Annotated in this window: 51 protein-coding genes and 1 riboswitch (2 of these 52 running past the window's edge); of the genes, 7 read left to right on the top strand and 44 right to left on the bottom strand. The window is 73.6% G+C overall.

Annotation, left to right across the window (positions count from 1 at the left end):
* The 5 genes from trpC to DV701_RS02090 form a co-directional block, all read right to left on the bottom strand.
* Positions 1–407, bottom strand: the 5' portion of a protein-coding gene (gene trpC / locus DV701_RS02110; protein ID WP_114926873.1) for an indole-3-glycerol phosphate synthase TrpC. Its footprint begins 430 nt before the window's first position; only the first 407 of its 837 coding nucleotides appear in the window; the start codon lies at positions 405–407; its stop codon lies off the left edge, out of view.
* 98 nt (positions 408–505) lie between these two features.
* Positions 506–721 carry an HGxxPAAW family protein gene (locus DV701_RS02105; protein ID WP_114926872.1) on the bottom strand — a complete coding sequence of 72 codons (216 nt, stop codon included), beginning with the start codon at positions 719–721 and terminating at the stop codon, positions 506–508.
* Between the two features lie 110 nt (positions 722–831).
* On the bottom strand, positions 832–1,350 hold the full coding sequence (locus DV701_RS02100; protein WP_114926871.1) for a hypothetical protein: 519 nt from the start codon (positions 1,348–1,350) through the stop codon (positions 832–834).
* Complete coding sequence (locus DV701_RS02095) at positions 1,347–3,209, bottom strand: ABC transporter ATP-binding protein (RefSeq protein ID WP_114926870.1); 1,863 nt, start codon at positions 3,207–3,209, stop codon at positions 1,347–1,349. The genes DV701_RS02100 and DV701_RS02095 overlap by 4 nt, the downstream gene beginning before the upstream one ends.
* Complete coding sequence (locus DV701_RS02090; protein WP_114926869.1) at positions 3,206–4,990, bottom strand: ABC transporter ATP-binding protein; 1,785 nt, start codon at positions 4,988–4,990, stop codon at positions 3,206–3,208. Before DV701_RS02090 ends, DV701_RS02095 begins: the two co-directional genes overlap by 4 nt.
* A gap of 146 nt (positions 4,991–5,136) precedes the next feature.
* Here DV701_RS02090 and DV701_RS02085 point away from each other — a divergent pair, with 146 nt between their 5' ends.
* Genes DV701_RS02085 through DV701_RS02075 form a run of 3 tightly spaced genes read left to right on the top strand, consistent with a single transcriptional unit; the run spans position 5,137 to position 7,570 of the window.
* Positions 5,137–5,781 (top strand): TIGR03085 family metal-binding protein, encoded by a 645-nt coding sequence (locus tag DV701_RS02085; protein ID WP_114926868.1) that lies wholly within the window; start codon positions 5,137–5,139, stop codon positions 5,779–5,781.
* Positions 5,778–6,380 carry a nucleoside/nucleotide kinase family protein gene (locus DV701_RS02080; RefSeq protein WP_228255167.1) on the top strand — a complete coding sequence of 201 codons (603 nt, stop codon included), beginning with the start codon at positions 5,778–5,780 and terminating at the stop codon, positions 6,378–6,380. Before DV701_RS02085 ends, DV701_RS02080 begins: the two co-directional genes overlap by 4 nt.
* A complete protein-coding gene (locus tag DV701_RS02075; RefSeq protein WP_114926867.1) occupies positions 6,377–7,570 on the top strand; it encodes an FUSC family protein in 1,194 nt (397 codons plus the stop codon). The genes DV701_RS02080 and DV701_RS02075 overlap by 4 nt, the downstream gene beginning before the upstream one ends.
* Before the next feature lie 9 nt (positions 7,571–7,579).
* Here the strand turns inward: DV701_RS02075 and DV701_RS02070 are convergent, their stop codons facing one another.
* The 26 genes from DV701_RS02070 to efp form a co-directional block, all read right to left on the bottom strand.
* Positions 7,580–8,053, bottom strand: coding sequence for a PH domain-containing protein (locus tag DV701_RS02070; RefSeq protein WP_114926866.1), 474 nt, complete (start codon positions 8,051–8,053; stop codon positions 7,580–7,582).
* Positions 8,050–8,766: a nicotinamide riboside transporter PnuC gene (gene pnuC, locus DV701_RS02065; protein WP_114926865.1), complete on the bottom strand. Its 717-nt coding sequence runs from the start codon at positions 8,764–8,766 to the stop codon at positions 8,050–8,052. The genes DV701_RS02070 and pnuC overlap by 4 nt, the downstream gene beginning before the upstream one ends.
* Before the next feature lie 173 nt (positions 8,767–8,939).
* A riboswitch (FMN riboswitch) is annotated at positions 8,940–9,068 on the bottom strand.
* 68 nt (positions 9,069–9,136) lie between these two features.
* Positions 9,137–9,823 carry a ribulose-phosphate 3-epimerase gene (gene rpe / locus DV701_RS02060; RefSeq protein WP_228255166.1) on the bottom strand — a complete coding sequence of 229 codons (687 nt, stop codon included), beginning with the start codon at positions 9,821–9,823 and terminating at the stop codon, positions 9,137–9,139.
* Between the two features lie 21 nt (positions 9,824–9,844).
* Entirely contained in the window at positions 9,845–11,371 is a 1,527-nt protein-coding gene (locus tag DV701_RS02055; protein ID WP_114926864.1) for an RsmB/NOP family class I SAM-dependent RNA methyltransferase, read from the bottom strand.
* Positions 11,364–12,317 carry a methionyl-tRNA formyltransferase gene (fmt, locus tag DV701_RS02050; RefSeq protein ID WP_114926863.1) on the bottom strand — a complete coding sequence of 318 codons (954 nt, stop codon included), beginning with the start codon at positions 12,315–12,317 and terminating at the stop codon, positions 11,364–11,366. The genes DV701_RS02055 and fmt overlap by 8 nt, the downstream gene beginning before the upstream one ends.
* Positions 12,318–12,351: 34 nt before the next feature.
* Complete coding sequence (locus DV701_RS02045) at positions 12,352–14,160, bottom strand: ABC transporter ATP-binding protein (protein WP_114926862.1); 1,809 nt, start codon at positions 14,158–14,160, stop codon at positions 12,352–12,354.
* Positions 14,160–15,272, bottom strand: a complete 1,113-nt coding sequence (locus tag DV701_RS02040) for an ABC transporter permease (protein ID WP_228255165.1) — start codon at positions 15,270–15,272, stop codon at positions 14,160–14,162. Before DV701_RS02040 ends, DV701_RS02045 begins: the two co-directional genes overlap by 1 nt.
* Positions 15,273–15,338: 66 nt before the next feature.
* Complete coding sequence (locus tag DV701_RS02035) at positions 15,339–16,868, bottom strand: ABC transporter permease (RefSeq protein ID WP_114926861.1); 1,530 nt, start codon at positions 16,866–16,868, stop codon at positions 15,339–15,341.
* A gap of 244 nt (positions 16,869–17,112) precedes the next feature.
* Complete coding sequence (locus DV701_RS02030) at positions 17,113–18,978, bottom strand: ABC transporter family substrate-binding protein (RefSeq protein ID WP_202863606.1); 1,866 nt, start codon at positions 18,976–18,978, stop codon at positions 17,113–17,115.
* Between the two features lie 212 nt (positions 18,979–19,190).
* The gene (locus tag DV701_RS02025) at positions 19,191–21,329 is read right to left on the bottom strand and encodes a primosomal protein N' family DNA-binding protein (RefSeq protein ID WP_202863605.1); all 2,139 of its coding nucleotides are present in this window, start codon (positions 21,327–21,329) and stop codon (positions 19,191–19,193) included.
* Positions 21,326–22,540: a methionine adenosyltransferase gene (metK, locus tag DV701_RS02020; RefSeq protein ID WP_114926859.1), complete on the bottom strand. Its 1,215-nt coding sequence runs from the start codon at positions 22,538–22,540 to the stop codon at positions 21,326–21,328. Before metK ends, DV701_RS02025 begins: the two co-directional genes overlap by 4 nt.
* 110 nt (positions 22,541–22,650) lie before the next feature.
* Positions 22,651–23,874 (bottom strand): bifunctional phosphopantothenoylcysteine decarboxylase/phosphopantothenate--cysteine ligase CoaBC, encoded by a 1,224-nt coding sequence (gene coaBC / locus DV701_RS02015; RefSeq protein ID WP_114926858.1) that lies wholly within the window; start codon positions 23,872–23,874, stop codon positions 22,651–22,653.
* Positions 23,875–23,890: 16 nt separating this feature from the next.
* The gene (gene rpoZ, locus DV701_RS02010; protein WP_114926857.1) at positions 23,891–24,154 is read right to left on the bottom strand and encodes a DNA-directed RNA polymerase subunit omega; all 264 of its coding nucleotides are present in this window, start codon (positions 24,152–24,154) and stop codon (positions 23,891–23,893) included.
* Positions 24,155–24,158: 4 nt separating this feature from the next.
* Positions 24,159–24,716 (bottom strand): guanylate kinase, encoded by a 558-nt coding sequence (gmk, locus tag DV701_RS02005; protein WP_114926856.1) that lies wholly within the window; start codon positions 24,714–24,716, stop codon positions 24,159–24,161.
* 59 nt (positions 24,717–24,775) lie between these two features.
* A complete protein-coding gene (gene mihF, locus DV701_RS02000; protein ID WP_202863604.1) occupies positions 24,776–25,093 on the bottom strand; it encodes an integration host factor, actinobacterial type in 318 nt (105 codons plus the stop codon).
* 133 nt (positions 25,094–25,226) lie between these two features.
* On the bottom strand, positions 25,227–26,069 hold the full coding sequence (pyrF, locus tag DV701_RS01995; RefSeq protein ID WP_228255164.1) for an orotidine-5'-phosphate decarboxylase: 843 nt from the start codon (positions 26,067–26,069) through the stop codon (positions 25,227–25,229).
* Positions 26,070–26,316: 247 nt separating this feature from the next.
* Positions 26,317–27,126 (bottom strand): beta/alpha barrel domain-containing protein, encoded by an 810-nt coding sequence (locus DV701_RS01990; RefSeq protein WP_114926854.1) that lies wholly within the window; start codon positions 27,124–27,126, stop codon positions 26,317–26,319.
* Positions 27,123–27,929, bottom strand: a complete 807-nt coding sequence (locus DV701_RS01985; protein WP_162802751.1) for an iron-sulfur cluster-binding protein — start codon at positions 27,927–27,929, stop codon at positions 27,123–27,125. The genes DV701_RS01990 and DV701_RS01985 overlap by 4 nt, the downstream gene beginning before the upstream one ends.
* A 23-nt stretch (positions 27,930–27,952) precedes the next feature.
* Positions 27,953–31,297 (bottom strand): carbamoyl-phosphate synthase large subunit, encoded by a 3,345-nt coding sequence (gene carB / locus DV701_RS01980; RefSeq protein WP_114926852.1) that lies wholly within the window; start codon positions 31,295–31,297, stop codon positions 27,953–27,955.
* The gene (carA, locus tag DV701_RS01975; protein WP_114926851.1) at positions 31,284–32,462 is read right to left on the bottom strand and encodes a glutamine-hydrolyzing carbamoyl-phosphate synthase small subunit; all 1,179 of its coding nucleotides are present in this window, start codon (positions 32,460–32,462) and stop codon (positions 31,284–31,286) included. The genes carB and carA overlap by 14 nt, the downstream gene beginning before the upstream one ends.
* The gene (locus DV701_RS01970; protein ID WP_228255163.1) at positions 32,459–33,805 is read right to left on the bottom strand and encodes a dihydroorotase; all 1,347 of its coding nucleotides are present in this window, start codon (positions 33,803–33,805) and stop codon (positions 32,459–32,461) included. Before DV701_RS01970 ends, carA begins: the two co-directional genes overlap by 4 nt.
* On the bottom strand, positions 33,802–34,734 hold the full coding sequence (locus DV701_RS01965; RefSeq protein WP_114926850.1) for an aspartate carbamoyltransferase catalytic subunit: 933 nt from the start codon (positions 34,732–34,734) through the stop codon (positions 33,802–33,804). The genes DV701_RS01970 and DV701_RS01965 overlap by 4 nt, the downstream gene beginning before the upstream one ends.
* A complete protein-coding gene (gene pyrR / locus DV701_RS01960; protein ID WP_229574864.1) occupies positions 34,731–35,279 on the bottom strand; it encodes a bifunctional pyr operon transcriptional regulator/uracil phosphoribosyltransferase PyrR in 549 nt (182 codons plus the stop codon). The genes DV701_RS01965 and pyrR overlap by 4 nt, the downstream gene beginning before the upstream one ends.
* A 100-nt stretch (positions 35,280–35,379) precedes the next feature.
* Entirely contained in the window at positions 35,380–38,256 is a 2,877-nt protein-coding gene (locus DV701_RS01955; RefSeq protein ID WP_324616612.1) for a cation-translocating P-type ATPase, read from the bottom strand.
* A 391-nt stretch (positions 38,257–38,647) separates the two neighbouring features.
* On the bottom strand, positions 38,648–39,130 hold the full coding sequence (gene nusB, locus DV701_RS01950; RefSeq protein WP_114926848.1) for a transcription antitermination factor NusB: 483 nt from the start codon (positions 39,128–39,130) through the stop codon (positions 38,648–38,650).
* 1 nt (position 39,131) lies between these two features.
* Positions 39,132–39,692, bottom strand: a complete 561-nt coding sequence (gene efp / locus DV701_RS01945) for an elongation factor P (RefSeq protein WP_114926847.1) — start codon at positions 39,690–39,692, stop codon at positions 39,132–39,134.
* Positions 39,693–39,813: 121 nt separating this feature from the next.
* On the opposite strand from efp, the gene DV701_RS01940 reads away from it, so the two are divergent.
* A complete protein-coding gene (locus tag DV701_RS01940) occupies positions 39,814–40,113 on the top strand; it encodes a hypothetical protein (RefSeq protein WP_202863603.1) in 300 nt (99 codons plus the stop codon).
* 44 nt (positions 40,114–40,157) lie between these two features.
* The gene (locus tag DV701_RS01935; protein WP_114926846.1) at positions 40,158–40,481 is read left to right on the top strand and encodes a hypothetical protein; all 324 of its coding nucleotides are present in this window, start codon (positions 40,158–40,160) and stop codon (positions 40,479–40,481) included.
* Here the strand turns inward: DV701_RS01935 and aroB are convergent.
* Genes aroB through DV701_RS01890 form a run of 9 tightly spaced genes read right to left on the bottom strand, consistent with a single transcriptional unit; the run spans position 40,444 to position 50,898 of the window.
* The gene (aroB, locus tag DV701_RS01930) at positions 40,444–41,565 is read right to left on the bottom strand and encodes a 3-dehydroquinate synthase (RefSeq protein WP_114926845.1); all 1,122 of its coding nucleotides are present in this window, start codon (positions 41,563–41,565) and stop codon (positions 40,444–40,446) included. The genes DV701_RS01935 and aroB overlap by 38 nt on opposite strands.
* Positions 41,562–42,080: a shikimate kinase gene (locus tag DV701_RS01925; RefSeq protein WP_114926844.1), complete on the bottom strand. Its 519-nt coding sequence runs from the start codon at positions 42,078–42,080 to the stop codon at positions 41,562–41,564. The genes aroB and DV701_RS01925 overlap by 4 nt, the downstream gene beginning before the upstream one ends.
* Positions 42,077–43,342 carry a chorismate synthase gene (gene aroC / locus DV701_RS01920; RefSeq protein WP_114926843.1) on the bottom strand — a complete coding sequence of 422 codons (1,266 nt, stop codon included), beginning with the start codon at positions 43,340–43,342 and terminating at the stop codon, positions 42,077–42,079. The genes DV701_RS01925 and aroC overlap by 4 nt, the downstream gene beginning before the upstream one ends.
* 57 nt (positions 43,343–43,399) lie before the next feature.
* Positions 43,400–44,119, bottom strand: coding sequence for a prepilin peptidase (locus tag DV701_RS01915; RefSeq protein ID WP_114926842.1), 720 nt, complete (start codon positions 44,117–44,119; stop codon positions 43,400–43,402).
* Positions 44,116–44,985, bottom strand: a complete 870-nt coding sequence (locus tag DV701_RS01910) for a shikimate dehydrogenase (RefSeq protein WP_228255162.1) — start codon at positions 44,983–44,985, stop codon at positions 44,116–44,118. The genes DV701_RS01915 and DV701_RS01910 overlap by 4 nt, the downstream gene beginning before the upstream one ends.
* Entirely contained in the window at positions 44,979–46,211 is a 1,233-nt protein-coding gene (gene mltG, locus DV701_RS01905) for an endolytic transglycosylase MltG (protein WP_114926841.1), read from the bottom strand. Before mltG ends, DV701_RS01910 begins: the two co-directional genes overlap by 7 nt.
* Before the next feature lie 8 nt (positions 46,212–46,219).
* Positions 46,220–46,774 carry a Holliday junction resolvase RuvX gene (ruvX, locus tag DV701_RS01900; RefSeq protein ID WP_114926840.1) on the bottom strand — a complete coding sequence of 185 codons (555 nt, stop codon included), beginning with the start codon at positions 46,772–46,774 and terminating at the stop codon, positions 46,220–46,222.
* A complete protein-coding gene (gene alaS, locus DV701_RS01895) occupies positions 46,771–49,461 on the bottom strand; it encodes an alanine--tRNA ligase (protein ID WP_114926839.1) in 2,691 nt (896 codons plus the stop codon). Before alaS ends, ruvX begins: the two co-directional genes overlap by 4 nt.
* A gap of 36 nt (positions 49,462–49,497) precedes the next feature.
* Entirely contained in the window at positions 49,498–50,898 is a 1,401-nt protein-coding gene (locus DV701_RS01890; protein ID WP_407669358.1) for a replication-associated recombination protein A, read from the bottom strand.
* A gap of 91 nt (positions 50,899–50,989) precedes the next feature.
* Between DV701_RS01890 and DV701_RS01885 the strand changes: the two genes are divergently transcribed.
* A complete protein-coding gene (locus DV701_RS01885) occupies positions 50,990–51,841 on the top strand; it encodes a hypothetical protein (protein WP_114926838.1) in 852 nt (283 codons plus the stop codon).
* Positions 51,842–51,978: 137 nt separating this feature from the next.
* Positions 51,979–52,803, top strand: a complete 825-nt coding sequence (locus DV701_RS01880; protein ID WP_114926837.1) for a GNAT family N-acetyltransferase — start codon at positions 51,979–51,981, stop codon at positions 52,801–52,803.
* Between the two features lie 12 nt (positions 52,804–52,815).
* Here DV701_RS01880 and DV701_RS01875 read toward each other — a convergent pair whose 3' ends face one another.
* The 4 genes from DV701_RS01875 to DV701_RS01860 all read right to left on the bottom strand — a co-directional run.
* Positions 52,816–54,297 (bottom strand): phytoene desaturase family protein, encoded by a 1,482-nt coding sequence (locus DV701_RS01875; RefSeq protein WP_114926836.1) that lies wholly within the window; start codon positions 54,295–54,297, stop codon positions 52,816–52,818.
* A gap of 35 nt (positions 54,298–54,332) precedes the next feature.
* Positions 54,333–56,159: an aspartate--tRNA ligase gene (aspS, locus tag DV701_RS01870; protein ID WP_114926835.1), complete on the bottom strand. Its 1,827-nt coding sequence runs from the start codon at positions 56,157–56,159 to the stop codon at positions 54,333–54,335.
* A gap of 226 nt (positions 56,160–56,385) precedes the next feature.
* A complete protein-coding gene (locus tag DV701_RS01865; RefSeq protein ID WP_114926834.1) occupies positions 56,386–57,051 on the bottom strand; it encodes an NUDIX domain-containing protein in 666 nt (221 codons plus the stop codon).
* Positions 57,048–57,671 carry the 3' end of a CTP synthase gene (locus DV701_RS01860; RefSeq protein WP_114926833.1) on the bottom strand. The gene runs 1,077 nt beyond the window's last position, so only the last 624 of its 1,701 coding nucleotides appear in the window; its start codon lies beyond the right edge, outside the window; its stop codon occupies positions 57,048–57,050. Before DV701_RS01860 ends, DV701_RS01865 begins: the two co-directional genes overlap by 4 nt.

Here is a 57,671-nt window from a genome sequence, read left to right as displayed (position 1 = left end):
TCCGCGCCGTGAGCCCTGGCCTCCCACACCTGGTAGGGGTCGACCACGAAGTCCTTGCGCAGGACCGGGACCTCGACCCTGCCCCGCACGGCATCCAGGTCGGCCAGCGAACCGCCGAAGCGTCGCCGCTCGGTGAGGACGCTGATGGCGCTCGCGCCGCCGGCCGCGTAGTCGGCCGCGAGGGAGGCGGGGTCGGCGATGGCCGCGAGCGCGCCCTTGCTGGGGCTGCTGCGCTTGACCTCGGCGATGACGTGGACGCCGGTCCGCGGGGCGAGGTGCGCCACCGCGTCCAGGGGGGAGGGCGTCGCGCCGGCCCGCTCCTGGAGCGCCTCGAGCGGCAGCGCGGCACGTCGCTGCGCCAGGTCCTCGCGGACCCCCTGGATGATCTGCTCAAGCACTGTCGCCACGGCCCAAGCCTAGACGGCCGTGGACGCGGACCGGGCCCTCGGGGTGGCGCCGGGCGGCAGCGCCGCGCCCGGTCGGGTGCCTCCGGTCGTCGGTCGGGTCAGCGCTCGTGACCGGACCCGGCCGCCCCGAGGCCGAAGCGCTCCAGGAAGTACCACATCACGCCGCCGGCGAGGAAGACCACGATCCCGCCCCACAGCATCGTCGTGGGACCGAAGACCGCGGCGTAGCAGGCGACGGCGGCGGCGAGGACCATGACGGCCACCGAGACCCAGGCTGCCGGGCTTTGGCCGTGGTTGTCGTCGTCGTCGTGCATCGGTGCTCCTTGCGGACGGGGCGCGCTGGCCCGGGGCGTGGTCGGTCCCATTGTGCCAGCCGGAGCACCCCGCCGGGCCCACCCCCGCGCCGGTCGCCGTGTCCGGCCCGTCACCGCTCGTCCGGTTCCTCTCCCCTGCTCAGCTCGAGCCACACCCGCTCGGTGCGCCGCCGCTCCTGCTCCCACCCGGCACCGGGCCCGGACCGCGGGCCCGCCGGTCGGTCGGGACGGACCCGCTCGGGGCGCCACAGCACGACGGCGAGGAGCGCGACGAGGGCGCTGCCGAGCGCGACCCACGGCCAGGCGGTGGGGTGCGAGGACACGGTCCCCTCCCCGGTCCGTCCGGCGCGGGTGAGCGCGAGGACCGTGCCGAGGAGCGCGATGGCGAGGACGGGGAGCGCGGCGTACCTGGCCCGGACGAGACCCGCCAGCCCGGCGACCACGCACAGGCCGGCCACGAGGACGACCGGGCCCAGCCACGGGACCAGCTCCGCGCCGCTGACCGTGCCGGGCCACCGTGGTGCGCCGGGCGCGGCCTGGGTGAGGGCGGTGGCCCAGGGCTGGCCGACGCCGAGCAGCAGGAGACCGCACGCCGCCAGGGCGAGCGCCGCGGCCGTCGGTCCCCTCACGGCAGGGAGCCGCCGGTGCGCTGCTGGGCCGACCAGGAGTCGTGCATGCGGGTATAGACGCCGCCGAGGCCGACCAGGTCGCGGTGGTGCCCGAGCTCGACGATCCGGCCCCGGTCGACCACGACCACCAGGTCGGCGGCCTCCGCGGTGGAGAGTCGGTGCGCGATCGCCACGGACGTGCGGCCACGGGTCAGCCCCTCGAGGGCGCGCTGGACGCGGACCTCGGTGGCCGGGTCGACGGCGCTGGTGGCCTCGTCCAGGACGAGCAGGTCGGGGTCGGCCAGGTAGGCGCGCGCGATCGCGACCAGCTGGCGCTCGCCCGCCGACAACGACTCGCCGCGCTGGCCCACCTGGGTGTGCACCCCGTGCGGCAGCCCGTCGACCCAGGGGTCCAGTCCGAGCTCGGTGACCGCGAGCGCGATCTCGTCGTCGGTGGCCTCGGGCCGGCCGAAGCGGATGTTGGTCAGGATGTCGGCGTCGAAGAGGAAGCCCTCCTGAGGGACGAGCACCACGCGCCGCCGCAGCGAGCCGAAGGCGATCCGGCGCAGGTCGACGCCGTCGAGCAGGACCCGCCCCTCGGTGGGGTCCATGAGCCGCGTCAGCAGCCGGGCCATCGTGGTCTTGCCCGAGCCGGTCTCACCGACGATCGCCACCCTGGTGTGCGGCTCGATGCGCAGGTCGACGTCGCGCAGGACCGGCTCGCCGCCCGGGTAGGCGTAGGACACCTCCTCGAAGCGCACCTCGATCGGGCCACGCCCCTGGTGCACGCCCGCGGCGCCCGGGTCGGCGACGTCGGCCGGGGTGTCGATGACCCCGATGACCCTGCGCCAGCCGGCGACGGCGTTCTGCAGCTCGTTGAGGATCTCGGTGGCCATGAGCACCGGCTGGGTGAACAGGTTGACCAGGAAGAGGAAGGCCAGCAGCTGTCCGAGGGTCACCTGGCCCTGCACGGCCAGCCAGGTGCCGATCACCAGGACCACCGCGGTGGTCAGCCCCGCGAAGGCCTGGCCGGAGACGAAGGCCATGACCGAGCGGATCTGAGCCCTGATGGCCGAGCGGCGGTGGCTCTCGATCGCGGTGTCGAGCCGCTCGGCGGTGCGCTCCTCGACCCCGTAGGAGCGGATCGTCACCGCACCGACGATCGACTCGCTGACCGCGCCGAGCACGTCGCCCACGCGCGCCCTGACCAGCCCGTAGGCCTCCCCCAGCTGCGGCTGGAACCAGCGCACGAGGAAGACGAGGGGCACGAAGCACAGGTAGACGACCAGGGCCAGCAGCGGGCTGTACACCAGCATCAGGACGGTGGCCAGCATGATCTGCGCCGAGGAGATCAGCAGCATGAGGCCGCCGAACTGCACGAACATCGAGATCGTGTCGACGTCGCTGGTCACCCGGGAGACCAGCGAGCCGCGCCGCTCGGTGCTCTGGGTCAGCACCGACAGGTCGTGGATGTGCCGGAACGCCCTGAGCCGCAGGGTCGCCAGGCCGGACTCGGCCGCGATGAACAGCCGGACGTTGACCAGGTACTGAGCCAGGCTGGTGACCACGACGACACCGGCGGCAGCGGCGATGGCCCGCAGCACGAAGCCGATGTCGGGGCCGCCCTCGGCGAGGATGCCGTTGTCGGTCGTCTGCTGGACCACGAACGGGATGATCACGCGTCCCACGGTCGCGAGCACCGCGAGGACCACGGTGATGGCCAACCCGCCGCGCAGCTCCGGGGAGAGCTCGAGCCCGCGCCGCAGGGTGCCCATGGTGCTCAGCCCGCTCTGCGCCTCGATCCGGCTGCTCACCGTCCGTCCGTGCTCCACCGCCGCCTCGTCCTCCGCGTCGCGTCCCTTGCCCCTCCTCGCGCTCATGACCGCTCCTCCGACCGCTCGACGGCGGCCCGGTCGGCCGCCTCGCGGGCGTAGGCCTGCACGAGGTCGGCGTAGCCGGCGCAGCGGTGCAGCAGGTCCTCGTGGCTCCCCTGGTCCACGACCCTGCCCTGCTCGACGTAGACGACCTCGTCGGCCAGCATGATCGTGGCCATCCGGTAGGCGACGACGAGGACCGTCGTCCCGGCCCTGGCCTCGCGCAGCCCGGCGAGGATGGCCTGCTCGACCGCCGGGTCGACCGCGCTCGTGGCGTCGTCGAGGACGAGCAGGCGCGGGCGCCGCCAGACCGCCCGGGCCAGGGCGATCCGCTGCCGCTGCCCGCCGGAGAGGTTGCCGCCCCGTTCGCCGATGACGGTGTCCAGCCCGTGCGGCATGGCGCCGACGAAGACGTCGGCCTGCGCGATGCGCAGCGCCTCCCACACGGAGGCGTCCGTGGCCTCCTCGCCCAGGGTGACGTTGCCGCGCACCGTGTCGTCGAACATGAAGGTCTGCTGGGCCACGAGCGTCGCCGCACCCGGGATCACGCCCTGCGCCAGCTCCCGCACGTCGACCTCGTCCAGCTCGACGAGCCCGCCCTGGGGGTCGACCAGCCGCAGGCTGAGGTTGACCAGCGTCGACTTGCCCGAACCGGTCGGGCCGACGAGCGCGGTCGTCGTGCCCGCCTCCACCACCAGGTTCACGTCGTGCAGCGTGGGGTCCTCCTCGCCGTGGTGGCGGTAGGTGACGCCGGAGAGGGCCGACCGGGCCGGGCCCTGCTCGTCGGGCAGCGCGGCGGGCCCGTACTCCATGGCGCCCTCGGACTCCAGGACGTGCTGGACCCGGTCGTGGCCGACGACCGAGCGCGGGATCTCCGCCAGCACCCAGCCCAACGAACGGACCGGGAAGGCGAGCAGCGAGAACAGATACGCCATCTGCACCACCTGGGCCGCGTCCAGCACGCCGCGGGAGACCTGCCATGTGCCCACGCCCAGCAGCGCGAGGGTGCCCAGGGTCGGGATCGCCTCGATCACCGGCTCGAACGTGCCGCGGGTGCGCCCGACCTGGATGAGCGAGTCGCGCAGGGCGTAGGTGGAGCGGGCGAAGCGCTCCGTCTCCTCCTCCTCGCGGCCCATCGCCTTGACCAGCAGGCCCGCCTCGAAGGACTCGTGGGCCACCTCGGCCACCTCGGCCCGCAGCTGCTGGGCACGGGTGATCCGCGGGGACATGAACTGCTGGAAGACGAGGTTGGCCAGGAAGAGCCCGGGGAAGACGAGCAGGCCGACGAAGGCCAGGAACGGGTCGACGACGACCATCATCACCCCGGCGATGACGAGCATGAAGAGCACGCCGATCGCCATCGGCAGCGGGTTGAACACCTGCCAGGTGGCCTCGATGTCGGCGTGGGCGTTGGACAGCAGCTGGCCGGAGGGGTGGGCGTGGTGCCAGGAGAGCGGCAGCCGCAGGTACTGGCGCGTCACCCGGCGCCGGTACCGTGCCTGCAGGTTGAACCCGGCGATGGTGGCGTAGACCCGCCGCAGGATCACGCCGACCACGTTGACGACGAGCACCGCGGCCAGCACCCCGAAGATCGTCCAGAGCCCGGACGCGGACACGCTGCGCTCCTGCACCGCCGGCTGGATGACGTGGTCGGTCACCCAGCCGATCGCCCCGGCCGTCCCGACCGTCGCGGCGGCCCACAGCACCGACCCCACCACGGCCACCGCGAACGGTCTGGGCTCGGTCCGGATGCCTGCGACGATGACGCCCAGGCCACGACGCAGCACCGCCCTGCTGGCAGTGGGCCTGGGTACCGGTCGGCTGTGGACGGACATGCGGGGACCGGCCTCCTGGTGGGCGAGGTGTGGGTGGGGTGCGGTGGAACATCCTCTCACGCACCGTGGGCGGCTTCCGCCCGTGGTGAGATGGGGGTATGCAGCCCGACCACGCCCTACGCGCCCGGATCGCCGACACCGCCTCCGCCCTGGGCCCCGACGCCCCGACCCTGGACGACCCGTGGACGGTGCGCGACCTCCTGGCCCACCTGGTCCTGCGCAGCACACGCCCCGACGCGGTGCCGGGCATCGGTGTGCCGCTCGGGTTTCTGCGCCGGCACACGGCTGCGGTGCAGGAGCGGATCGCGCAGGAGGACTTCGAGCGCACGCTGGCCCTTTTCCGCCAGGGTCCGCCGCGCTGGTCGCCCGCGCGCACCGCGCTGGTCGGTCGCCTCGTCGAGACGCCGGAGCTGGCTGTGCACCTGGAGGACATGGTCCGGGCGCAGCCGGACTGGCGACCCACCGAGCACGACGGGTCCGTGCAGTCGGCGCTCTGGGGCTCGGTGCGCCGCAGCGGCCCCGTGCTCTACCGCAGCGCCCCGGTCGGTGTGGTGGCGGTGGCACCGGGTCGGGGCCGGGCCTCGTTGCGACGCCCGCGTGCAGGCACCGGGACGGTCGTCCTGCGCGGGACGCCGCTGGAGCTCCTCCTGCACGCCTTCGGACGCACGTCGGCCAGCCTGGCCGTCGTCGAGGGCGCCGACGCCGACGTCGCGGCGCTGGCCGCCCACGACCGCTCCCTGTGAGCGGGGTCCACAGAACGCTGTGGCCGGCGCTGCGCCCCCGGCTGGAGGCGGAGCCGGCCCGCAGGAAGGCCGGCATACCCGTGCTCGTGGGGGTGGACGGCCGCAGCGGAGCGGGCAAGACCGACCTGGCCGGCGGCCTCGCCGAAGCGGTGCGCGGGCTCGGCCGGAGCTGCGAGGTGGTGCACGTCGAGGAGCTCTACCCCGGGTGGGACGGCCTGGCGGAGGCGCTCGGACCGCTGTGCGCCGAGGTCGTCGCGCCGCTGCGCTCGGGCCGGCCGGGCAGCTACGTCTCGTGGGACTGGGACGCCTCCGAGCCCGGGACACGACGCGACGTGCCGGCGGCCGCGGTGGTCGTCCTCGAGGGGGTCGGCGTCCTGGCCTCCTCCTGCGCCGGTGACCTCGACGTACGGATCTGGCTAGAAGCCCCGCGCACGGTGCGTCGTGTGCGTGCCCTGGCCCGGGACGGCGAGGTCTTCGCGCCGCACTGGCAGCGGTGGGCCGACCAGGAGGACGCCCTGTTCGCCGGCGGCGTCCCGGCGGCCGACGTGGTCGTCGACACCGTGTCGGGCACGGCGAGGTGGGACAGACTGGCCCCATGACCTCAGGCGGCAGGCCGGGCCGCTACCCCGGCCACCGGGTGCTCGATCCTGTCCGCGGGCACCTCGCGCCCGGAGCCTTCCTCGCCCGGACCCTGCTCCTGCGGGCGCGCGCCTGGCTCATCGTCCAGGCGGCGCTGGGCGCCGGTGTCGCCTGGTGGGCCGCCCGGGACCTGCTCGGGCACCCGCTGCCGTTCTTCGCGCCGGTCACCGCGATCGTCTGCCTCGGGCTCACCTACACCTCCCGGCTGCGGCGGATCGCCGAGCTGACGGTCGGTGTGGCGGTCGGCATCTTCATCGGGGACCTGTTCGTGCACACGTTCGGCTCGGGCGTCTGGCAGATCGTGGCCGTGGTCGTGGTGGCGATGTCCCTGGCGGTGCTCGTCGGCGGTGGCCAGATGCTGATGATGCAGGCCGGCATCCAGGGCACCATCCTGACCACGCTCGTCGCCGGGGAGGGTGAGGCGCTGAGCCGCTGGCTGGACGCGGTCGTCGGCGGGGCCGTCGCGCTGGTCATCGCCATGCTCGCCCCGGTCCGCTCCACGACCGAACGCCCGCGCCAGCGAGCGGTGGCCATCGTCGGCCGGGTGGCCGAGGTGCTCACCGACACCGTCCAGTCGCTGCGCAACCGGGACCGGGGCCGTGCCGCGGCCACCCTCGCCCACGCCCGCGGGCTGTCCTCACAGATCGAGGAGCTGCGACAGGCCACCGCCGAGGCCACGGCCGCCGCCCGCCTGGCCCCGCTGCTCTCCGGGGTGCACAGGGAGGACGTCGAGACGATCCACGAGCTGCTCGGGCCGCTGGACCTGGCGGTGCGCAACCTGCGGGTCCTGGTGCGGCGCGCCGAGCTGGCGGTGGAGGACGACGAGTTCGTCCCCGCGACCTACACCGACATGGTCGCCGACCTGGCGCAGGCGGCGGCCACGATCCAGGACCATCTCGAGCACCACACCTCCCTGGCCGGCGCCCAGGAGGACCTCGTGACCCTCGCCCGGCGCTCGACGTGGTCGCACCCCCGGGCCGGCCTGTCGGCCGAGGTCGTGCGCGCCCAGGTGCGCTCCACGGTCGTCGACCTGCTGGTCCTGGCCGGCATGCCGCTGACGGAGGCGCGCCGGCGGGTGCCGGCGACGAAGGAGGAGCTGGACCCGACGGCGCCCGTCGAGCCGGAGGACCCGGCGTCCGGCTCCGGCTGACCGGCGGGCTCAGCCCGTCCCGGCCGTCCTGTGGTGGTGCTCGATGAGCGCGGCCAGGCGGGACGCCTCGGCGCGGGCCCGGTCGCCGTCCGAGCGCTGGATGGCCATCACGGCCAGCTCCTCGGTGTCGTCCAGCTCCAGGACCGCCCACGGGGCACCGCCGGAGAAACCGACCTGGACGATCTGGGCCCACTCCAGGTCACGGGAGGAGAACAGGTTGACCACCCTGAGGCCGGACCGGCTGGGGACGGCGCGCAGCACCGCATACCGGAGCAGGAAGGCGGCCCCGGCCACGCCGATGAGCGCGACACCCGCCCTGTTGACCAGGCTCAGGGCGGGCGTCGAGCCCAGCGGCATCGGGGAGAAGATCGCCACGAGCGCGAAGGTGACCACGCAGGCCACGGCCATCCCGCCCGCGACCCACGCCCCGACGACCGGCCGGAAGGTGTCGTAGGGGTCGCGCCGCGGCGTGGTGGGAGTCACCCGACCAGGGTACGGTCCTCCGCCAGGTTCGGCCCCTGGCCCGTGGGTGCCTCGACCCTGGCTGCCCGCTTCCAGACGAAGAAGCCCCAGATCACGAACCCGCCGTAGATGATGTACATGACCGCCGAGGGGTAGTAGCCCGAGCTCCACAGCAGCGGGACGCCCACGAGGTCGACGGCGATCCAGACCAGCCAGAAGTCCACCCAGCCGCGGGCCATCGCGTAGGTGGCCAGCATCGAGCCGACGAAGATCCACGCGTCGGTCCAGTAGTACCAGCTCGGCGCCGGCCAGCCGACCCCGACCTGGCGGAACACCCACTGACTGAGCACCACCAGGCCGGCGGCGGCCACCAGGTAGATGCCGCGCTCGCGCCCGGTGGCCCAGCGCGGGGTGATCGCCGGGGAGCCCTTGGCGCGGCCGCGCAGGGAGCGGTTCCAGACCCACCAGCCGTAGACGCTGGTGATCATGAAGAAGACCTGTCGGGCGGCCTGCCCGAAGAGGCTGTGCTCCTGGGGGTTGGCGAACCAGACTCCCATGAACACGGTGACGAGCAGCAGGTTGCCGACGATGCCGACCGGCCAGGCCCAGACCTTGCGGCGCATGCCGAGGATCGCCGAGGCCAGCCCGAAGGCGTTGCCGACGACCTCGCGCCACAGGACCGTGTGCTGACCGAGCTGAAGTTGTGCGTTGAAGATGTCGTTCCAGACGTCCACAGCATTCCATCCCTTGCGGATCGTGCGGCCAGAGACGAAAAAACCCCGGCCACGAGGTGTGGGCGCCGGGGGTTCGTGCGCGAAGCGATGACGTGTCGCCCGTGCTCCGGACGTCCGCTGCGGGTATGCCGTCGCCGGCACCTGCCGCTGGTGCGTCCGTCGCCGTGGCGACGCGCGTGCTGCCTCCCATCCGGACTTTCACCGTCGGTCCCGGAGTTTCACCAGGTCAGCCGGCCGCTGGCTGCGGCCGGGTCGCGGACTGTCACCGCCGGCTCGGAATTTCACCGACCCCGGAGCACGTATTGCCCCTCCATGGTAGCCCCAGCGTCAACCCCGACACCGCCGGGCCCGGCGACACCGCGCACGCAGGTCAGCCGTCGGAACGGCTCCCGCACGCGCGCGCCGCCAGCTCCCGCAGCTCGCCGATCCGCGCGGGCACGTCCTCCGCGCCGTAGACCGCGGACCCCGCGACGAAGACGTCGGCACCGGCCTCGACGCACTGCCCGATCGTGTCGAGCGACACCCCGCCGTCGACCTGGATCCAGATCTCTCCCCCGCGCCGCCGCACCGCCTCCCGCACCGCCCGCACCTTGGGCATCTGGTCGACCATGAAGGACTGGCCGCCGAACCCGGGCTCCACGGTCATCACCAGGACCATGTCGACCTCGTCGAGCAGCTCCTCGTAGGGCTCGAACGGCGTCCCCGGCTTCAGGGCGAAGGCGGCGCGGGCACCGGCCGCCCGGATCGCGCGCGCGGTGGCCACCGCGTCGGCGGCCGCCTCGACGTGGAAGGTCACCGACCGTGCGCCCGCCTCGGCGTAGCCGGGCGCCCACCGGTCGGGGGCCTCGATCATCAGGTGCGCATCGATCGGGACCGGACTGACCCTCGCCAACGCCTCGACGACCGGCTGGCCCAGCGTGAGGTTGGGGACGAAGTGGTTGTCCATGACGTCCACGTGCGCCCAGTCAGCGTCGCCGATGCGGGCGAGCTCGCGCTCGAGGTTGGCGAAGTCGGCGGACAGGATCGAGGGGCTGATCTGCAGGTGCGGGCGGGCCATGGCCCACACCCTAGTGTCCGGTCAGCGCCGCCGGAGCAGGGCGACGAACATCCCGTCGGTCCCGTGCCGGTGCGGCCACAGCTGGGCCCATGACTCCCCCTCGGTGCCCGTGCCAGGGAGCGGCACCCCGTCCCGGTCGCGCAGGTGGGGGCGCACGTCGAGGAGCTCGACGTCCGTGCGCCGCTTCAGCAGGTCCCCGACCACGAGCGTCGTCTCCGCCAGGTGCGGGGAGCAGGTCGCGTAGGCGACCAGTCCCCCGGGGCGCACGGCGTCGACCGCCGAGACGAGCAGCTCGCGCTGCAGGGGGCCGAGCCCGGTCAGGTCCGCGGGCGAACGGCGCCAGCGCGCCTCCGGGCGCCTCCGCAGCGCGCCCAGGCCGGTGCAGGGTGCATCGACCAGGACCCGGTCGTAGGTGCCCGGCTCCTGGGTCCCGACGACGCGCCCGTCCTCGACGGTCACCTCGACGTCGGCGCCCGCCTCGAGCGCGGCCCGGAGGGTATGCCGCACGAGCTCGGCCCGGTGCGGGGCCACCTCGTTGGCGCGCAGCGAGGCCCCCCGCTGCAGGGCGAGGGCCGCCAGCAACCCCGCCTTGCCGCCGGGGCCGGCGCACAGGTCCAGCCACCGGCGGTCGGGCCCGTCCAGGGGGGCCTGCGCCAGCGCGAGGGTGAGCAGCTGGGACCCGGCGTCCTGGACGGCGATCCGGCCGTCGCGCACGCCGGAGAGGACACCCGGGTCGCCGCCCGGCAGCGTCCACGCCGTGGGTGCGACGGGCGAGGGCTGCGCACCTGCACCGACCAGGGCGGCGTCCTCGACGAGCCCCGGCCGCGCCACCAGCGTCAGCGGGGCCGGCGTGTTGTGCGCGACGAGCAGCTCGGGCAGCTCCACGCCGGCCTGCTGGGCCGTGCCGCCGTGCGCGATGAGCGCGGCCCTCAGCGCCCGGACGATCCACTCGGGGTGCGAGTGCTCCACGGCGAGCCGGGCGAGGGGGTCCTCCAGACCGGCGGTGACGGCCTCGACCCACTCCTGCCGGGACCGCTCGCCGACCCTGCGGAGCACCGCGTTGACGAAGCCGCCGGCGCCCTGGCTCACGTGCGACCTGGCGAGCGCGACGGTGGCGCTCACCGCTGCGTGGTCGGGCACGCGCATGCCGAGCAGCTGGTGGACGCCGAGCCGCAGCACGTCCAGGACGGGGGCGTCGATGCCGGCGACGGGTCGGTCGGCCGCGATCTGGACCACCGCGTCGTACAGGCCCTGCATCCGCAGGCTCCCGTAGACCAGCTCGGTCGCGAACGCGGCGTCGCGACCCCGCACCCGGGCCTTGCGCAGCGCCCCCGGCAGCTCGAGGTTGGCGTAGGCCCCCTGGCCCTCGACGGCCCTCAGCACGAGGTAGGCGGTGTCCCGGGCCGGGTCGCCGCGCCTGGCCCGCTCGGCAGGCCGCTGGGCGGACCTGGCCCGCGGCCCCCTGCGCCCGTCACGTGCGCCCTGACCGGTGCGCCCCGGCCGACCACCGGCCCCGCTGCGTCCGGCGCTGCCGTGCCGCTCAGTCACCGAGGGTCTCCCCCTCGGCGGGGCGGACCCCGCGGGCCCAGTCGGCCGCCGGCACGGCCTTCCTGCCACGCGCCTGCACCAGGCCCAGCCGGACCGGCGTCGAGCCGGTGCCGACGAGGACCTGCCGCTTGTCGGCACGGACCTCCCCCGGCGCCAGCACGACCTCTTCGGCGCAGGTGGTGCGGTCCGTTGTGCCGACGGGCTCGACCGGGCCGAGCTTGACGCGCTCGCCCCGCCACGTGCTCCAGGCGCCGGGCGCCGGGGTGGTGGCCCGTACGAGACGGTCCACGGCGAAGGCCGGGCGGGACCAGTCCACGCGGGCGTCGGCCACCTCGATCTTGGGGGCGAGGCTCACGCCGTCCACCGACTGCGGCTCGGGCACGAGCGTGTCCGCCTCCATCGCGTCGAGCGTGGCCACGAGCAGCTCGGCACCCGAGTGGGCCAGGCGGCCCATCAGGTCGCCGCTGGTGTCGCGCGGCCGGACGGTCTCCGTGAGGCGCCCGAGGACCGGCCCGGTGTCCAGGCCCTCCTCGAGCGTGAAGGTCACGGCGCCCGTCACGTCGTCACCGGCCAGCAGCGCGTGCTGGACCGGGGCCGCACCGCGCCAGGCGGGGAGCAGCGAGAAGTGCAGGTTGACCCAGCCGTGCGGGGGCAGGGTCAGCAGCTCCGGCGGAACCAGGCCTCCGTAGGCCACCACCGCGACGACGTCCGGCGCCCACGCCTGCAGGTGCTCCCGCACGCCCTCCTCCCGCAGCCCCGCGGGGGCGAGCACGGGGATGCCGGCCTCCTCGGCCAGCGCCCGCACCGGGGATGGACGGGAGCGGCGGCCACGGCCAGCTCCGGCGTCGGGCCGGGTGAGGCAGCCGACGACCTGGTGCCCTGAGCCCAGCAGCCGCTCCAGCGACGTCGCCGCGACGTCGGGGGTCCCGGCGAAGACGACCCTCAACGACCTACCTTTCGTGCGTCCGGGGCGGTGCGGCTCAGAGCTCGTCCTGCTCGGGGTCGGCCGCGGTCTGAACGCGGAAGGCGTCCGGGTCGTCCAGCTGCAGCTCGACGACCTCCTCGCCCTGGGCGCGGAGCAGCTCGTGGCGCTCGCGACGGCGCTGGCCCTGCTCGATCGGGTCGGGCACCGGCGCCGCGGCGATCAGGCGCTGGGTGTACTCCTCCTGAGGGTTCTCCATGATCTGCTCGCGCGGACCGGCCTCGACCACCTCGCCGTTCTGCAGCACGACGACCCGGTGGGCCAGCAGGTCCACGACCGCCAGGTCGTGACTGATGAAGAGGCAGGCGAAGCCGAACTGGTCCTGCAGCTCGGCGAAGATCTTCAGCACGCGCGCCTGCACCGACACGTCGAGAGCCGAGGTCGGCTCGTCGGCGACGAGGAGCTCGGGGTCGAGGCTCAGGGCCCGGGCCACGCAGATGCGTTGGCGCTGACCACCGGAGACCTCGTGGGGGTAGCGGTTGTAGACCTCGCGGGGCAGCTGCACCGCGTCGAGGAGCTCGTGGACCTTCTTCTCGCGGCTCTTGCGGTTGCCGATGCTGTGGACGACCAGCGGCTCGGCGATGCACTCCCCGATCGGCAGCCGGGGGTTGAGCGAGGCTGCCGGGTCCTGGAAGATCACCCCGATCCGCTTGCGCAACGCCTTGAGCTCACCCCTCTTCATCGTGGTGACGTCCTGGCCGAGCAGGCGGAACTCGCCACTGGCGGCGGGGATGAGCCCGAGCGCGCAGCGACCGATGGTCGACTTGCCCGACCCCGACTCGCCCACCAGGCCGACGATCTCGCCCTTGCGGACGCTGAAGCTGACGTCGTCGACGGCACGGAACGGGGGCTTGCCCAGGCGCTGGTACTCGATGACCAGGTTCTTCAGCTCGATCGCCAGAGGTGCGTCCTTGTCGACCTCCTCCTTGACGTTGATGCCCATCTGCCCGCGTCCGGCGCCCATCCGCGGCACCGAGCCCAGCAGCATCTTGGTGTAGGGGTGCTGGGGGCGCAGCAGGACCTCCTCGACGGTGCCGCGCTCGACGATCTCGCCCTTGAACATCACCGCGACCCGGTCGGCCATGTCGGCCACCACGCCCATGTTGTGGGTGATGAGCAGGATGCCGGTGTTGAGCTTGTCCTTCAGGGAGCGCAGCAGGTCCAGGATGTCGGCCTGCACGGTGACGTCCAGGGCGGTGGTCGGCTCGTCGGCGATGATCACCTTGGGGTCGCAGCTGATCGCCATCGCGATGACCACCCGCTGGCGCTGCCCGCCGGAGAGCTCGTGGGGATACTTCTTCATCTGGCGCTCAGGCTCGGGGATCCCGACCATCCCGAGCAGCTCGATGGCGCGGTTGATGGCGTGCTGCGCCCGTGCCACCCCGTGCAGCTCCATCGACTCGACCATCTGGGTGCCGATCGTCAGGACCGGGTTGAGCGCGGTCATCGGCTCCTGGAAGACCATGGCCACGTCGTTGCCACGCATCCGGCGCATCGTGCGTTCGGGCAGCCGGCCCACCTCCTTGCCCGCCACGTTGACCGCACCGCCGATCGTGGCGTTGCTGGGCAGCAGCCGCATGGCGGTCATCGAGGTCACGGACTTGCCGGATCCGGACTCACCCACGAGGGCGACGACCTCGCCGGGACGGACCCGCAGGTCCACCCCCTTGACGGCGTGGACGCTGCCGAACTCGGTCCTGAACCGGACGTCGACGTCGTCGAAGTCCAGGACGACCGTGTCATCGTCCCCGGGGGCGCCCGACCCCGTGTAGATCGGGCCGCTGTAGTGGTCGGTGGGGGTGCTCATCAGTCGGCGGTCCTGTTCTGACGGGGGTCGAAGGCGTCGCGCAGACCGTCTCCGAGGAAGTTCACGGACAGCGCGATCACGAGGATGATCATGCCGGGCCACCAGAAGAGCCAGGGCCGGTTCTGGAAGCTGGTCTGGTAGGTGGAGATGAGCAGACCCAAAGAGGTGTCGGGCGCGCGCACGCCCCAGCCCAGGAAGGACAGGGCCGACTCCACCAGGATGGTCGAGGCGATCGCCAGCGTGGCACTGACGATGATGGTGCCGATCGTGTTGGGCAGGATGTGCTTGAACACGATCCGTGCCGAACCTGTCCCGATGGCCTCTGCTGCGGTGACGAACTCGCGCTCGCGCAGGGACAGCACCTCACCGCGCACCAGGCGGGCCAGGCCCGTCCAGCCGATCACGGACAGCAGGAACGCCAGCGGCCAGATGCCACCGTTGGCCATCTTGCCGAACACCGCAGCCAGGACCAGGGCCGGGATGACGATGAACAGGTCGGTGATCCGCATGAGCAGACCCTCGATCCAGCCGCGGTAGTAGCCCGCGATCGCCCCGATGGCCGTCCCGATGAAGGTCGAGACCAGACCGACGGTGAAGGCCACGATGAGCGAGCGTTGCGTGCCGCGCATCGTCAGCGAGAAGTAGTCCTTGCCGGCGTTGTCCTGCCCGAAGGGGTGCTCGCCCCACACGAACGGCCAGATCTGCAGCGTGGGTCGACCCCCGTCCTCGACCAGGCCTCCCACCCAGAAGGGCTTCTTCCACCAGCCGGGGATGAGGCCGTAGCCGATGGAGGTGAAGGCGAAGATGGTGACGAAGAGCAGCACGACCAGGGAGATCATCGCGCCACGGTGCCGGAAGAAGCGCCGCCGGACCAGCTGGCCCTGCGAGTAGGACTTCTGGTTCAGGTCGATCTGCTTCTCGACGGAGTACTCTGTGCCGGGCAGCTCACCGTCGGTCGCCTCCGAGACTCCGTCGGCGACGTCGGGGTCCTGGGGGGACGCCGGGTCGTGCGGCAGCGGCTCCGGCGAGAGCCCCTCGTCGCCGGACCCGGGAGCCCGGGGCTTGTCCTGGTCGGGCCGGTCGTCGCCGGGCGGGGTGGGCTTGTCGTTCATCGGATGGTCCTCGCTGTGTGCGCTGCCAGGTCGGCCTGCGTCGTCGGGCGGGCGGTGTTCACGGCGTCACCGCCGGATGCGGGGGTCGAGGAAGGCGTAGGCGATGTCAGCCAGCATGTTCATGAACACGGCTGCGGTCCCGGCCACCACGTAGTAGGCCATGACCGGGCCGGGGTCGACGAAGTCCAGGCCCGTCTTGAACATGTCGCCCAGGCCCTTCCACCCGAAGACCGTCTCGGTGACGACCGCGCCGCCGAGCAGGTTGGCGAAGTCGAAGGCGACGATCGTGGTGATCGGGATCAGCGCGTTGCGCAGCGCGTGCTTGGAGTAGACGACCCGGTCCGACAGTCCCTTGGAGCGGGCGGTGCGGATGTAGTCCTGGTTGATCGTCTCGAGCATCGAGGAGCGCGTGTAGCGGCTGTAGCCGGCGATCGAGATCAGGGTCAGCACGATGGTCGGCAGGACCAGCTGCACGCCCCAGTTGTACATGATGATGTAGAAGTTGCCGTCGAGCTTCTGGTAGGGGATCGCAGCGTCGCCGATCGTCTTGATCGGGCGTGGGACCTGCTGGAGGAACCCTCCCCAGTTGCGCAGCAGCTGGTCCATGAAGACGAGGAAGGCGAAGGCCAGCGCGGTCCCGCCGCAGACGAACATCGCGATCTTCTTCTGGAAGCCGCCGAAGAACCAGCCGATCGCCGCGCCGACGACGAGGGCGACGAGTCCGAGCGCCAGGACGACCCACCAGCCGCTGGGGTCCCGCACCACCGGCGCCGTGACGAAGTAGGCGACGATCCCGGTCGCCACGGTCCCCAGACCGGAGTAGAGGATCCGGCGCTCGGACAGACCGACGGTGAGCACGAGGAAGAAGGCCAGGGCGGCCAGGGCACCGACGATGATGATCGGCAGGCCCAGCGCGGGCTGGCGCCACCAGTCGACGCGGTCGAAGACCAGCACGGCGCCGAAGACCACGACGGCGGTGACCGCGAAGGTGATCGCCTCACGACGCAGTCCTCCCCCGAGCACCGCGGCGACGACCACCGCGAAGACGACCGCGATCACCGCCATCGCCGTCGTGGCGAGCGCCGGATCGGCTATCCAGTTGTTGAAGCGGTAGGCGCCGAACTCCTTGAGCAGCACCGCGGCCCAGAAGACCGGGAGGGAGAAGAAGAGGAAGGCGAGGAAGGTGATCGCGTAGTCGAAGCCGGAGTACTGCCGGATGGCGGACAGGACGCCGAGCAGGATGCCGATCACGATGGCCAGCGCCACCGACAGCGACACCAGCCGCAGGCTCGCCCCGGCAGAGCTGAGGAGCAGCGCGTTGATGTTGGCGCCGTCGCGGCTGGTCCCGAGGTCGCACTGGAGGGCGAGGCACTTGCCGGCGCCGGCGAGCCAGGACAGGTAACGCTGCCACCAGGGCAGGTCCAGGTTCATGTTGTCGATGCGTGCGGCGATCAGCTGGTCACGGTTCGTCGCGCGACTTTCGCGCAGGTCCTGGAGGGGGTCGCCGGCGTTGATGGTCGCGAAGAACATCAGGGCGGACCCCATGAGCAGGACCAGGGCAGAGATGCCGATCCGCCGGAGGATGAACTGGAGCACGGGAGAAGAACCTTCCTGCTGGAGCCACTGTCGTTGTGGCTCGGTGACCGACGCAGACTAACCCGACTGGGGCGGATACCGCCACGCCGACCACGCGTGTCCCGGGTGTGAACGGTGGAAGTGGAGAGGCGTAGAGAGGCACTGCACGCAGCACGGGGCGGGAGGCCCGATGGACCTCCCGCCCCGTGCTGGCTAGGCGTCGCGGTGGATCGTCACCGTGGCCTGGCCGCCGAGCGGCCGTCGGTCACTGTGCGCGGACCCACTGCTCCGCGTTCCAGGACACGCCGGTCTGGACCGCGGTGTGGCGCACGTTCTCGATGGACGCGTCGTAGCCGACGACGCCCGGGTGGGCGAAGACCGGGATGCCGTAGAGGGTGTCCCAGAGGGTCTTCTCGATGATCTTCGTCTGCTCCAGCTGGACGGCCGGGTCGAGCGAGGTGGACAGCGTCTTCCAGGCTGCGTCGACGTCGGCGTTGGAGTAGCCACCGAAGTTCTGCGTGCCGTCCGTGGAGTAGATCGGACGGCCCGAGGCGATCTGGCCCGAGCCGGCCCACGCGAACAGCGCGACCTCCCAGTCGCCGACCTCGAGCGGGCCGCCGGACTGGAAGAACGTCGGGTCGCCGGCGTCGATGATGTTGAAGCCGGCCTCGTCGCAGGACGACTTGATCGTGGTGACCTCGTCGGTGCGGCGCTGGTTGGGGGCGGAGTAGCCGATGCGCACGTCGACGGGGGTCTCCACGCCGGCGTCCGCGAGCTTGGCCTTGGCACCCTCGATGTCGACCTCGTCGTACTGACCGCTGTAGGCGGCGCTGAGGACCTCGTTGTACTTCTCCGTCTGGAACGGGAAGACCTCGCGCAGGTTCATGACCACTGCGTCGGGGTTGATCGGCTGGATCAGGTTCTGCACGATCTGCTGGCGCGGGACGCACATCGCGAACGCCTCGCGGGCGGCCAGGCCACCCTTGTCCTCGCTGAAGACGCTGCCCTCGGCGAAGTTGAAGTCCAGGTGCTCCCAGGTCATCTCGTTGCCGGTCTGCAGGGCCACGGTGTCGCCCATGTTCTTGATCTGGTCGACCGTGTCCACGGTGGCCTGCGGCTCGATGACGTTGATGTCACCGTTCTGCAGGGCCTGGACGTGGGTCTCCGGAGCGGCGAACTTGAACACCAGGTTGCCGGTGGCCGGCGGGGTGCCCCAGAAGTCCTCGTTCGGGACCAGGCCAAGAGAGAGGTCCTTCTCCCAGACCGCACCCTCCAGGGTGTAGGGACCGCTGGACGGGACGATGGACTCGTCCTTGATCTGGTAGTCGTTGAAGACCCAGCCGGTGTTCCAGAACTTGGACACCTTCTTGATCGTGTCGGTGTCGCCGTCCAGGATCGCCTGGGCCAGTTCGCCCGGCTCCAGGCCGGACTGCTTGGCGGCCACGTGCGCGGGCAGGGCGCCGCTGACCATGATCTCCCAGTCCGGGTTGGGGTCGGCGTAGACCAGCGTGAAGGTCTTGCCGTCCACCTCGGCCTGCGGGGTGTCCTGGACGTAGGTCGCCATGTCGCTGACCGGGTCGAAGCCGAGACCCTTGGCCCCGCCGAGGGCCTCGGGGTTGGTCGAGACCCAGCTGAGCAGGTAGTCGTTCGCGCTGACCGGGGTGCCGTCGGACCAGACGGCCTCGTCGGAGATGGTGTACTCGACGGTCAGCGGGTCGTCCGAGGTCTTCTCGTAGCTGCCGAACCACTCGTTCGGGTAGACGGTGCCATCGGTGCCCCAGTACCAGAAGCCGCTGTTGACCTGGGCGTTCACGGTCGCGTTGTAGGTCGAGTTGGTGGCCGAGGTGTCGCCGTTGTAGGCGTTGTACTGCTCGGACCCGGTCGAGAAGGAGATGGTGTCGTCGTTGGTGACGACGTCGCCGAGGTCGACCTTGGCGGAAGACTCCTCACCGCCGGCTCCCTCGGTGGTGTCCGACCCTTCTGCTCCGCTCGTCTCCGAGCCCTGGTCGGTGCCGCCGCCGCCCTCTCCGGCGGTGGTCGTGCTGTCCGGGGTTCCGGTGTCGGACGTGCAGCCGGCCAGAGCCAGTGCGCCGGCCGCCACGACGGCCATGGTCGCGCGCCTGATCTTCAATGTTCCTCCTAGTGAGAAGCCCGGACCGAGGCCGCGATCCACGTTGGTCGCGCCCGGGATCGGCGCCGAGCCGGGGGGTTGCCAGTAAAAGATAGGCACGCGGACCCCCTCAATGCCACTTCCGTGCCCACAAGGTGACCCGATCGTTACGCATTCGAGACTTTGCTCGGGCCGGTCGCGGGCACCGTCTCCCCGGCCCCTGCTCCCGTGGCTCAGAAGGCTCCCTCTGCGCCGTCGAGGACCAGGCGGACCGCGTCCTCGCTCTTGCGTGCGCTGCGGGCGGCGCGGACGGCGCGCACGTCGGCCGAGATCAGCCCCTCCGGCCCCGGGTCGGACGGGACCGGCCGGTCGGCCTCCCGCAGGACGACCACGGCCTGCCCGTCCGCATCGGCGACCGGCTCGCCGAGAGCGAGGTGACCCGCGGCCACGAGCGCGTCGACCACCTCCCGCGCCCCCTGCAGCGAACCCCTGACCACCAGGTGCCGTCGGACCGGAGGCAGTCCGAGCACGGTGCGCTCGGCCAGCTCCTCGGAGGCCAGACGGACGGGGTCCCAGCGCACCAGCGCCTCCACGGCCGGCACACCGGCGTGCGGCGGCACGCCGCAGACCACGACCCGCGGCCGGTCCGCCGCGTCCGCCGGGCGCGCCGCCGACGCCGCGGTGCACCACCGGCGCAGCGCCTCGACCCCCGCGTCCAGGACCGGACGGTCCAGCAGCCGCCACCCGTCGAGCAGCACCACGGCTCCGTAGCCGCCCGGGGCCCACGGCTCGGCGCCGGGCGTCGCGACGACCAGCGCCGGCTCCGCCCCGACCTCGGGCACGACGCGCTCGCCGCCGGAGCTGATCACGCGCACCGAGGGGAAGGCGCGGCCGAGCTCCTCCGCGGTCCGCAGCTCCCCCATGCCCGAGGCCCGCAGCCGGGGGGAGCCGCACGAGCGGCAGGCCTGTCCCGGCCGCGCCGGCGTGCCGCACCACCGGCATGCCGGGGTGCGCCGCCCGCCGGTGCCGGCCGGCACCCCCACGGGGCCGGAGCAGCGGGCGCAGCGGACGGGCGTGCGGCAGTCCTGGCAGGCGAGGGAGACGACATACCCCTGCCTGGGCACCTGGACGAGGACCGGACCCCGCTCCAGACCGTCGCGCAGCGCCCGCCACGCGACCGAGGGGATGCGGGCGGTCGCAGCCCCGGGGTCGCGGTCCTGCTGGTGTCCCTCCCCCGCGACGACCACCGCCGGGGCGGCCGAGCGCAGCACGCCGGGCGCGGGCAGGACGTCGGGCAGGACGCCCTGACCGACCCACGCCTGGAGCGTGACGTCGCGCGTCAGTCCCCCCACCAGCAGCCCGGCGCCCTCCACCCCGGCCCGGGCGCGCAACACCTCGCGCACGTGCGGGTAGGGCGCCCTCGGCTCCTGGTGCAGGTCGTCCCCGTCGTCCCAGCAGACGAACAGGCCGGCGTCGCGCACCGGCGCCCAGGCCGCCGCACGGGTACCCACGACGACGCGGGCGTGGCCGCGCAGCACCTTCAGGAACGCGCGGTAGCGGGCCTCGGGCCCCAGGTCTGCGGTCAGCCGCACGCAGGCGTCCGCCCCGACCAGCCGCGTGAGCGCGGCCACCACCCGGTCGACGTCCCGGTGGTCCGGGACGACGACGACCGCGCCGCGCCCGCCGCGGAGCGTTGCCGCGACGGCCCCGGCGACGGCGGCCGTCCAGTCCCGCTCGGGCGGCTGCGCGGGCAGCGCGAGCCAGGCCGCCCACGGGGAGCCGCCCGTCCTCAGCCGGCGCAGCAGCGCCGGACCGGCCGGGTAGGCATCCCACGGCTCCTCCCCCGACGACCCGACCGGGACCGGCGCGTCCTGCGTCGACGGGTCCTCCTCAGCCTCGGGGGGCACGCTGCGCTCGGCCCGGGCGTGGCGGGGCGGCACGGCGAGCCGGAGCACGTCCGCCAGCGTGCCGCCGTAGTGGTCGCCCACCTGGCGTGCGGCCCGCACGACGGCCGGGGTGAGCACCTGCTCCGGGCTGACGACCCGGCGCAGCAGTGCCAGCCTGCCCTCGTGCTGCGCACTGGCGCGGCGCGCGAGGACGAAGCCGTCGTGGTCGCGCCCGGAGAACCGGACGCGCACGCGGGCGCCGGGGCGGGCGTCCTCGGCCAGGTCCGCGGGGACGAGGTACTCGAACGGCCGGTCCAGGTGCGCCAGCGGCGTGTCGACGAGGACGGTCGCCACCGGGTCGGTCCCGGCCACCGGCCGGTCGGCCCTGGGCCGTGACCGGTCCCCCTTGCGACGTCCCGTCCCGGGGACCTGGACCAGGGGCAGCTGCTCGACCGCCCCGGCCCCCGGGTCCCCGTGCCCGCTCACAGCGCCCGGAGGAGGTCCTCCACCCGGTCCAGGCGCTCCCAGGTGAAGGCCTCCTGCACCCCGGTGGCCCCGGTGCGCCCGAAGTGACCGTAGGCCGCCGTCGGGCGGTAGATGGGGCGGAGCAGGTCCAGCTCGTGGACGATCGCGGCTGGTCGCAGGTCGAAGACCTTGGTGATCGCGGCCTGGATCTGCTCCACCGGCACGGTCTCGGTGCCGAAGGTCTCGACGTAGAGGCCCACCGGCTGGGCGGTCCCGATCGCGTAGGCGACCTGGATCTCGCAGCGGCGGGCCAGTCGTGCGGCCACGACGTGCTTGGCCACCCGGCGCAGCGCGTAGGCGCCGGAGCGGTCGACCTTGGAAGGGTCCTTGCCCGAGAACGCCCCGCCGCCGTGGCGCGCCATCCCGCCATAGGTGTCGACGATGATCTTGCGCCCGGTGAGCCCGGCGTCGCCCATGGGGCCGCCGATCGTGAAGATGCCCGTGGGGTTGACCAGCATCCGGTAGCCGTCCGTGGCCAGCTCGATGCCGGCCTCGCGGGCCGCGTCGAGGACCGGGGTGATCACCCGGTCACGGATGTCGGGGGTGAGCTGGTCGGCCAGCGAGACCTCCGCCGCGTGCTGGGTGGAGAGGACGAGCGTGTCCAGCCGCACCGCGCGGTCCCCGTCGTAGGCGATCGTCACCTGGGTCTTGCCGTCGGGACGCAGGTAGTCCAGCTCGCCGTTCTTGCGCACGTCGGCCAGTCGCTCGGCCAGCCGGTGGGCGAGGTAGATCGGCAACGGCATGAGCTCGGGGGTGTCGTCGCAGGCGTAGCCGAACATCAGGCCCTGGTCCCCCGCGCCCTGCACGTCGTAGGGGTCGGGAGCCTCCTCGCCGCGGCTGGCGAGGGCGGTGTCGACGCCGACGGCGATGTCGCTCGACTGCTCGCCGATGGAGACCTGCACCCCGCACGTGCGCCCGTCGAAGCCCTTGTGCGAGTTGTCGTAGCCGATGTCCAAGATGGTCTGCCGCACGATCCGGGGGATGTCGGCGTAGCCGCTGGTGCGCACCTCGCCGGCGACGTGGACCAGGCCCGTGGTCACGAGCGTCTCGACGGCGACCCGGGAACGGGGGTCCTGCCGGAGCAGCTCGTCGAGGATGCCGTCACTGATCTGGTCACAGATCTTGTCGGGGTGCCCCTCGGTGACGGACTCTGACGTGAACAGGCGGGCCATGGATCTCCTCGGGTCGCAGCGGCTGCTGGCGTGGGTGCCCGGAAGTCTACGGTCCGCCCCCGACCGACCTTCCGGGTCCTCCGGGTCCCGACCCCCCGGTCTGCGGACGCTCAGCCCAGCTCGGCCGCGACGACGTCCCAGATGGCGGTCGCGATGACGTCCTTGGTCGCCGGGCCGACGGTCACGGCCTCCTGGCTGTCCGGCCGCAGCAGGTGCACGGTGCTGGTGTCCTGCCCGAAGGCCTTGTCCACGCCGACCTCGTTGGCCACGAGCAGGTCGCAGCCCTTGCGCTGGAGCTTGTCGCGGGCCAGCTCGAGCACGTCGCCGGTGCCGTCACCGGTCTCGGCGGCGAAACCGACGATGAAGGGCCGGCCTGCGCCGGCGCGGTCCTGCACCAGGCCTGCGAGGATGTCGGGGTTGCGCACCAGCTCGATGACCGGAGCGCTCTCGTCGCCCTCGCCGTGCGTCTTCTTGATCTTGCTCTGCGCGTAGTGCGCGGGCCGGAAGTCCGCGACCGCGGCGACCATCACGACGACGTCCACGTCCCCGGCGTCCACGGCGGCCTCGACCGCCTCCTGCAGCTCCAGGGCGGTGCCCACCTGGACCGCCTCGCAGCCGGGAGGCGTCGGCAGCGCGACGTTGGCCGAGACGAGCGTCACCCGGGCGCCGCGGCGCGCGGCCTCGGCGGCCACGGCATACCCCTGCTTGCCGGAGGAGCGGTTGCCCAGGAAGCGGACCGGGTCCAGCGGTTCCCGGGTGCCCCCGGCGGAGACGACGACGTGACGGCCGGCGAGGTCGTCGGTGGCGGGGCCGTGCAGGGCGGCCATCGCCGCCGCGACGATGTGCTCGGGGTCAGGCAGGCGTCCGGGACCGGAGTCCGTGCCGGTGAGCCGGCCGGAGTCGGGCTCGACGACCGTGACGCCGCGCTCGCGCAGCGTGGCGACGTTGGCGACGGTGGCGGGGTGCAGCCACATCTCGGTGTGCATGGCCGGGGCCAGCACCACCGGGCAGCGCGCCGTCAGGAAGGTGGTGGTGAGCAGGTCGTGGGCCAGCCCGTGCGCGGCCCGCGCGAGCAGGTCGGCGGTGGCCGGTGCGACGAGCACGAGGTCGGCCTCCTGCCCCAGACGCACGTGCTTGACCTCCGGGACGTCGTCCCAGACCTCGCTGGAGACGGGGCGGCCGCTGAGGGCCTCCCAGGTCGGGGCGCCGACGAAGCGCAGCGCCGCGGCGGTGGGCACCACGGTCACCTCGTGCCCCGCCTCGGTCAGCAGGCGCAGGACGAGGGCCGCCTTGTAGGCCGCGATGCCGCCTGCGACGCCGAGGACGACCCGCACGTCCTGCCCCCCGCCCTCAGCTCTCGGGCGAGCTGGTGTGCAGCTTGCCCTGGTCGATCTCGTGCAGGGCGATCGACAGCGGCTTGTCGGTGGCCTCGGCCTCCACGAGCGGCCCGACGTACTCCAGCAGGCCCTCGGAGAGCTGGGCGTAGTAGGCATTGATCTGGCGAGCCCGCTTGGCCGCGTAGATCACCAGGGCGTACTTGCTGTCGGCCCGCTCCAGGAGGCTGTCGATCGGCGGGTTGGTGATGCCGTCGGGATGGGCGATGGTGCCGGTCACGTTCTCACGGTTCCTTTGCTGGGGTGGGGTCAACCATCAATGATACGAGGTGCTCGGCGGCCCGGGCGACATCGTCGTTGATGATGGTCACGTCGAACTCCTCCGCGGCGGCCAGCTCGGTGCGCGCGGTGCGCAGCCTGACGTCCCGTTCCTCCTCGCTCTCGGTACCTCGGCCGACGAGCCGGCTGACCAGCTCCTCCCAGGACGGCGGGGCCAGGAAGACGAAGAGTGCCTCGGGCATCGCCCGGCGCACCTGCCGGGCACCCTGCAGGTCGATCTCGAGCAGGGCCGGGCGGCAGTGGGCGAGCGCCTCCTCGACCGGCTCGCGGGGCGTGCCGTAGCGGGCCCGACCGTGCACGACGGCCCACTCGAGCAGCTGTCCGTCCCGTTCGAGCCGGTCGAACTCCGCGTCGTCGACGAAGTGGTAGTGCCGCCCCTCGACCTCGCCGGGGCGGGGCCGGCGGGTGGTGGCGGACACGGACAGCCAGACCTGCGGGTAGTGCTCGCGCACGTACGCCGCCACCGTGCCCTTGCCGACCGCGGTCGGACCGGCCAGGACCACGAGACGCCGGTCGGCGGCCGTCTGGGCGTCCGACGGCCGGGCGGGCGCTGGCCGGGTGCTCAGCTCTCGCCGAAGCGCTCGAGGAGCTGGGCGATCTGGTTGGCGCCCAGGCCGCGGACACGCCTGCTCTCGGAGATGCCGATCTCCTCCATCACCTGACGGGCGCGCACCCGGCCGACGCCGGGCATCGACTCCAGCAGCGCCGAGACCTTCATCTTGCCGATGACGTCGTTGGTCCGCCCCTGCTGGACGACCTCCTTGAGGGACCCCTGCGCGTTCTTCAGGCGGTTCTTCACGGCCGCGCGCTCCTTGCGCGCCGCGGCGGCCTTCTCGAGCGCCTGCGCGCGCTGCTCGGGCGTCAGCTGGGGAAGTGCCACGCTCAACTCCTCGGTGTGCGGGTCTGCTGCGGACGAGCACGTCCGCGTACCTGCGAACCTACCGACTCGGGCACGGGTCTGCCAACCCGGACCCCCGGTGGACGGCACCGGCGCAGCCGGTCTCCACCGCAGGTCAGCGACGCAGCGCGGCCCGCAGCTCTGCGGTCAGCTCGCGGGCCTGCCGGCGCAGGTCAGCCGGTGCGGGACCGGCTGCGAGCACCCCCCTGCTGACCGGGACGAGGACACGCTCGGTCAGTCCGGCGAAGGTGCGCGCCAGGTCTTCGGCGCCGGCTCCCTGGGCACCGACGCCGGGGGCGAGCACCGGCGCCCCGGCACCGGCGAGGTCCACCCCGGCCGCGGCGAGGTCGTCCGGGTCCAGGGTCGCCCCGACCACCACCCCCACGTCGCCGAACGGCTCGAGGCCCGCGTCGTCCTGCGCCACCTCGGCGAGCACCCGGGCGGCGACCGTCGGGCTCCCGACCAGCTGGACGCCGGCGCCCTCCGGGTTGGAGGTGAGGCCCAGCACCCAGACGCCGCGCCCGGTCTGCCGCGCCAGGTCCACGGCCGGGCGCAGCGAGCCGTAGCCCAGGTAGGGGCTCAGGGTCACCGAGTCGGCGGCCAGCGGCGCCCCGTCGGACAGGTAGGCCTGCGCGTAGGCGCCCATGGTGGAGCCGATGTCGCCGCGCTTGGCGTCGAGCACGGTGAGCAGCCCGCGCTCGCGGGAGGCGGCCAGCACCTCCTCCAGGACCGCCACTCCGGCCGCGCCGTGCCGCTCGAAGAAGGCGGACTGGGGCTTGATCGCCGCGCACTCGCCCCTCACCGCCTCCAGGACCGTCGCGCTGAAGCTGCGCAGCCCCTCGGGCGTGTCGGGCAGCCCCCACGCGGCGAGCAGGTGGGCGTGGGGGTCGAGCCCCACGCACAGCGGACCGTGCCGGTCCATCGCGGCGGCCAGTCTGGCTCCGAAGTGCTCGGTCACGGGGTCCTCCGGTCGTGGTCGGTGGTGCGCGCGGGGCTGTCGCCCCTCCGGGGCGTGCTCGGGTATGGCGTGCCGCGCGGGTCCACGGTCCGAGGCAGGCCCGCCTCGGCGTCCGGCCGGGTGGCGCAGGGCACGCGGTCGGGACAGGCAAGGTGCTGCACGAGATGCAGCGCTACCGACGTCGCACGACGTGCAGGACGTCGTCTGTACCGCGGCGACGCCCCTGCCGCGGTGAACGTCGGACGCCTCACCGTGCCGCACCGGCCCCGAGCGCGTCCCGGACCCGCCACAGCAGCGTCGGGTCGGCCCACAGGGCGGTGCCGAGCTGCACCGCCTCGGCACCCTCGGACACGGCGGCGAGCGCCGGGCCCGGGCCGTGGATGCCACCGGCGGCGACCAGCGCGGCACCGGGCCAGCGCTGCTCGCGGGCGGCCTCGCGCAGGACCCGCAGCCCGGCGAGGGTCAGCGCGTGCGTCGAGGGTCCGGACCACCAGCGCCCCGGGCCCAGGGGCACCTGCCCGGACACCACGACCGCGCCGGCACCACCGCCGACGGCCGCCCTGGCGCGCGCCACGAGGTCGGCCCCCGCGACGTCGAGCCGGGCGAGGAGGAGCTGGTCGCGGGGGGCGGCCTCACGCACCCGTGCCATCGAGCGCAGCACGGTCTGGTCGTCGGCGCCGCGCAGGTCGACCTCGACGAGGACCACGCAGTCCCCCTCCAGGCTGCGGTGCACCTGGTCCACGACCGCGGCCAGGTCACCCGTCGTCGCGCCCCGCACCGCCAGGCAGGCGCTCAGGCCGCGGCCGGACGCCCACGAGAGCGTCTCGCGCGCGGCCGCCAGCGAGACGGCCCGCAGGTCGTCGTGGTCCACGCCCCCGACCCCGGTGGCGTGCACCCGGGGACGTCCCGCCCGGGGGCGGCGCGAGCCGGCCTCGACCGGGCCGACGGTGAGCGGCACGCCGTGGAGGTCCCCGAAGCGGGCCAGCGCGCGCGGGTCGGTCACGGCACCGGCACCGAGCAGTACGCGCGGCAGCTGCGCCGCCGGGGCGCGGCTCACCGGCGGGCCTCCTCGACGAGCAGCTCCCCGGGCACGACGGGGCCCTCCAGGCACGGTCGCAGCACCCGGGTGCCGGCCGCGTCCGGCACCTCCAGGTCGCACCCGCCGCACAGGCCGGTCCCGCAGACCGGCCCCGGCCCGTCCAGGTCGAGGGCCGCGGCCCGCACGGGCAGCCCCCGCGCCAGCGCGCGCCCCGCGACCTCGCGCAGGACCGGGACCGGGGCGGCGGCGTAGACGACCGCCGCGTCGACGTCGGGGGCGTCCAGGACCCGCTCGAGGGCGGCGGGCAGGTCCTCCGGCAGGGCCAGCACGACAGCCCGCGCGTGCCGGCGCAGGTGGACCAGGTCCAGGTGCCGCTCCGGGTCTGCGGCGCTGAGCACGACGTGGGCGGTGCAGCCGCGCTGGCGCACCATCGTGACCAGCCACCGCAGCGGGAGCGCACCGGCCTCGTGGCCGACGAGGACCACGGGCACCGGCGTCGAGGGCGGCGAGAATCCCCGCCCCAGCGGTCCGAGGAGGCGGATCGCCTCGCCCGGCGCCGTGTCCCTCCCGGCGTCGAGCACGAGCTCCAGGCTGGTGCCGTGCACGGGGTCCGCGTGCACGCCGGCGAGCCAGTGCACCTCGGGCAGCACGCTGCCCCGCGTCGGGTCCACCGGCACCACCACCAGCTGGCCGGGTCGTGCCGCGGCCCAGGTCCCGGCGTCGGGCACGGTCAGGGTGACCACGTCGTAGGCACCGGCCGCGCGCACCGTCGTGACGACCCCGGTCGTCGCCGGGACCGCCGGCGGGCCTCCCGTGGTCATCGTGCCCATCGTCTCGGCCCCGGTCAGTCCGTCCGGAGACCGGCCGGGCCGCGGCCGAAGAGGTCCAGCGCGGCGGCGTGCTCCTGCAGGGAGGTCACGTCCAGCGACCCCTCGCGCATCGCCTCGATCCCCAGGACCGCCACCGCCAGCTGCTGCACGGTGGTGATGATCGGCCGGTCCAGGCTCGTGGTCGCCGCGCGGATCGCGTAGCCGTCGGCGCGCGAGTCCCGCCCCGAGGGCGTGTTGATCACCATGTCGACCTCGCCTGCGGCGATCCGGTCCACCACGGTCGGCTCACCGTCGGCACCCCGTCCCTGGCTGTGCTTGCGCACCACCTCGGCGGGTATGCCGTTGCGCCGCAGCACGTCCGCCGTCCCCTCGGTGGCCATCACCGTGAAGCCCAGGTCGACGAGCCGCTTGACCGGGAAGATCATCGAGCGCTTGTCCCGGTTGGCCACGGAGACGAAGACCGTGCCCTCCAGGGGCAGGCCCGAGCCGGCCCGCAGCTGGCTCTTGGCGAAGGCCGCGCCGAAGCCCGCGTCGATGCCCATGACCTCGCCGGTCGAGCGCATCTCCGGTCCGAGGATGGAGTCGACCGCCTCACCGGTCTGGGTGCGGAAGCGGCGGAAGGGCAGGATCGCCTCCTTGACCGCGAACGGCGCGTCGGCCGGCAGCGCGCCGCCGTCCACCTCGCGGGGCAGCACGCCCTCGGCCCGCAGCTGCTCGACCGTGGTGCCGAGCATCACCCGCGCCGCCGCCCGGGCCAGGGCCACGCCCGTGGCCTTGGCCACGAAGGGCACGGTCCGGCTGGCCCGGGGGTTGGCCTCCAGCACGTAGAGCACGTCCTGGGCGAGCGCGAACTGGACGTTGATCAGCCCGCGGACGCCGATCGCCTCGGCCAGGCGGTGGGTCGCCTCGCGCACCTGCTGCAGCTCGGAGCGGCCCAGGGTGAACGGCGGCAGCACGCAGGCCGAGTCGCCGGAGTGGATGCCGGCCTCCTCGATGTGCTCCATGATGCCGCCGACGTAGAGGTCCTTGCCGTCGTAGATCGCGTCGACGTCGATCTCCACCGCGGTGTCGAGGAAGCGGTCGACGAGCACCGGGTGGTCGGGGCTGGCCTGGGTGGCCCGGCCCACGTAGCCGGCGAGCGAGTCGTCGTCGTAGACGATCTCCATACCCCGTCCCCCGAGCACGTAGGAGGGGCGCACGAGGACCGGGTAGCCGATCTCGTGGGCCACCTCGAGCGCCTCGTCGACGGAGTAGGCGGTGCCGTGCCGGGGGGCGGCCAGGCCGGTCTCGGCCAGCACCCGCCCGAAGGCACCACGGTCCTCGGCGAGGTCGATCGCCTCCGGGGAGGTGCCCACGACGGGGACGCCCTCGGCCTTGAGCGCTGCGGCGAGCCCCAGCGGGGTCTGGCCGCCCAGCTGGACGACGACTCCGGCCAGCGGTCCGGCCTGCCGCTCGGCGTGCACCACCTCCAGGACGTCCTCGAGGGTGAGCGGCTCGAAGTAGAGCCGGCTGGAGGTGTCGTAGTCGGTGGAGACCGTCTCCGGGTTGCAGTTGACCATGACCGTGTCGAAGCCGTGCTCGCGCAACGTCATCGACGCGTGCACGCACGAGTAGTCGAACTCGATCCCCTGCCCGATCCGGTTGGGGCCCGAGCCCAGGATGATCACCGCGGGTCGCTCCCGGGCGGCGACCTCGGTCTCCTCGTCGTAGGTCGAGTAGTGGTAGGGCGTCAGGGCCCGGAACTCGCCGGCGCAGGTGTCGACCGTCTTGTAGACCGGCCGCACGCCCAGGGCGTGGCGTACGCCGCGCACGACGGCCTCGGACATGCCGCTGAGCTCGGCCAGCTGGGCGTCGGAGAAGCCGTGCCGCTTCGCCCGGCGCAGCAGCGCCGGCGTCAGCCGGCCGCCGTCGGCGGCCCGGGCGTGGTCGCGCACCTCCTGGGCGACCTGGTTGATCAGCTCGATCTGGTCGAGGAACCAGGGGTCGATGCCGGTGGCCTCGTGCACCTCCTCCACCGTGCACCCCCCGCGCATCGCCTGCTGCACGAGCACCAGGCGCCCGTCGGTGGGGGTGGTGGCCTGCGCCAGGAGGGCGTGCGCCATCTCGGCGGTGGGCATCTCCTCCTCGCGCCAGTGGAAGGAGCTGCCCTTGCGCTCGACCGAGCGCAGCGCCTTCTGCAGCGCCTCGGTGAAGTTGCGGCCCAGCGACATGGCCTCCCCCACCGACTTCATCGTGGTCGTCAGGGTCGCATCGGCCGCGGGGAACTTTTCGAAGGCGAAGCGCGGCACCTTGACCACGACGTAGTCCAGCGTCGGCTCGAAGCTGGCCGGCGTCACGCCGGTGATGTCGTTGGGCACCTCGTCGAGGGTGTAGCCGAGCGCCATCTTGGCCGCGATCTTGGCGATCGGGAAGCCGGTCGCCTTGGAGGCCAGCGCGGACGAGCGCGACACGCGGGGGTTCATCTCGATGACGATGACCCGGCCGTCCTCGGGGTTGACCGCGAACTGGATGTTGCAGCCGCCGGTGTCCACGCCGACCTCTCGGATGACCGCGATCCCGATGTCGCGCAGCCGCTGGTACTCCACGTCGGTGAGGGTCATCGCCGGTGCGACGGTGATCGAGTCGCCGGTGTGCACGCCCATCGGGTCGAGGTTCTCGATCGAGCAGACCACGACGACGTTGTCGGCGTGGTCGCGCATGATCTCCAGCTCGTACTCCTTCCACCCCATGATGGACTCCTCCAGGAGCACCTCGGTGGTCGGGCTGTCCTGCAGGCCGGCGCCGGCGATCCGGCGCAGCGACCCCTCGTCGTGGGCGAAGCCGGAGCCCAGCCCGCCCATCGTGAAGGAGGGGCGTACGACGACCGGGTAGCCCAGCTCCTCGACGGCCGCGAGCACCTCGTCCATGGTGTGGCAGATCGTCGACCGGGCGCTCTCCGCGCCGCACGTCTCGACGACGCCCTTGAAGGCCTGCCGGTCCTCCCCCAGCTGGATCGCGCGCACGTTGGCGCCGATGAGGGGGCAGTCGTACTTCTCCAGCACACCGGCCTCGTGCAGCGCGACGGCGGTGTTGAGCGCGGTCTGGCCCCCCAGGGTCGCCAGCACCGCGTCGGGACGCTCCTTGGCGATGATCGACTCGACGATCTCGGGGGTGATCGGCTCGACGTAGGTCGCGTCGGCAACGCCGGGGTCGGTCATGATCGTCGCCGGGTTGGAGTTGACCAGGACCACGCGGACGCCCTCCTCGCGCAGGACGCGGCAGGCCTGGGTGCCGGAGTAGTCGAACTCCGCCGCCTGGCCGATGACGATCGGCCCGGAGCCGATGACCAGGACGCTCCTGATGTCCTCACGCCTGGGCACGGGTGTCCTCCTGCTGCTGGTGGCCGGTGAGCATGTCGACGAACCGGTCGAAGAGGTACTCCGCATCGTGCGGGCCGGCGGCCGCCTCGGGGTGGTACTGCACGGAGAAGGCGGGGACCTGCTCGCAGCTGAGCCCCTCCACGACGTCGTCGTTGAGGGCGACGTGGGAGCAGCGGACGGGGCCGTACGGCGTGTCCGCCGCCTGGTCGGTGGGGACCCCCTGCGGCCAGGCGATCGCGAAGCCGTGGTTGTGCGCGGTCACCTCCACCCTGCCGGTGGACCGGTCGAGCACCGGCTGGTTGATGCCGCGGTGGCCGAAGGCCAGCTTGTAGGTGCCCAGGCCCAGCGCCCGCCCGAGCAGCTGGTTGCCGAAGCAGATGCCGAAGAACGGCAGGCCGGCGTCCAGCACGCTGCGCAGCAGACCGACCTCGTGGTCGGCCGTGGCGGGGTCGCCCGGACCGTTGGAGAAGAACACGCCGTCGGGCTGCGTCGCGAGCACCTCCTCGAAGGTGCTCGTGGAGGGCAGGACGTGCACGCGGATGCCGCGGGCGGCGAGCAGCGCGGGGGTGCGGCCCTTGATGCCCAGGTCGAGCGCGGCCACGGTGAACCGGGTCGGCGTGCCCTCCGGCGGCGAGACCACGTAGGGGTGCTGGGTGGTCACCTCGGCGGCGAGCGCCGCCCCGGTCATCACCGGCGCCTCGGTGACCGTGCGCACCATCTCCTCGCGCGTGGCGGCGGCCGCCTCGCCGGAGAAGATCCCGGCGCGCATGGCGCCCCGGTCGCGCAGGTGCAGGGTGACCGCACGGGTGTCGACGCCGCTGATGCCGACGACTCCGGCCCGGCGCAGCCCGTCCTCGAGATCGCCCCGGGAGCGCCAGTTGGACGGGCGCAGGGCGGGGTCGCGGATGACGAGCCCGGCGACCCAGACCCGCTCGCTCTCCCGGTCCTCGGCGTTGATGCCGGTGTTGCCGATGTGCGGGGCGGTCATCACGACCACCTGCCGGTGGTAGGAGGGGTCGGTGAGCGTCTCCTGGTAGCCGGTCATCCCGGTGGCGAAGACGGCCTCGCCCACCGTGGTGCCGAGCGCCCCGTAGGCCTCGCCGCGGAAGGTCCGCCCGTCCTCCAGGACCAGGACGGCCTCCTTCGGTATGCGGTGCTCGCTCACTCGTTCTCCTCCTCGGCACCCCACACCAGACCCTCCCGGGCCGTGACCCGCCCGCGCAGCATCGTCAGGTGCACCGCACCCACGAGCTCGCGGCCGTGCCAGGGGTTGTTGCGCGACAGCGACTGGGACAGCGCCGCGTCGACGGTGTGCTCGCGGGCCGGGTCGACCAGCGTCAGGTTGGCGGGGGCACCGACGGCGATCCCGTGCCCCTGGGTGCCCAGGCGGGCGATGCGAGCCGGGGCGGTGGACATCACGCGGGCGACGTCGGACCAGCTCATCCGTCCGGTGCGCACCATCAGGGTGCTCACCACCGGCAGCGCGGTCTCCAGCCCGAGCATGCCGAAGGCCGCGTCGACGAAGGCGTGCTCCTTGTCCTGCCGCACGTGCGGCGCGTGGTCGGTCGCGACCGCGTCGATGGTGCCGTCGGCCAGCGCCTCGCGCAGCGCCTCGGCGTCCTCGGTCGGCCGCAGCGGCGGGTTGACCTTGTAGACCGGGTCGTAGCCGGCCAGGTGTTCCTCGGTCAGCATGAGGTGGTGCGGGGTGACCTCCGCGGTCACGTCGATGCCCTGCGCCCGGGCCCACCTGATCACCTCGACGCTGCCCGCCGTGGAGACGTGGGCGACATGGACGCGGGAGCCGGTGTGGCGGGCGAGCATCACGTCCCGGGCGACGACGGTCTCCTCGGCGACGGCTGGCCAGCCGGGCAGGCCGAGCCGCCCGGACAGCTCGCCCTCGTGGCAGCAGGCGGTCGGGCCGGCCAGGCTCGGGTCCTGGCTGTGCTGGGAGATGACGCCGTCGAAGGAACGGACGTACTCCAGCGCGCGGCGCATGAGACGGGCGTCCTGCACGCACCGGCCGTCGTCGGAGAAGACCCGGACGCGGGCGCGGGAGCGGGCCATGAGGCCCAGCTCGGCCAGCTCCTCGCCGGCCAGGCCCTTGGACACGGCGCCGACGGGGTGCACGTCGACGTAGCCGGCGCGGCGGCCCAGGTCGTGGACCCGCTCGGCGACCTCGGCGGTGTCGGTGACCGGGTCGGTGTTGGCCATCGCCAGGACCGCGGTGAACCCGCCGGCGGCCGCCGCGCGCGAGCCGGACTCGACGGTCTCGGCGTCCTCGCGCCCCGGCTCGCGCAGATGCGTGTGCAGGTCGACCAGGCCGGGCAGCAGCACCAGTCCGTCCCCGTGCATGCGCTGCGTGCGCTCCGGCGCCCCGTCGGCGGCGTCGGCGCCGAGGGCGGCGACGCGTCCGTCGACGACGAGGACGTGCTGGACGCCCTGGCCGAGGACGTCGGCTCCCTCGATCAGCACCGGGGGCGGGGTGCTGGTGCTCTTGTGCGCGTTCACTGCTCGCTCCCTTCCCCGGCGAGGAGGTGGTAGAGGATGGACATCCGCACCGCGACGCCCGCGGAGACCTGGTCCAGGACCAGGGACCGGGCCGCGTCGGCGGCGTCGGCGGAGATCTCCAGGCCCCGGTTCATCGGCCCCGGGTGGCAGATGACGGCGTGGTCCTGCAGCAGGGCGAGGCGGCGCGGGGTGAGCCCGTAGGTGACCGCATACTCCCTGGCGGTCGGGAAGTAGCCGCCGCTCATCCGCTCGCGCTGGACCCGCAGCATCATCACCGCATCGACGGTCGGCAGCACCTCGTCCAGGTCGTAGGAGGTGGCGAAGCCGTCCGCGCCCGCCCACGCGACGATCCCGCTGGGCATGAGGGTCGGCGGCGCGACGAGGGTGACCTGCGCCCCCAGCCGCCGTAGGCACAGCAGGTTGGAACGGAGCACGCGGGAGTGGGTCAGGTCGCCGACGATCGCGACGTGGCGGCCCTCCAGGTCACCGAGCGCGCGCCGCATCGTGTAGGCGTCGAGCAGCGCCTGCGAGGGGTGCTCGTGGGTGCCATCGCCGGCGTTGACGACCGAGCAGCCCACCCAGTCGGCGATCTGCGCCGGGGCACCGCTGGCCGGGTGGCGCACGATGAGCATGTCCACGCCCATCGCGTCGATGGTCAGCACGGTGTCGCGCAGGCTCTCACCCTTGGACACCGAGGTGCCCTTGCCGGTCAGGTTGATCGTGTCGGCGCTGAGCCACTTGCCCGCGATCTCGAAGCTGGACCGGGTGCGGGTGGAGTCCTCGAAGAAGAAGTTGATGATGGTGCGGCCGCGCAGGGTCGGCAGCTTCTTGACGTCGCGGTGCTGGACCTCGTGCATCGACACCGCGGTGTCGAGGACGGAGAGGATCTCCTCGCGCGACAGGTCCGCGATCGAGAGCAGGTGCTTCACCGGGCTGCTCCCCCGTCGGCCGGGCCCGCGATCCGCACGCCCTCGGTGCCCTCGCCGTCGTGCTCGACCAGGCGCACCATGACCCGCTCGCTGTGCGAGGTCGGCAGGTTCTTGCCGACGTAGTCGGCGCGGATCGGCAGCTCGCGGTGGCCGCGGTCGACGAGCACCGCCAGGCGCACCGCCCGCGGCCGGCCCAGGTCGGCCAGCGCGTCGAGGGCGGAGCGCACGGTGCGGCCGGAGTAGAGGACGTCGTCGACGAGGACCACCACCTTGCCGTCGACGCCGTCCCCGGGGATGTCGGTGGGCTCCACGGCCCGGGTGGGCTGGCGGCGCAGGTCGTCGCGGTACATCGTCACGTCGAGCGAGCCGACCGGGACCTCGGTCCCCTCGACCTGCAGCAGCGCCTCGCCGAGGCGGCGGGCCAGGTGCGCGCCACGGGTGGGGATGCCCAGCAGGAGCAGGTCCTGCGGGCCCTTGTTGCCCTCGAGGATCTCGTGGGCGATCCGGCGCACGGCGCGGTTGATGTCGTCGCTGCTCAGGACCACACGTCCTGGGACAGCTTCTGGGTGGGCAGCACTCACAGCCCGTCTCCTTCCCCGCCTCTCGGGACGGTGGTTAAAGGACGTGTCGGTCGCGGACAGCGTACTACCGTCCCGCGCGCCTCCTGTCGCGGGCCCGCTCGACCAGCTTGATCAGCTCGTCGGACCACAGCACGCAGCTGGCCAGCAGCGTGCAGACCAACCAGTGGAACGGGTCCAGCGCCGCCGTGCCGAAGGCGGTCTGCAGCACGGGCAGGTGCACCACGGCGACCTGGGCCACGACGCCGAAGACGATCGCCGCCCACAGCCAGCGGTTGCTCCACAGGTCCTTGAGGCCGCTGACCGTCTGCGAGCGCGAGTTGAGCACGTTGAACAGCTGGGCCAGGACGAGGGTGGTGAAGCCTGCCGTCCGGGCAACGGTCAGGTCGTCCTGCCCCTCGACCAGGCCGCCGGGCAGGAAGACGTCGATCGTGAGCAGGCTGACCACGGCCATGACCGCGCCGACAGCCAGGATCCCGGACCACATCCGCGCGTCGATCACCCGCTCCCCGCGGCGTCGCGGCCGCCGGGCCATCACGTCGTCGGTCTCGGGGTCCATGCCCAGGGCGAGCGCGGGTGCGGAGTCGGTGACCAGGTTGATCCACAGGATCTGCGTGGCCAGCAGCGGCAGCACGACAGCCTCGGCGCTCGCGTCGGTCAGGCCGATGACCGGGGCGAGGACCACGCCGAGGAAGACGGTCAGGACCTCGCCCATGTTGGAGGAGAGGAGGTAGCGCAGGAACTTCTTGATGTTGTCGAAGATCACCCGGCCCTGGCGGACGGCGACGACGATCGTGCTGAAGTTGTCGTCCCGCAGGATCATCGCGCCGGCCTCCTTGGTCACCTCGGTGCCGGTGATGCCCATGGCCACCCCGATGTCGGCCGACCGTAGCGCCGGGGCGTCGTTGACGCCGTCGCCCGTCATCGCGACGACGTGGCCCTGCGACTGCAGCGCGTCGACGATCTGCAGCTTGTGCTCCGGCGCCACCCGCGCGAACACGTCCACCTCGGTGACGGCCCGGGCCAGGCCCTCCTCGTCGAGCCGGTCGAGCTCGGCCCCGGTCAGGGCCGTCCCGTCGGGGCCGGTGATGCCCAGGTCCTGGGCGATGCGCAGTGCGGTGGACGGATGGTCACCGGTGATCATCACCACCCGGACCCCGGCGCGGTGCGCGTCGCGGACGGCCTCGCCGGCCTCCGCCCGGGGCGGGTCGATCATCCCGACCGTGCCCACCCAGACCAGGTCCTGCTCCAGCTCCTCCGCGACCTCCGCGGGCACCTCGCCGGCCTCGAGGTATGCCGTGTCCAGCAGCCGGGTGCCGGCCCCGTCGGAGCCGGACCGGCCGAGCGGCCGGTAGGCGACGCCGATGGTCCTCATCGCCCGACCCGACAGGTCCTCCACGTCCGCCAGCGCCCGGGCCCGCGTCGCCTCGTCGAGGACGAGGGTCTCCATCCCCCTGCGGTAGCGGGTGCAGCGCGCGAGCACCACGTCCGGGGCGCCCTTGGTGACGAGCACGGGCTCGTCGTCCCGCTCGTGGTCGAGGTGGACGGTCGACATGCGTTTGCGCCCGGAGGTGAACGGCGCCTCGCCGACCCGGGTGAACCGCCGCACCCGGCGCTCGGTCAGCCCCATCTTGCGCTCGGCGACCAGGAAGGCCGCCTCGGTCGGGTCGCCGAGCACGGACCACTGCCCTTCCTCCTGGCGCAGCTCGGAGTTGGATGCCAGCGACCCGCCGGAAAGGACGACCGTGCCCTCGGCACGCTGCGGCTCGTGGTCCGGGTCGGCGGTGGTGCCGAGCACCGCGTCCCCGTCGTGCACCACGCCCTCGGGCCGGTAGCCCGCGCCGGTGACCTCCGCGCTGCCGGAGGCGGTGACCACCCGCTGGACGGTCATCTCGTTGCTGGTCAGCGTGCCGGTCTTGTCCGTGCAGATCACCGAGGCCGAACCCAGCGTCTCCACCGAGCTGAGGTCCTTGACGATCGCGTCGCGCCGCGCCATCTGCTGGACCCCGACGGACAGGACGACCGAGAGCACGGCCGGCAGCCCCTCGGGCACGGCCGCGACCGCGAGCGAGACGCCCAGCAGCAGCACGGTCACCGCGTCCTCGGCGGTGCGGACGTCGCTGATCAGCCACACGGTCGCCATCACGACGACGGCGATGACCACGACGGCGATGCCGAGGAACCTGCCGATGAAGGCGATCTCGCGTTCCAGCGGCGTGGGCTGGCGGACCGTCGACTCCAGCAACCGGGCGATACGACCCATCTCGGTGTCCATCGCCGTCCCGGTCACGACCGCACGACCCGTGCCGGCCGTCACCGCCGTGCCCCTGTAGACCGCGTTGGTGCGGTCCCCGAGAGGCAGGTCGTCCGGCAGCGTCCCGGGCGCCTTGGACACGGCGGTCGACTCCCCGGTGAGCGCGGCCTCGGCGACCCGCAGGGCGTTGGCCGTCACCACCCGCGCGTCGGCGGCGACGCTGTCCCCCTCCGCGAGCACGAGGACGTCGCCGAGGACGACCTCGCGCGCCGGGACCTGCACCGCCCGGCCGCCGCGCACCACCGTCGCCCGCACCTCGGTCATCCGCTGCAGCGCGGCGACCGCCTGCTCCGCGCGCGTCTCCTGGCTGTAGCCCAGGACCGCGTTGAGCACCACGATGACCGCGATCACGACGGAGTCGACCGGCCATCCCCCGGCGCCCTCGACCCACCAGGCTCCGGTCGCGACGACCACGGCCGCGAGGAGGAGGTAGATCAGCGGGTCCTGGAACTGGGCCAGGAACGTGCGCCAGCGCGGGACGGGGGCGGAGGCCACGAGCGCGTTGGGGCCGTCCCGCTCCAGCCGGCGAGCCGCCTCGGGGCCCGACAGCCCGGCCTCGGGGTCGACGCCCAGGTCCGCCACGGCCTCGGCCCTGCCCAGTGCGGACCCCTCGCTGCTCGGCACGGCCACCCCTGGATCGTCGCAGACCCGGCGCGGCGCCCGGTGGCAGGGTGTCCACCCGGCCACACCCCATACCCCACCGACGACACGATCGGTCCGCGAGCGGCGACACATCCTTGCACGGTGGCCGCCCGGCGTGGTCGGGGTGCCCACAGCTGTGGACGGCGCACAGAGCCGCACGTCGTGCCAGGCCAGCCTGGGCGCATGATCCTGCCACCGAGCCCGTTCGCCCGGGAGCAGTTCCGTGCGCTCGGCCACAGCCACCGCGAGCTGGACCGGCTCGTCGAGGCCGGGGAGGTCGTCCGCCTGCGCCACGGCTGGTACGCCCAGCCGACCCGCGACGACCCACGCCCCGGGTGGGAGGGACGGGTCGACCGGCACCTCGAGCGACTGGCCTGCGCTACCGGCGTTCTCCGCGGCGCAGGGCCTCCTGACGTGGGCCGACCGTGTCGCCGGTCGGGTACGGGGCTCGGACGAGGGTGGCCTTGACCTCGACGACCCGGGCCAGCAGCCCGTTGACGAACCGGGGCGAGTCGTCGGTCGAGAGGGCCTGGACCAGCTGCACCGCCTCGGAGATCGCCACGGTGTCGGGCACCTCGTCGTTCCAGACGATCTCCCAGGTGCCCAGACGCAGCGCGGCGCGGTCGACCGCGGCCATCCGCTCCAGGCTCCAGCCCTGCGAGTAGGTGGTCAGCACCTCGTCGATCTGCGACCAGCGCGCGAGGACCCCGCGCACGAGCTGCACGGCATACTCCGGCAGCGGGTGCTGGGTGGTCGGCGCGGCCACCCTCTCCTCGAGCAGGACACCCACGTTGATGCCCCTCTGGTCGGCCTCGTAGAGCAGTTCCAGGGCCCGCTTGCGCGCCTTGGAGCGGGCCGCCACGTCAGTTCACGCGGCCGAGGTAGGAGCCGTCTCGGGTGTCGACCTTGACCTTGGTGCCGGCCTCGAGGAAGAGCGGCACCTGGATCTCGGCGCCGGTCTCCAGGGTGGCCGGCTTGGTGCCGCCGGTGGAGCGGTCGCCCTGCAGTCCGGGCTCGGTGTGGGTGATCTCCAGGACCACGGAGGCCGGGAGCTCGATGTAGAGGACCTGGCCCTCGTGCTGGGCGATCATCGCCCGGCCGTTCTCCAGCAGGTAGTTCGCCGCGTCGCCCATGATCTGGGCCGAGACCGGGATCTGCTCGTAGGTCTTCTCGTCCATGAAGATGAAGTCGGTGCCGTCGTTGTAGAGGTACTGGTAGTCGGACCGGTCCACGGTGGCGGTGTCGACCTTGGTGCCGGCGTTGAACGTCTTGTCGACGGTCTTGCCGGAGGTGACGTTCTTGAGCTTGGTGCGCACGAACGCCGGCCCCTTGCCGGGCTTGACGTGCTGGAACTCCATCACCTGCCACAGACCGTTGTCCATGTCCAGGATCATGCCGTTCTTCAGGTCGTTGGTCGTCGCCACGTGTGCTGCTTTCCCTCGGTATGCGGTTCGCTTCGCGGGTCCGCGTCCGGGACCCAAACTCTCCCGAGTCTACCGGTGCCGCTGCCCTCCTCACGCACCGCTTTTCCTCACAGTGGGGCCCATGAAGTGGTCCAAGGCGCTCACCGTCTCCCTGCCCGCGGCCGTCCTCGCCGCCGTCGCGGTGCACGACATGACGCAGAAGAGGCACGCGGTCCTGCGCAACTTCCCGGTCGTCGGGCACGCCCGCTACGCCCTGGAGAAGCTCGGGCCGGAGCTGCGGCAGTACATCGTCTCCGCCGACGACGCCGAACGGCCGTTCAGCCGGGACCAGCGCCGCTACGGCGCCCTGTCGGGCCCTGCGGTGGAGGCGCTCAACCGCGGCTGCGCGGAGGCCGGGGCGCTGCAGAACACCCCACCCTGAGGTCGGTCCGCGCCGCGAACTACCTGCGCTCCTGGCGTCGCGAGATGCTCAAGGTGGCCCAGTCGTGCGGCGTCGAGCACCCGTCGCTGGTCTCGGGAAAGATGGTGGACATCCTGCTCGGCACCCGTCAGCACACGCCGCTGTGGCAGGTCGCCGGCTACGACGACCCGTCCTGGGGGATGCCCTCAGCGGCGCAGCAGGCGCAGATCAGCGGGATCATGACCGGAGCGCCCCAGGGTGGGAGCGCACCGGTCTCCGGCACCAGCCGGGCCGGGAGGCCCGGGCACGTCCCCACCCACGCCCCGGGCCACGAGGCTGCGCAGGCGCCGGTCAGGGTACGGCGCCGGCTGCCGATCCTGCCTGGCTGACAGCAGCGTGGGCGGCCCGCAGCGTCGCCTCGTCCGGACCCTCCAGGCGCGTCGGGCGGGCGAGCCCCTCGAGGACGACCAGGCGCAGCGTGCTGCCGCGGGACTTCTTGTCCCGGGCCATCGCCGCGCGCAGCTCGGTCCAGCGCTGCGCGCCCCCGGGGTATGCCGTGGGCAAGCCCACCGAGGCGAGCACCGCGCGGTGCCGCTCCAGGAGGTCGGTGTCGATCAGACCGGCCCGGTGGGCGACCTCGGCGACGTAGACCATGCCCACCGCCACGGCGTCCCCGTGCCGCCAGCGGTAGTCCTCCACCTGCTCGATCGCGTGCGCGAAGGTGTGCCCGTAGTTGAGGACCTCGCGCAGCCCCGCCTCGCGCAGGTCCGTCGAGACGACGTCCGCCTTGACCTGGACGGCGCGCGCGACCAGCTCGACGGCCAGCTCCGGATCGGCGGCGGGGTCGGCCGCTCGGGCGGGCGCAGCCTGGAGGAGGTCGAGGATGACCGGGTCGGTGACGAAGCCGCACTTGATCACCTCGGCCAGTCCGGAGACGTAGTCGGCCCTGCTCATGCTGCCCAGCCAGGCCGGGTCGCACAGCACGGCCCGCGGCGGGTGGAAGGCGCCGACGAGGTTCTTGCCCTCGGCGGTGTTGATGCCGGTCTTGCCGCCGACGGCGGCGTCGACCACCCCCAGCAGGGAGGTGGGCAGCAGCACCACCTCGACGCCACGCAGCCAAGTGGCGGCCACGAACCCGGCCAGGTCGGTGGTCGCCCCGCCGCCGACCCCCACCACGAGGTCGTCGCGGGTGAACCCCTCCCGGCCCAGCAGGCCCCACAGCCCGGTGAGCACCTCCGCCGTCTTGGCCGCCTCCGCGTCCGGCACCTCGGCGCGCACCACCCGCGCGCCGGAGCCGGCGAGCACCTCGCTGGCCGCCTCGGCGACCTCGTTGCGCCCCGGCTGCGTCACGAGCAGCACCCGCCGGCCCGGCCGGGCGTGCTCGGCCAGGTGACGCTCGGCGCCCGCGCCGAGACGCACGTCATACCTCGGCGGTCCGGCGATCTCGACGGTCCGGGTCCGCGCCTCGCTCACGGCGTCAGGCCCAGGAGCGCGAGCACCTCGTCGGCGACCTCGTCGGGGCTCCGCCCGCCGGTCTGGACCTGGACCGTCGCCAGCTCCTCGTAGACGGGGCGACGCGCGTTCATCAGGCGGGTCCAGGCAGCCCGCGGGTTGACCAGGAGCAGCGGGCGCGAGACGTCGAAGCCGACCCGGCCCGCCGCGTCCGCGATCGTCACGTCGAGGAAGACGACCGGGAGCCCGCCCCCGCGCAGGGCCTCCGCGATCTCCTCCTGCACCGGTGCCCCGCCCCCGAGGGCGACCACGCCCTCCTCCTCGTGCAGCGCACGGAGGACCTCCTGGCGCTCGAGCCCGCGGAAGACTGCCTCGCCGTCCTGGACGAAGATGTCGGCCACCGGCTTGCCCACGAGCTCCTCGACCGCGGCGTCGGTGTCGTGCAGGGGGACGCCGAGCCGGTCGGCGAGCACGCGGCCGACGGTGGTCTTGCCCGCGCCGGGCGGCCCGACGAGGACCGCGACCGGCCCGCTCACCGGTGGGTCCCGGTCGTCGACGGCGTGCGCAGGTGCTCAGGGACGGACCCGAGGTAGGCCGCGTGGTTGCGGGCCACCTCGGCCACCGAGTCCCCGCCGAACTTCTCCAGCACGGCGTCGGCGAGGACGAGCGCCACCATCGCCTCGGCGACGACGCCGGCGGCGGGGACGGCGCAGACGTCGGAGCGCTGGTGGATCGCGGTCGCAGCCTCGCCGGTGGTGGTGTCCACGGTCCGCAGGGAGCGCGGGACGGTGCTGATCGGCTTCATCGCCGCGCGCACGCGCAGCACCTCGCCGGTGCTCATCCCGCCCTCGGTCCCGCCGCTGCGCAGGGTGGTGCGCCGCACCAGGCCGCGGGCGTCGCTCTCCATCTCGTCGTGCGCCTGGCTCCCGCGGCGGGCCGCGGTGCGGAAGCCCTCCCCGACCTCCACGCCCTTGATCGCCTGGATGCCCATCAGCGCGCCCGCCAGCCGGCCGTCGAGGCGACGGTCCCAGTGCACGTGCGACCCCAGCCCCGGCGGCAGGCCGTAGGCGAGCACCTCGACGACGCCGCCGAGGGTGTCGCCGTCCTTGCGCGCGGCGTCGACCTCGGCGACCATCGCCGCGGAGAGCTCGGGGTCCAGGGTGCGCACCGGGTCGGCGTCGACCGCGGCCACGTCGTCGGGGCCGGGGAGCTCCTCGGCCGTGGGCGCGTCGGTCCCGGGACCCGTCATCCCGGCCCGGCCGATCGCCACGGTGTGGGAGACGAGGCGGATCCCGACCGCCTGCTCGAGGAAGGCCGCGGCGACCGCTCCGAGCGCGACCCGGGCGGCCGTCTCGCGGGCCGAGGCGCGCTCGAGGACGGGGCGCGCCTCGTCGAAGCCGTACTTGGTCATGCCGACCAGGTCGGCGTGCCCGGGCCGCGGCCGGGTGAGCGGCCTGTTGCGGGCCAGCTCCTGGGGCGCCCCGACGTCGTCGGCGCGGGCCACCTCGTCGGCGTCGACCGGCTCGGGGTCCATCACCGCCTGCCACTTGGCCCACTCGGAGTTGGCGATCTGGAGCGCGAGGGGTGAGCCGAGGGTCAGGCCGTGGCGCATGCCGCCGAGGAAGGACAACTGGTCGGCCTCGAACTTCATCCGGGCGCCGCGCCCGTAACCGAGCCGGCGTCGCGCCAGGGCGCCCTCCACTGCGGCCCGCTCGACGACCACGCCGGCAGGCAGGCCCTCGATGACGGCGGTCAGGGCAGGGCCGTGGGACTCTCCGGCGGTCAACCAGCGCAGCATGGGTACAGATTCTCCCACGCGGCCACGCGCGGCCAGGAGCCGGGAGCGCGGCGGCTCCTAGAGGAACGCGCCGCCCGTCTGCGGCGCCAGGAGGAAGCCCAGCAGGGCACCGACCATCATCGGGGGCCCGTAGGCGAAGTCGCCGCGCCAGCTCACCCGGCGCGCCACGAGGAGGCCGACCGCGACGACGCCGCCGACGAGGAACCCGGCGTAGATGCCGGTCACGGTCTCCGGCCAGCCGTACCAGCCGAGCGCGCCGCCGAGCACGACGGCCAGCTTGACGTCGCCCAGGCCGAGCGCCAGCGAGCCCCGGGCCAGGGACAGCAGCGCCAGCAGGAGGTAGAACCCTCCGCTGGCGAGGGCTGCCAGCACCGAGCGGAGCCAGGGGTCGAACCCGCCTCCGACGAAGGCCGCCAGGGTGATCCCCGCCGCGAGGAAGCCCATCGTGGGCCACATGATCCGGTCCGGGAGCCGGTGCACGTCGAGGTCCATCGCGGCCAGGCACACGCAGGACAGCACGACCATCAGCGCGGTCGCGGTGAGCACGACGGCGACCGGCCAGCCGGGCACCGCGTCGTCCTGGACGAACCAGATCCGGTGCACCACCAGCGCGCTGACCAGCCCCAGCACGATCGGCACCCACCAGCGCCGACCGGGGTGCGGCACGTCGTCCTCGTCCGGCTTGCGGTAGGTCGTCGCCTCCAGCCACCGGCCCACGGGTATGCCGAGCAGCGCCACCACCGCGCCGACGACCACGGTCACCGCCACCTCGCTCACCCGGCCTCCCCCGCCAGCGCAGCTCGCATCGCCTCCACCGGGCCATCATGCCCGGTCATCAGCTCCACCTGGCGCACCGCCTGGTGCAGGAGCATCTCGGTCCCTCGCACCACGGCGAGCCGACCGCCGGACGCCCGGTCGACGGCGGCGGCGAACCCGCTGGGCCAGGGCGCGTAGGCCACGTCCAGGACGACGGGCGCGGAGGCCACGTCGGGCACCAGGACACCGGAGACGTCCGCGCCGGCCGGCAGGGTGCTGACCACCACCTCCCCCGCCGCGGGGTCCAGGACGAGCCGTTCCTGCCCGAGCCGCAGCACCTCCGCCGAGAGGCCGAGCTCGTCCACCAGCACCATCGTCTCGGCACGCACCCGGTCCCGGACGGCGAGGACCACCTCGCCCGCGCCGGCGCGGGCGAGGGCCACGAGGGCGGACCGGGCGGTGGCGCCGGCGCCCAGCACCGTCGCCCGCCGCGGTGCGCGGACCCCGGCCCCTGCCATCGCCGCGCCCAGCCCGGCCACGTCGGTGTTGTCGACGGCCCATCGGGATCCCCGGCGCAGCAGCGTGTTGGCGCCGCCCGCCAGCCGGGCGTCCTGTCCGACCTCCACGGCGCCGGGCAGCTCGAGAGCCTCCCGCTTCAGCGGCATCGTGACGGCCAGGCCGACCCACTCCGGTCCCAGGCCCGCGACGTGGTCGGCCAGGCCACCGGCAGGGACGTCCGTGGCCTCGAAGGTCCACCCGTCCAGTCCGAGGACGGCGAACGCGGCCCGGTGCAGGCGCGGGGAGAGGCTGTGCCCCACGGGCCGTCCCACGACCCCCGCACGGCGCGCCCCGGTCCGGTCCGCGCCGCCCGGGGACGGGTTCAGCACTGGTCCGGGTTGTCCGAGCACCACTGGAGGAACTCGTCCTGGTTCTTCAGGTGCTCCTCGTAGGTGTCGGCGAACTTGGTCTCGCCGGTGCTGGGGTTGACGGTGACGAAGTAGAGCCAGTTCCCGGGCTCGGGGTTCAGCGCCGCACGGATGGCGGCCTCGCCGGGGCTGTTGATCGGGCCCGGGGGCAGCCCGGGGTTGACGTAGGTGTTGTAAGGGTCGTCCACCTGGCGCTGCTCGTCGGTCGTGCCGGCCTTGCCACGCTCCTGGAAGATGAAGTGGATGGTCGAGTCCATCTGCAGCCGGCCATCGGTGTCCGCGGTGTCCACCAGGCGGTTCTCGACCACCCGGGCGACCTTGGGCAGGTCCTCGGCGAACATGCCCTCGCCCTGGACGATGCTCGCCTTGATGATGATCTCGCGCAGCTCGTCGTCGGGCACCCCGATCTCGGCATAGGTGCGCCTGCCCAGCTCGACCATGGCCCGCAGCTGGTCCTGCGGCGTGGAGTCCGGTGCGAACTCGTAGGTGCTCGGGTAGAGGAAGCCCTCCAGCTCGCCCTCCGCGGCGTCGGGAAGGTCGAGCGTGGCCGGGTCGACGTCCTCGTAGTCGGAGACCTCGTTGCCGGTCGCCTCGGCCAGCACCTCGAAGGTCTCGGAGACCCACAGCCCCTCGCGGACCGTGACGCCGTTGATCTCGCGGTAGTTGCCGTCGAGCAGCCGCGCGAGCGCCGCCGAGGAGCTCATCTGGTTGGCCATCCGGTAGGTCCCCGGCTGGATCGAGCTGGACCGCGGGTCCGCCTGGAGCGCGGCGGTGAAGGCACCGGCCGAGGCCACGACGTCCGCCTCGGCGAGGATCTGCGCGATCTGGCCGCCACCGGCGCCCTGGGGGACCTCGACCAGGACCTCACCGGTCCCCGCACCCTCGTAGTCCTGGACGTCGTTGCTGCCGGTCGAGAAGGAGGGCAGCAGGTCACCGACCCACCCGAAGGCGTAGACCGAGGCGGTCACCACGACCGCTGCGGCAAGGACGAGCGCCACGACGGTGGCGAGGGGGTTGCGCCGGCGCCGGCGCCGCGGCCGGAACATCGGCACCTCGGGCTCCGGGTCAAGCACGTCGTCGGCCAGCGACTCGTCGTGCTCCTTGACGCCGCGCAGGCCGAGCACGTCGTCGTCGAACCGCGACCGACGGTGCTCGTCGTCCCAGTCCTCGTCCGGGGGCAGGCTCATCGATGTCCTTACGTCTGGCCGGACCGGCGGGTCCGGGGCTTGCGCGCCCGCAGGGGTGTGCCGGCGGGGCGTCCGGCACGTCGGGCGTCGAGCGCCGCCTGGAGGATCAGCACCGCTGCGACCTGGTCGACCACGGCCCGCTGGTCGCGGCCCCGGACCCCGCTTCGGTGCAGGTTCCGGTGCGCGTCGACCGTCGTGAGCCGTTCGTCCCACAGTCGCACCGGCACGTCCAGTCGCCGCTGCAGGGAGTCAGCGTAGTCGCGGGCCCGCCGCGCGGCCAAGCCCTCCTCGCCGGAGAGCGAGCGCGGCAGCCCGACGACGACCGCGACGGCGTCGCGCTCCCGCACCAGCTCGGCGAGCGAGGACAGCTCCTCCTCGCCCTCCTGGTCGCGCGCCAGGGTGGCCACCGGGTGGGCCAGCATCCCGTCGGGGTCGCACGCCGCGACCCCGACGCGGACCTCGCCCACGTCGACCCCCAGGAGCACGCCGCGGTCCGCCGCACGCCCGTCGGCGGGCCGGTCGGCCGGCCGGCCGGCGGGGCTGCCCGAGGAGGACGTGGTCACGCCCTGATCTCGTCCTCGACGGCCTGCAGCGCGGCGCCGGTGCGGCTCGGGTCCTGGCCGCCGCCCTGGGCCAGGTCGTCCTTGCCGCCGCCGCCGCCACCGAGCGTCTGGGCCGCGACCCTGACCAGGGCACCGGCACGTACGCCGCGCTCCCGCGCGGCCTCGTTGGTCGCCACGACGACCTGGGGCCGGTCCCCGGCCACGCCGGTCAGGGCGACGACGACCGGGCGCTCGGTGCCGAGCCGGCCGCGCAGGTCGGCGGCCATCGTCCGCAGGTCGTCGCCGGCCACGTCGCCGACGTGGTGACCCAGGAAGGTCGTACCGTCGAGGTCGCGAGCCTGCTCGAGCAGGCGGCCCGCCGCGGCGAGCACCTGCTGGGACTTGGCGCGGGCGATCTCCCGCTCGGCGTCCTTGAGCCGCGCCACGAGCTGGGCCACCCGGTCGGGCACCTCGTCCGGGCGCACCTTCAAGGTGTCGGTGAGCTGGTTGAGGATGACGTTCTCACGCGCGAGGTGCTGGTAGGCGTCGGCGCCGACGAGCGCCTCCACCCGTCGTACCCCGGAGCCGATCGAGGCTTCGCCGACGAGCGTGACCAGGGAGAGCTGCGCAGAGTTGAGCACGTGCGTGCCGCCGCACAGCTCCAGCGACCACGGCCCGCCCACGGAGACGACGCGCACGACCTCCGGGTAGCGCTCGCCGAAGAGTGCCATGGCGCCCATCTCGCGCGCCTGCACCAGCGACATCTCGGCGGCGGACACCTGCAGGTCGTCCATCAGCCGCTCGTTGATGCGCGCCTCGACGGCGACCAGCTCCTCGGCCGACAGGCCGCGCGTGGATCGGAAGTCGAAGCGCAGCCGCCCGGGTGCGTTCTCCGAGCCGGCCTGGGTCGCGGTGTCGCCCAGCGTCTCGCGCAGCACCTTGTGCACGATGTGGGTGGCGGTGTGCGCACGAGAAACGGCGGCACGCCGCAGCGTGTCGATCTGCGACTCGGCGCTCTCCCCCAGCGCCAGCTCGCCCTCCACGAGCCGTCCGCGGTGGACCACAAGACCGGGGATCGGGCGCTGCACGTCGGCGACCTCGACCACGCCGCCGGAGTCCAGCCGGATGAGTCCGTGGTCGGCCAGCTGGCCCCCCGCCTCCGCGTAGAACGGCGTCTGGCCCAGGACGAGCTCGACCTCGGTGCCGCCGGCCTCGGCAGGCCCGGCGGCGAGCCGGTCGACCTCGTGGCCGTCGGCGAGCAGCCCCACCACGGTCCCGCGGCCGGACATCTCGCTGTAACCGGTGAACTGCACCGCGCGCCCGAGCCGGTCGGCGATCGCCTTGTAGGCGGTGGCGCCGCTGTGGCCGTGCTTCTTGGCGCGGGCGTCGGCCTTGGCGCGCTGCCGCTGCTCGGTCATCAGCGTGCGGAAGCCCTCCTCGTCGACCGCCAGTCCCTGCTCGGAGGCCATCTCCAGGGTCAGGTCGATCGGGAAGCCGTAGGTGTCGTGCAGCTGGAAGGCCTCCGCGCCCGCGAGCGTGGTCGCCCCGGAGGCCTTGGCGCGGGCCACCGCGGTGTCCAGGATCGTCGTCCCGCTGGACAGCGTCCGGGCGAAGGCCTCCTCCTCGGCGTAGGCCGTCTGGCTGATCCGGTGCCAGTCGCGCTCGAGCTCGGGATAGGAGCTGCGCATGACGTCCTTGCTGACCGGCAGCAGCGCCGGCAGGGTGGCCTCGTCGGGACCGACGCCGAGCAGCCGCATCGAGCGGACGGCGCGGCGCAGCAGCCGGCGCAGGACGTAGCCGCGGCCCTCGTTGCCCGGCGTGACACCGTCGCCCATGAGCATCAGGCCGGAGCGGACGTGGTCGGCGACGACCCGGAAACGCACGTCGTCCTCGTGGTCGACGCCGTAGGCGCGGCCGCTGATCTCCTCGGCACGCTCGATGACGGGATAGACCTCGTCGATCTCGTAGAGGTTGTCCACCCCCTGGAGCAGGTAGGCCACGCGCTCCAGGCCCATGCCGGTGTCGATGTTCTTGCGGGGCAGCTCGCCGACGATGTCGAAGTCGGTCTTGGAACGCACCTGCCCGAGGTCGTCCTGCATGAAGACGAGGTTCCAGATCTCCAGGAAGCGGTCCTCGTCGACGACCGGGCCGCCGTCCGGGCCGTGCTCCGGTCCGCGGTCGATGTAGATCTCGCTGCACGGACCGCCGGGCCCGGGGACCCCCATGTGCCAGTAGTTGTCGGCCGGACCCCGGCGCTGGACGCGCTCCGGGGGCAGCCCCGCGACACGCCGCCACAGCTCGGCGGCCTCGTCGTCGCCGTCCAGCACGGTGACCCAGACCGAGTCGGGGTCGAAGCCGAGGAAGCCGTCGTCCTGCGAGCCGGTCACCAGCTCCCAGGCGTGGCTGATCGCCCCCTCCTTGAAGTAGTCGCCGAACGAGAAGTTGCCGTTCATCTGGAAGAAGGTGCCGTGCCGGGTGGTCTTGCCGACCTCCTCGATGTCGAGGGTGCGCACGCACTTCTGCACGCTCGTGGCCCGCGGCCAGGGCGCGGTCTCCTGCCCCAGGAAGTAGGGCTTGAACGGGACCATGCCGGCGTTGACGAACAGCAGGGTCGGGTCGTCGTAGACCAGCGGTGCGCTGGGCACCACCGCGTGGCCCTTGCTCTCGAAGAAGGACAGCCAACGACGGCGGATCTCGGCGGTTTCCATGGTCTCCTCACCAGGCTGCAGACGGACCCGCCCACTCTAGCGGCCCGACCCGGGCCCCCGACCCCGGACGATCCGGCGCAGCTCGCGCCACCGCTCGGCGAGCCGCTCCTCCCAGCCGCGCCCGGTGGGGTGGTAGTAGTCGGCGTCCTGCGCGAGCAGGTCGTCGGGCAGGAACTGCTGCGCCCCCACCCCGGCCGGCTCGTCGTGGCTGTAGCGGTAACCCTGCCCGTGCCCGAGCCGCGCGGCACCGGCATACCCGCTGCCCCTCAGGTGCGCGGGCACCCGGGCCCCCTTGCCGGCGCGGACGTCGGCGATCGCGGCGTTCACCGCGCTGTAGGCGGCGTTGGACTTCGGCGCCAGCGCGTTGTGCACGACCGCCTGGGCCAGGATGATCCGCGCCTCGGGCATGCCGATCTGGGCGACCGCGTGCATCGCCGCGACCGCCGTCTGCAGCGCCGTCGGGTCGGCCATGCCGACGTCCTCGCTGGCGGAGATGACGATGCGGCGGGCGATGAAGCGCGGGTCCTCCCCCGCCTCGAGCTGCACGGCCAGGTAGTGCAGCGCGGCGTCGACGTCCGAGCCCCTCATCGACTTGATGAAGGCGCTGGCGACGTCGTAGTGCTGGTCCCCGGTGCGGTCGTAGCGGACGGCCGCGGTGTCGACCGCCTGCTCGGCGTCGGCCAGGGTGATCGTGACCTGCCGTCCCTCGGCGCCGGCGGGCACGGCGTCCAGGGCGACGCCCGCCGCCGCCTCCAGCGTGGTCAGCGCCCGCCGGGCGTCCCCGCCGGCGATCCGCACGATGTGGTCGCGGGCCTGGCTCTCGAGGGCCAGCTCGCCGGCCAGCCCGCGCTCGTCCTGGAGCGCCTCGTCCACGACCTCGCCGAGCTGCTCGTCGTCCAGCGAGGTCAGCCGGATGAGCATCGAGCGCGACAGCAGCGGCGCGATGACGCTGAAGGAGGGGTTCTCGGTGGTGGCCGCGACCAGGATGACGAGGCGGTTCTCCACGCCGGGCAGCAGCGCGTCCTGCTGCGCCTTGCTGAAGCGGTGGATCTCGTCGAGGAAGAGCACCGTCTGCCGACCGTAGAGCGAGCGCTCCCGGCCGGCCTGCTCCATCACCGCGCGCACGTCCTTGACCCCGGCGGTGACCGCCGAGAGCTCCACGAACGTGCGCCCGGCGGCGGTGGCGACCAGGTGGGCCAGGGTGGTCTTGCCGGTGCCCGGCGGCCCCCAGAGGATCGCCGACAGCGGGCCGGCCGCGCCCGCGTGGCCCTCGATGAGCCGTCGCAGGGGCGAGCCCGGGCGGAGCACGTCCTGCTGGCCGCGGACCTCCTCGACCGCCCGGGGCCGCATCCGCACCGCCAGCGGCGGGCGCAGGTCCGACCCCTCCCCGGCGGCCCCGCCGTCGGGGTCGCTGAACAGGTCCGCTCCGGCTCCCACCACGCCCCCGAGGCTACCCGCAGGACGCGGGACCTCCGGCCTCGGAACCCGGGACCTTAGTCCCTACTACGTTGCGTCGTACTTTGGCAGGATGGGTGACGACGGCGCACAACGGGCCGTCGACCGGGCGCACTGCCCGGCCCTCACCACGATGTCCGGGCCACGCCCGGAGGAGGTCCTCATGCCACAACGTCTGCGCCTCGTCGGGATCATGCTCATGGTCTTCGGCCTGGTCTTCTTCATCGGCTCCGGTGTCGCGTTCTCGATGTACCAGGACGGCAAGCACTCGCTCCAGAGCTTCAGCGAGGTGCAGGGCGTGGAGCTGAGCTACAACGAGGACGGCCAGCTCGTCGACCGCGGCGACACCGCCGCCGCCGACGGCATCATGACGATGCTCACCGACGAGTGGGGCTACCCGGTCTCGGACCGCGAGATGGACCCGGACGACCCGCTGGTCAACACCGCGAGCGAGTACATGTACCAGATGGCCACCATCACCCACCACGTCATCGACGGCACCTACCCCATCACCCTGACCGAGGACGCCCTCGTCGACCCCGACGGGAACGCCCTGACCGAGCTGCAGGTCGGCGACCAGACGCTCGCCGTCCCGGACCCGTTCCCGGCCGAGGGCTGGACCGTCGAGTACGACGGCGGCGGCCGCTACTGGCAGGACTTCGACCGCACCAACCCTGCTGACGCCGCGGCCCGCGAGGCCATGTGGACCGGAACCGTGCACGGCCTGGTCGGCGAGCTCGGGGTCGGCACCGTGACCGCCTCGGCCCTCAAGCTGGCCCTCGGCATGGTCGCCCTCCTGGCCGGCCTGGGTGCGATCAACCTCCTGACCGGCGCAGGCCTGTTCTGGGCCGCGGGAGCCCGTCGCGCAGGCGAGACCGTCCCGCCCTCCCCGGTCGAGCAGCCGGAGCTGGAGCGCATCGGCTGACCTTCGCGGGTGGGCCGACGGGAGCCGGGTGCGCAGGCCGCACCCGGCTCCCCTTCTGCGTGCGCCGGCTCCGTCCGCACGGCGGACCGCGACGGGGCCGGATCGTGCTCCCTACCGGCTGCGGCAGAATCGTCCTCGTGGTCTCCCCCTCACCCGGCTCACCGGCGCTGCGCGCGGCCGACCGCGCGGAGCTGCTGCGGCTGGCCGGCCCGGACCCGTGGGTCAGGTGGGCGCTGGCCGACCCGCTGGCCGGCGAGGCGGTCGTGGGGTCGGCCGTGGCCGTCGTGCAGCGCCCGGGACGCCGACCGGGCGCGTGGGTCGCTCCCCTGCGCCGGTCCGCGCCGACGGGTCCGCCCCCCGAGGGCACCCGGGAGGAGGCGGGCCGGCTGGCCGGCACCCTGGCCGCGGTCGCGGACGCCGGGCTGCTCGCGGCATGGGGTGCTCGCGCGGTGTCGGTGCCCCAGGAGCACGCGGCCGTCGCGCACCGGGTCCTGGACCTGGCCGAGCAGGGCGGCGACTGGGAGTGGATGTGGACCTGCGCCGCGCCGCCGCCGGCGCCCGGCGAGGACCTGCTCCGCGTGCTCGACGACAGGGCCGACGCGGCGGAGCTGTCGGCCTTCGCTCAGGCCCACAACCCACGGGTCTGGACGGCCGTCGGCGAGGGCGCGGTGGTGCGCTGGGTCGGGGCGCGCGACGCGAGCGGCGACCTCGTCGCGGTGGGCGGTGCCGAGCTGGAGGCCTCCGGCGTGGCGCACCTGGCCGGGATCGTCACGGCCACCGCCGCGCGCGGACGCGGCTGGGGGCGGGCCGTCACCTCCGCGCTGACCCGGTGGTCGGTGGAGCGCCACGGGGTCTGCACGCTCGGCGTGTTCAGCGACAACGCCACCGCGATCCGGCTCTACCGTCGGCTCGGCTTCCGCACGGCGCGGGCCTGGCACTCCAGGCTCCTGGTCGGTCGCTGAGGTCGGCCGAGGTCAGCGCCCGGGCGCCAGCGAGGGCACGGGCAGGCCGAGCTCGCGCAGCACGCGCCGGGCGGCGTGGTGGCCGCCCATCCCGTGCACCCCGGGCCCCGGAGGCACGGAGGACGAGCAGAGCCAGACCCCGGGCGCCACCGCGTACGGGTCCGGCCGCGGACCGGGCCGCGCGACCATGCGCCACATCGACACCGCGCCGCCGGAGATGTCGCCGTCGACGAGGGCGGCGTTGTGGTCGGCCATCCGTGACGCCGGCGTGACCACGCAGTCGACGACCACGTCGCGGAAGCCCGGGGCGAAGCGCTCCAGCTGCTGCTCCGCCTGCGGCCGCACGTCCCGGTCCGAGCCGCGGGGCACGTGCGCGTAGGCCCACAGCGGGCGCAGCCCCGACCGCCCGCTCCGCCCCGGGTCGTGCGAGGCGGGGTCGCTGACCAGCAGCACCGGCCGGTCCGGGTGACGGCCGGCGGCGACCTCTGCCTCCGCCTGCCGCATCTGCTCCACGGAGCCCCCGACGTGCACGGTGCCCGCCCGGGCCACGTCCGGGTGCGCCCACGGGACCGGAGCGGAGAGGACGTAGTCGAGCTTGCAGACCCCCGCGCCCACGGGCAGCCGCTCCAGCCGGCCGCGGAACGGCTCGGCGAGCATCCTCGCCGCCACGCAGGCGTGCGTGTCCAGGAGGGTGTGCCGTGCCGCGGGAAGGTCCTCGCGCCCGCGCACCGGCCGGTCCACGACGAGCTGGCCGCCGTGAGCCCGCAGGTCCGCGACGAGCACCCGGGTGATCTCACCGATCCCTCCGCGGACGAGCGGCCAGCCGGAGGGGCTGTGCGCCAGCGCCCCCAGGTAGGCGGCGGTGCCGGCCGCGGCCACCGAGGGCAGCGCGGTGATCGTGTGCGCCGCGACACCGGTGATCAGGGCGTGGGCGACGTCGGTGCGCCACCAGCGGTCGCCGGCGCGGGTGCTAAGGACCGCCAGGGCCGCGGCGAGGGCGGCGCCGGCGCCACCGACGACCGCCGCGACCGGCAGGGAACGTTTGTCCGACAGCGCGATGCGCGCGACGTCCTCGTGGTGCCGGACGAGGGGCCCGACGAGCCGTCGCCACCGCTCCCCGTCCTCACCGAGACCCTCCACGGTCCGCGCCAGGTCGCGCCAGGCGACGCCGGCCCGTCCGCCGTCCAGCGGCTGGGCGTAGGAGACCTCGGGCACGAGCAGGTCCACGCCCCGCGCGGGCAGGTCGAGCTCGGCGAAGAAGGGCGAGGTCGGGGCGGCCGCGGGGACGGCGGCGCACACGTCCCGCAGCAGGCCCTCGTCGGGTCCGACCCGGTCCGAGACCAGCGGCAGGGTGCGCACTCCCCCGCCCGGCTCCGGCTGCCCCTCGACGACGGTGACGGCGAGGCCGGCGCGCGCCAGGGTGACCGCGGCGGCCAGCCCGTTCGGGCCAGAACCCACGACGACCACGTCGCGCAGCGCGGACGTGGTCGTCATGGGCCCAGCCTCTCACGTGGCGGGACTGGGGCTCCTCAGCTCTGCCGGGGGCTGACCTCCGGGGCACCCTGCGGCGCCGGGGCCTGCTCGGCCGGCGTCGCGTCGACGCCCGCCTCCCTGCGCTGCTCCGGGGTGATCGGCGCCGGCGCCTCGGTCAGCGGGTCGAAGCCGCCGCCCGACTTGGGGAAGGCGATGACGTCGCGGATGGAGTCGGTGCCGGCCAGCAGTGCCACGATCCGGTCCCAGCCGAAGGCGATCCCGCCGTGCGGCGGCGCGCCGAACTTGAACGCCTCGAGCAGGAAGCCAAACTTCTCCTGCGCGGCCTCCTCGTCCAGCCCCATGATGGCGAAGACGCGCTCCTGGAGCTCGCGGCGGTGGATACGGATCGACCCGCCGCCGATCTCGTTGCCGTTGCACACCAGGTCGTAGGCGTAGGCCAGCGCGGCGCCGGGGTCGGACTCCAGGGTGTCGACGAACTGTGTCTGCGGCGAGGTGAAGGCGTGGTGGACGGCCGTCCACGCACCCGCGCCCACCGCGACGTCGCCGGCCTCGACGGCCTCCGAGGCCGGCTCGAAGAGGGGCGCGTCGACGACCCACACGAAGCTCCAGGCCTCCTCGTCGATGAGCCCGCAGCGGTGGCCGATCTCCAGGCGGGCGGCGCCGAGCAGCGCCCGGGAGGCCTTGGTGGTGCCGGCGGCGAAGAAGATGGCGTCACCGGGCTGCGCACCCATGTGCGCGGCCAGGCCTGCCCGCTCCTCCTCGGAGATGTTCTTGGCGACCGGGCCACCCAGCTCGCCGTCCTCGCCCACGGTGACGTAGGCCAGGCCCCTCGCCCCGCGCTGCTTGGCCCACTCCTGCCACGCGTCGAACTGGCGGCGCGGCTGGGAACCTCCGCCGGGCATGACGACCGCGCCGACGTAGTCGGCCTGGAACACCCGGAAGGGCGTGCCCGCGAAGTAGTCGGTGCACTCGGTGATCTCCAGGTCGAAGCGCAGGTCGGGCTTGTCGCTCCCGTAGCGGCGCATCGCCTCGGCGTAGGCCATCCGCGGGAACGGCGTGGTCAGCTCGACGCCCTGCACCCCCCAGACCGCCCGGGCGACGGCCTCGCCGAGCTCGATGACGTCGTCCTGGTCGACGAAGCTCATCTCGATGTCCAGCTGGGTGAACTCCGGCTGGCGGTCGGCGCGGAAGTCCTCGTCGCGGTAGCAGCGCGCGAGCTGGTAGTAGCGCTCCATACCGGCGACCATGAGCAGCTGCTTGAACAGCTGCGGGCTCTGCGGGAGGGCGTACCAGCTGCCCGGCTGCAGGCGCGCGGGCACGAGGAAGTCGCGGGCACCCTCGGGGGTGGACCGCGTCAGCGTGGGGGTCTCGATCTCGACGAAGTCGCGCCCTGCCAGCACGGCCCGCGCGGCGGCGTTGACCCGGGAGCGCAGGCGCAGGTTCGCCCCGGCCGAGCTCGCGCCCGGGCGGCGCAGGTCGAGGTAGCGGTGCCTCAGGCGGGCCTCCTCCCCCACGTTGACGCGCTCGTCGATCTGGAAGGGCAGGGGCGCGGACTCGCTGAGGACCTCGATCTCGGTGGCGACGACGTCGACCCCGCCGGTGGGCAGGTCGGGGTTGACGTCCTTCTCGGCGCGGGCGGTGACCTGGCCGACGACCTTGACGACGTACTCGCTGCGCAGGTCGTGCGCGGTCCCGGTGAGGACCTCGTCGCGGGCGACGACCTGGACGACACCGCTGGCGTCGCGCAGGTCGATGAAGGCGACACCGCCGTGGTCGCGGCGCCGGGCCACCCAGCCGGCGAGGGTGACGGTGGTGCCGACGTGCTCGGGTCGCAGCGTGCCGGCCCCGTGGGTGCGAAGCATGGTCTCTCCTCTTTCGGTCAGGTCCCGAAAGGGCGGCTGCCCCATCGGAAGGCAGCCCGAGAGGTGCGGGCGGGGGCCAGGTCGCGGTGCCACCACACCTTCGCCGAGATGTCCTCGGCCTCTCGTCGGTCACGCCGGACGCGCGGTGCCCGGCTGGCGGTGGTCATACCCGCAGGTATGGCGTAGGCCGGCGGGTCGTCACTCCGCCCCGTGCACAGGAGAAAGTCTACGGGCTCCCGGCCGGTGGTCCCAGCGCCTCTCCTCGCGCCCCGAGCTCCTCCGGGTCCGCGCCGCGCAGCCGGGCCGCGTAGGCCAGCACGCTGAGCATCATCGGCGCGTTGCGCACCTTCCCACCCAGCACCGCGGCCACGGCCTCGGACAGAGCGACCCAGCCGCACGACATACCCGCCTCCTCGGCCTCGCGGTCGAACCGCTCCTCCGCGGGCACGTCCGTCAGATCGGTCGCGAGGTAGACGGTGATCACCTCGTCGAGGCCGCCGGGTGAGGGCGTGAACGCGGTCAGACGCTCCCAGCTGCCGGCGCGCAGGTCGGCCTCCTCGGCCAGCTCCCGCTGCGCCGCGAGGACCGGGTCCTCCCCCTCGACGTCGAGCAGTCCGGCCGGGATCTCCCAGTCCTGGGCGCCGACCGGATGGCGGTACTGCCGCACGAGGAAGACCTCGGGCTCGCCGCGGTCCTCGCGCACCGCGAGGACGGCCACCGCGCCGGTGTGCGCGACGTACTCACGGACCACCTCGTCCTCCCCCAGCCGGACCCGGTCGCGGCGGACGTCCCACACGGCGCCGGTGAAGGCCGTCTCCGAGTGGGTCACCGGTGCGGTGCCCGGGACGTCGTGCAGGTCGGCGGCGGTCAGGCGCGGCGCGTCGAGGGTCACGGGAGCGCGTGCTGGTGCTGGCGTCCCTCGACCTCGACCAGCCGCTCCGAGCGCTGCTGGTCCAGGGCCGCCTCGACGAGCCCGGCGAACAGCGGGTGCGCGCGGTCGGGCCGGGAACGGAACTCGGGGTGGGCCTGGGTGGACACGTAGTAGGGGTGCACCTCGCGCGGCAGCTCCACGAACTCGACCAGCGTGTCGTCGGGCGAGGTCCCCGAGACGACCAGTCCCGCCGTGACGAGCCGGTCCCGGTAGGCGTTGTTGACCTCGTAGCGGTGCCGGTGCCGCTCGCTCACCTCGGTGGCGCCGTAGGCCTGCGCCGCGACCGACCCCGGGGCGAGCCGCGCGGGGTAGGACCCCAGCCGCATCGTGCCGCCGAGGTCGCCGGCCCCCTCGACGAACGCCTTCTGCTCCTCCATCGTCGCGATGACCGGCTCGAGGGTCTGCGGGTCGAACTCGGTGGAGCTGGCGTGCTCGAGAGCAGCCTGGTTGCGGGCGTACTCGATGACCATGGCCTGCAGACCCAGGCAGATGCCCAGGGTGGGCACCTTGCGCTCCCGCGCCCAGCGCAGCGCCCCGATCTTGCCCTCGATGCCGCGCACCCCGAACCCGCCGGGCACGAG

It is taken from the genome of Ornithinimicrobium avium (assembly GCF_003351765.1).
In the GTDB taxonomy this organism is placed as follows: Bacteria; Actinomycetota; Actinomycetes; order Actinomycetales; family Dermatophilaceae; genus Ornithinicoccus; species Ornithinicoccus avius.
This window is presented reverse-complemented; position numbering and strand designations above follow the sequence as displayed.

Coding starts and splice junctions, on each gene's coding strand:
- DV701_RS02105 (WP_114926872.1), bottom strand. CDS start 721: ATGCACGACGACGACGACAACCACGGCCAAAGCCCGGCAGCCTGGGTC.
- DV701_RS01935 (WP_114926846.1), top strand. CDS start 40,158: ATGCTCAAGGTGGCCCAGTCGTGCGGCGTCGAGCACCCGTCGCTGGTC.
- aspS (WP_114926835.1), bottom strand. CDS start 56,159: ATGCTTCGCACCCACGGGGCCGGCACGCTGCGACCCGAGCACGTCGGC.
- alaS (WP_114926839.1), bottom strand. CDS start 49,461: ATGGAAACCGCCGAGATCCGCCGTCGTTGGCTGTCCTTCTTCGAGAGC.
- DV701_RS02095 (WP_114926870.1), bottom strand. CDS start 3,209: ATGAGCGCGAGGAGGGGCAAGGGACGCGACGCGGAGGACGAGGCGGCG.
- DV701_RS01985 (WP_162802751.1), bottom strand. CDS start 27,929: ATGACCACGGGAGGCCCGCCGGCGGTCCCGGCGACGACCGGGGTCGTC.
- DV701_RS02045 (WP_114926862.1), bottom strand. CDS start 14,160: ATGAGCACCCCCACCGACCACTACAGCGGCCCGATCTACACGGGGTCG.
- mltG (WP_114926841.1), bottom strand. CDS start 46,211: ATGAGCCTGCCCCCGGACGAGGACTGGGACGACGAGCACCGTCGGTCG.
- DV701_RS01875 (WP_114926836.1), bottom strand. CDS start 54,297: ATGACGACCACGTCCGCGCTGCGCGACGTGGTCGTCGTGGGTTCTGGC.
- DV701_RS02085 (WP_114926868.1), top strand. CDS start 5,137: ATGCAGCCCGACCACGCCCTACGCGCCCGGATCGCCGACACCGCCTCC.
- DV701_RS01940 (WP_202863603.1), top strand. CDS start 39,814: ATGAAGTGGTCCAAGGCGCTCACCGTCTCCCTGCCCGCGGCCGTCCTC.
- aroC (WP_114926843.1), bottom strand. CDS start 43,342: ATGCTGCGCTGGTTGACCGCCGGAGAGTCCCACGGCCCTGCCCTGACC.
- DV701_RS01885 (WP_114926838.1), top strand. CDS start 50,990: ATGGGTGACGACGGCGCACAACGGGCCGTCGACCGGGCGCACTGCCCG.
- DV701_RS02075 (WP_114926867.1), top strand. CDS start 6,377: ATGACCTCAGGCGGCAGGCCGGGCCGCTACCCCGGCCACCGGGTGCTC.
- metK (WP_114926859.1), bottom strand. CDS start 22,540: ATGGCCCGCCTGTTCACGTCAGAGTCCGTCACCGAGGGGCACCCCGAC.
- DV701_RS02040 (WP_228255165.1), bottom strand. CDS start 15,272: ATGAACGACAAGCCCACCCCGCCCGGCGACGACCGGCCCGACCAGGAC.
- rpe (WP_228255166.1), bottom strand. CDS start 9,823: ATGGCCCGCCCGCACCTGCAGATCAGCCCCTCGATCCTGTCCGCCGAC.